General features: G+C 58.1%; 41 protein-coding genes and 2 tRNA genes (1 of these 43 only partly in view). 25 read left to right on the forward strand and 18 right to left on the reverse strand.

What is annotated here, in order from left to right; all coding sequences use genetic code 11:
- The 4 genes from PH5382_RS12350 to PH5382_RS12365 all read left to right on the forward strand — a co-directional run.
- Nucleotides 1-190 carry the end of a FecCD family ABC transporter permease gene (locus PH5382_RS12350; protein WP_058334691.1) on the forward strand. 911 nt of this gene lie to the left of the window's left edge, so the window shows 190 of its 1,101 coding nt (coding positions 912-1,101); its start codon lies beyond the left edge, outside the window; it ends in the stop codon at nt 188-190.
- The gene (locus PH5382_RS12355) at nt 187-966 is read left to right on the forward strand and encodes an ABC transporter ATP-binding protein (protein WP_058334692.1); all 780 of its coding nucleotides are present in this window, start codon (nt 187-189) and stop codon (nt 964-966) included. Before PH5382_RS12350 ends, PH5382_RS12355 begins: the two co-directional genes overlap by 4 nt.
- 354 nt (nt 967-1,320) lie before the next feature.
- Nucleotides 1,321-1,397, forward strand: a tRNA-Asp gene (locus tag PH5382_RS12360).
- A 94-nt stretch (nt 1,398-1,491) separates the two neighbouring features.
- Nucleotides 1,492-1,568: transfer RNA gene (locus PH5382_RS12365), tRNA-Asp, on the forward strand.
- A 447-nt stretch (nt 1,569-2,015) separates the two neighbouring features.
- Here the strand turns inward: PH5382_RS12365 and PH5382_RS12370 are convergent.
- Nucleotides 2,016-2,237: a hypothetical protein gene (locus PH5382_RS12370; RefSeq protein WP_058334693.1), complete on the reverse strand. Its 222-nt coding sequence runs from the start codon at nt 2,235-2,237 to the stop codon at nt 2,016-2,018.
- A 382-nt stretch (nt 2,238-2,619) separates the two neighbouring features.
- Entirely contained in the window at nt 2,620-4,008 is a 1,389-nt protein-coding gene (locus PH5382_RS12375) for a M20/M25/M40 family metallo-hydrolase (protein ID WP_058334694.1), read from the reverse strand.
- Nucleotides 4,009-4,582: 574 nt separating this feature from the next.
- Between PH5382_RS12375 and hemA the strand changes: the two genes are divergently transcribed.
- The 3 genes from hemA to ispG all read left to right on the forward strand — a co-directional run bounded on the left by hemA (nt 4,583) and on the right by ispG (nt 8,413).
- Nucleotides 4,583-5,806, forward strand: coding sequence for a 5-aminolevulinate synthase (gene hemA / locus PH5382_RS12385; RefSeq protein ID WP_058334741.1), 1,224 nt, complete (start codon nt 4,583-4,585; stop codon nt 5,804-5,806).
- 131 nt (nt 5,807-5,937) lie between these two features.
- Nucleotides 5,938-7,131, forward strand: coding sequence for a helix-turn-helix domain-containing protein (locus PH5382_RS12390; RefSeq protein WP_058334696.1), 1,194 nt, complete (start codon nt 5,938-5,940; stop codon nt 7,129-7,131).
- A gap of 160 nt (nt 7,132-7,291) precedes the next feature.
- A complete protein-coding gene (gene ispG, locus PH5382_RS12395; protein ID WP_058334697.1) occupies nt 7,292-8,413 on the forward strand; it encodes a flavodoxin-dependent (E)-4-hydroxy-3-methylbut-2-enyl-diphosphate synthase in 1,122 nt (373 codons plus the stop codon).
- A 125-nt stretch (nt 8,414-8,538) separates the two neighbouring features.
- Here the strand turns inward: ispG and PH5382_RS12400 are convergent, their stop codons facing one another.
- Complete coding sequence (locus PH5382_RS12400) at nt 8,539-9,288, reverse strand: DsbA family protein (protein ID WP_231751870.1); 750 nt, start codon at nt 9,286-9,288, stop codon at nt 8,539-8,541.
- Nucleotides 9,289-9,329: 41 nt separating this feature from the next.
- Nucleotides 9,330-10,709 carry a M48 family metalloprotease gene (locus PH5382_RS12405; protein WP_058334698.1) on the reverse strand — a complete coding sequence of 460 codons (1,380 nt, stop codon included), beginning with the start codon at nt 10,707-10,709 and terminating at the stop codon, nt 9,330-9,332.
- Here PH5382_RS12405 and PH5382_RS12410 point away from each other — a divergent pair.
- The 3 genes from PH5382_RS12410 to PH5382_RS12420 all read left to right on the forward strand — a co-directional run bounded on the left by PH5382_RS12410 (nt 10,708) and on the right by PH5382_RS12420 (nt 15,950).
- Complete coding sequence (locus PH5382_RS12410) at nt 10,708-11,853, forward strand: pyridoxal phosphate-dependent aminotransferase (protein WP_058334699.1); 1,146 nt, start codon at nt 10,708-10,710, stop codon at nt 11,851-11,853. The genes PH5382_RS12405 and PH5382_RS12410 overlap by 2 nt on opposite strands.
- A gap of 158 nt (nt 11,854-12,011) precedes the next feature.
- Nucleotides 12,012-13,247 (forward strand): N-acetylmuramoyl-L-alanine amidase, encoded by a 1,236-nt coding sequence (locus PH5382_RS12415; RefSeq protein WP_058334700.1) that lies wholly within the window; start codon nt 12,012-12,014, stop codon nt 13,245-13,247.
- A gap of 198 nt (nt 13,248-13,445) precedes the next feature.
- Complete coding sequence (locus tag PH5382_RS12420) at nt 13,446-15,950, forward strand: penicillin-binding protein 1A (protein ID WP_058334701.1); 2,505 nt, start codon at nt 13,446-13,448, stop codon at nt 15,948-15,950.
- 105 nt (nt 15,951-16,055) lie between these two features.
- On the opposite strand, the gene PH5382_RS12425 is transcribed toward PH5382_RS12420, so the two are convergent.
- Complete coding sequence (locus PH5382_RS12425) at nt 16,056-18,536, reverse strand: Hint domain-containing protein (protein ID WP_058334702.1); 2,481 nt, start codon at nt 18,534-18,536, stop codon at nt 16,056-16,058.
- A 303-nt stretch (nt 18,537-18,839) separates the two neighbouring features.
- Here PH5382_RS12425 and prfB point away from each other — a divergent pair, with 303 nt between their 5' ends.
- From prfB to PH5382_RS12440, 3 genes are all read left to right on the forward strand, one after another.
- Nucleotides 18,840-19,964 (forward strand): peptide chain release factor 2, encoded by a 1,125-nt coding sequence (gene prfB / locus PH5382_RS12430; protein ID WP_058334703.1) that lies wholly within the window; start codon nt 18,840-18,842, stop codon nt 19,962-19,964.
- A 301-nt stretch (nt 19,965-20,265) separates the two neighbouring features.
- Nucleotides 20,266-21,681: an amidase gene (locus PH5382_RS12435; protein WP_058334704.1), complete on the forward strand. Its 1,416-nt coding sequence runs from the start codon at nt 20,266-20,268 to the stop codon at nt 21,679-21,681.
- A gap of 156 nt (nt 21,682-21,837) precedes the next feature.
- Nucleotides 21,838-22,578, forward strand: coding sequence for a DUF2189 domain-containing protein (locus PH5382_RS12440; protein ID WP_197410043.1), 741 nt, complete (start codon nt 21,838-21,840; stop codon nt 22,576-22,578).
- A gap of 22 nt (nt 22,579-22,600) precedes the next feature.
- Here the strand turns inward: PH5382_RS12440 and PH5382_RS12445 are convergent, their stop codons facing one another.
- Nucleotides 22,601-23,362: a helix-turn-helix domain-containing protein gene (locus PH5382_RS12445; protein WP_058334706.1), complete on the reverse strand. Its 762-nt coding sequence runs from the start codon at nt 23,360-23,362 to the stop codon at nt 22,601-22,603.
- Nucleotides 23,363-23,529: 167 nt separating this feature from the next.
- Between PH5382_RS12445 and PH5382_RS12450 the strand changes: the two genes are divergently transcribed.
- Nucleotides 23,530-24,210: a hypothetical protein gene (locus PH5382_RS12450; RefSeq protein WP_156414901.1), complete on the forward strand. Its 681-nt coding sequence runs from the start codon at nt 23,530-23,532 to the stop codon at nt 24,208-24,210.
- Between the two features lie 284 nt (nt 24,211-24,494).
- Here PH5382_RS12450 and ilvN read toward each other — a convergent pair whose 3' ends face one another.
- Both ilvN and PH5382_RS12460 read right to left on the reverse strand, forming a co-directional pair.
- The gene (gene ilvN, locus PH5382_RS12455) at nt 24,495-25,055 is read right to left on the reverse strand and encodes an acetolactate synthase small subunit (RefSeq protein WP_058334708.1); all 561 of its coding nucleotides are present in this window, start codon (nt 25,053-25,055) and stop codon (nt 24,495-24,497) included.
- Nucleotides 25,056-25,134: 79 nt separating this feature from the next.
- Nucleotides 25,135-26,886 (reverse strand): acetolactate synthase 3 large subunit, encoded by a 1,752-nt coding sequence (locus PH5382_RS12460; RefSeq protein WP_058334709.1) that lies wholly within the window; start codon nt 26,884-26,886, stop codon nt 25,135-25,137.
- Between the two features lie 456 nt (nt 26,887-27,342).
- On the opposite strand from PH5382_RS12460, the gene PH5382_RS12465 reads away from it, so the two are divergent.
- Nucleotides 27,343-28,200: a HalD/BesD family halogenase gene (locus PH5382_RS12465; RefSeq protein ID WP_058334710.1), complete on the forward strand. Its 858-nt coding sequence runs from the start codon at nt 27,343-27,345 to the stop codon at nt 28,198-28,200.
- A gap of 75 nt (nt 28,201-28,275) precedes the next feature.
- Here PH5382_RS12465 and PH5382_RS12470 read toward each other — a convergent pair whose 3' ends face one another.
- Both PH5382_RS12470 and PH5382_RS12475 read right to left on the reverse strand, forming a co-directional pair.
- Nucleotides 28,276-28,920, reverse strand: coding sequence for a response regulator transcription factor (locus tag PH5382_RS12470; protein ID WP_058334711.1), 645 nt, complete (start codon nt 28,918-28,920; stop codon nt 28,276-28,278).
- A 17-nt stretch (nt 28,921-28,937) separates the two neighbouring features.
- Nucleotides 28,938-30,416, reverse strand: a complete 1,479-nt coding sequence (locus PH5382_RS12475; protein WP_058334712.1) for a cache domain-containing protein — start codon at nt 30,414-30,416, stop codon at nt 28,938-28,940.
- Between the two features lie 249 nt (nt 30,417-30,665).
- Here PH5382_RS12475 and PH5382_RS12480 point away from each other — a divergent pair, with 249 nt between their 5' ends.
- The 4 genes from PH5382_RS12480 (at nt 30,666) to PH5382_RS12495 (ending at nt 35,965) form a co-directional block, all read left to right on the forward strand.
- On the forward strand, nt 30,666-31,748 hold the full coding sequence (locus PH5382_RS12480) for a TRAP transporter substrate-binding protein (RefSeq protein ID WP_058334713.1): 1,083 nt from the start codon (nt 30,666-30,668) through the stop codon (nt 31,746-31,748).
- Between the two features lie 140 nt (nt 31,749-31,888).
- Nucleotides 31,889-32,815, forward strand: coding sequence for a TRAP transporter small permease subunit (locus tag PH5382_RS12485; protein WP_058334714.1), 927 nt, complete (start codon nt 31,889-31,891; stop codon nt 32,813-32,815).
- Nucleotides 32,816-32,832: 17 nt separating this feature from the next.
- Nucleotides 32,833-35,187: a TRAP transporter large permease gene (locus PH5382_RS12490; protein ID WP_058334715.1), complete on the forward strand. Its 2,355-nt coding sequence runs from the start codon at nt 32,833-32,835 to the stop codon at nt 35,185-35,187.
- Nucleotides 35,188-35,401: 214 nt separating this feature from the next.
- Nucleotides 35,402-35,965, forward strand: a complete 564-nt coding sequence (locus tag PH5382_RS12495) for a hypothetical protein (protein WP_156414902.1) — start codon at nt 35,402-35,404, stop codon at nt 35,963-35,965.
- Here PH5382_RS12495 and PH5382_RS12500 read toward each other — a convergent pair.
- Together PH5382_RS12500 and PH5382_RS12505 are read right to left on the reverse strand one after the other, a co-directional pair.
- Entirely contained in the window at nt 35,962-36,372 is a 411-nt protein-coding gene (locus PH5382_RS12500) for a VOC family protein (protein ID WP_058334717.1), read from the reverse strand. The two genes, PH5382_RS12495 and PH5382_RS12500, sit on opposite strands and share 4 nt — an antisense overlap.
- A 20-nt stretch (nt 36,373-36,392) precedes the next feature.
- Nucleotides 36,393-37,217 carry an arginyltransferase gene (locus tag PH5382_RS12505; protein WP_058334718.1) on the reverse strand — a complete coding sequence of 275 codons (825 nt, stop codon included), beginning with the start codon at nt 37,215-37,217 and terminating at the stop codon, nt 36,393-36,395.
- A 304-nt stretch (nt 37,218-37,521) separates the two neighbouring features.
- Here PH5382_RS12505 and PH5382_RS12510 point away from each other — a divergent pair, with 304 nt between their 5' ends.
- From PH5382_RS12510 to PH5382_RS12530, 5 genes are all read left to right on the forward strand, one after another.
- Nucleotides 37,522-40,353, forward strand: a complete 2,832-nt coding sequence (locus PH5382_RS12510; RefSeq protein ID WP_058334719.1) for a [protein-PII] uridylyltransferase family protein — start codon at nt 37,522-37,524, stop codon at nt 40,351-40,353.
- The gene (locus PH5382_RS12515; protein ID WP_231751869.1) at nt 40,316-40,609 is read left to right on the forward strand and encodes a hypothetical protein; all 294 of its coding nucleotides are present in this window, start codon (nt 40,316-40,318) and stop codon (nt 40,607-40,609) included. Before PH5382_RS12510 ends, PH5382_RS12515 begins: the two co-directional genes overlap by 38 nt.
- Before the next feature lie 181 nt (nt 40,610-40,790).
- Nucleotides 40,791-41,555 (forward strand): DUF6778 family protein, encoded by a 765-nt coding sequence (locus PH5382_RS12520; protein ID WP_058334720.1) that lies wholly within the window; start codon nt 40,791-40,793, stop codon nt 41,553-41,555.
- Between the two features lie 110 nt (nt 41,556-41,665).
- Complete coding sequence (locus PH5382_RS12525; RefSeq protein ID WP_058334721.1) at nt 41,666-42,880, forward strand: RSP_2647 family RNA methyltransferase; 1,215 nt, start codon at nt 41,666-41,668, stop codon at nt 42,878-42,880.
- Between the two features lie 10 nt (nt 42,881-42,890).
- A complete protein-coding gene (locus tag PH5382_RS12530) occupies nt 42,891-43,454 on the forward strand; it encodes an RSP_2648 family PIN domain-containing protein (protein WP_058334722.1) in 564 nt (187 codons plus the stop codon).
- Between the two features lie 4 nt (nt 43,455-43,458).
- Here the strand turns inward: PH5382_RS12530 and PH5382_RS12535 are convergent, their stop codons facing one another.
- Nucleotides 43,459-44,454 carry an LLM class flavin-dependent oxidoreductase gene (locus tag PH5382_RS12535; RefSeq protein ID WP_058334744.1) on the reverse strand — a complete coding sequence of 332 codons (996 nt, stop codon included), beginning with the start codon at nt 44,452-44,454 and terminating at the stop codon, nt 43,459-43,461.
- A gap of 111 nt (nt 44,455-44,565) precedes the next feature.
- Nucleotides 44,566-45,252 carry a M48 family metallopeptidase gene (locus PH5382_RS12540; protein ID WP_058334723.1) on the reverse strand — a complete coding sequence of 229 codons (687 nt, stop codon included), beginning with the start codon at nt 45,250-45,252 and terminating at the stop codon, nt 44,566-44,568.
- Between the two features lie 162 nt (nt 45,253-45,414).
- Between PH5382_RS12540 and PH5382_RS12545 the strand changes: the two genes are divergently transcribed.
- Nucleotides 45,415-45,750 (forward strand): DUF4389 domain-containing protein, encoded by a 336-nt coding sequence (locus PH5382_RS12545; RefSeq protein ID WP_058334724.1) that lies wholly within the window; start codon nt 45,415-45,417, stop codon nt 45,748-45,750.
- Nucleotides 45,751-45,795: 45 nt separating this feature from the next.
- Here PH5382_RS12545 and PH5382_RS12550 read toward each other — a convergent pair whose 3' ends face one another.
- From PH5382_RS12550 to PH5382_RS12570, 4 genes are all read right to left on the reverse strand, one after another.
- Entirely contained in the window at nt 45,796-46,980 is a 1,185-nt protein-coding gene (locus PH5382_RS12550) for a vWA domain-containing protein (protein ID WP_058334725.1), read from the reverse strand.
- A gap of 30 nt (nt 46,981-47,010) precedes the next feature.
- A complete protein-coding gene (locus PH5382_RS20010) occupies nt 47,011-47,178 on the reverse strand; it encodes a hypothetical protein (protein ID WP_058334726.1) in 168 nt (55 codons plus the stop codon).
- A 28-nt stretch (nt 47,179-47,206) separates the two neighbouring features.
- Nucleotides 47,207-48,532, reverse strand: coding sequence for a DUF2927 domain-containing protein (locus tag PH5382_RS12560; RefSeq protein ID WP_058334745.1), 1,326 nt, complete (start codon nt 48,530-48,532; stop codon nt 47,207-47,209).
- A gap of 480 nt (nt 48,533-49,012) precedes the next feature.
- Nucleotides 49,013-49,852 carry an AAA family ATPase gene (locus PH5382_RS12570; RefSeq protein ID WP_058334728.1) on the reverse strand — a complete coding sequence of 280 codons (840 nt, stop codon included), beginning with the start codon at nt 49,850-49,852 and terminating at the stop codon, nt 49,013-49,015.
- Nucleotides 49,853-50,057 lie beyond the last annotated feature (205 nt).

Genomic DNA, 50,057 nt, shown 5'->3' on the forward strand with positions numbered 1-50,057 from the left:
GGTGGGCGAAGATCAGCGGCTTTTACTGCCGATGTCTGCGCTGATGGGCGCCATCACCATGACGGGCGCGTCCGTTCTGTCCAAGCTGGTCTCGCCAGGTGGCGTAATCCCGATCGGCATTGTGACGGCTTTGATTGGGGTGCCCTTTCTTTTCTTTCTCATACTGCGTGGCCAACGGAGGCATTGGTGAGTTTATCGTTTCAAGATCTAAATGTGGCCTACGGGACCACCTCGGTGCTTCGTTCGCTGAGTGATCAATGGCCCACCGGGCAGCTGACGGCTCTCATTGGGTGTAATGGCGCGGGAAAGTCTACTCTGCTCAAAGCTGTTGCCGGGTTGATCCCATCGACTGGGCATCTGCATCTTGATGACGCGGAGATGTCTTTGGCCGACCGCCGTCGCCACATCGCTTATATGCCGCAAGACACCAGTGCGGCGTCGTCTCTGACCGTGCTTGAAGTCGTGCTTTTAGGAAAGCTGGGCTCATTGGGGATGCGTCTTCCTGCATCTCTTGTCGACGAGGCCATGTCTGCTTTGTCGGTGTTTGGGCTGACGTCTTTGCACAGGCGGCGTTTGGATGAAATCAGCGGTGGGCAACGTCAGTTGGTCTATCTGTCACAGGCGATATTTCGGCAGCCCAGAGTTCTCTTACTGGACGAGCCAACAGCAGCGCTGGATCTGCGTCATCAATTGCTGGTTCTGGAGCGTCTCCAGCAGCATGCCCGTAAACAGGGAACAGTCATCGGGCTCGCCATGCATGACCTGAACCTTGCGGCACAGTTTGCCGACCGACTGATCGGACTTCAGGACGGCCAGCGGGTAACAGCAGGATTGGCCGAGCATGTTTTGACGCCTGAAAACTTGCGGCTCATGTACGGCATAGATGCAGATGTCAGCCGGGGAGCATTCGGACAGTTGCAAGTCTTTCCGCTGCGCGCAGCAGAACTAGAGGCTCGCGGATTGTAACGAGCCGCCCCTTGGGTTTGATGCCATTTGTTGCCTAGTTCGGGAAACCGGTGTCATGGTCTGTGTCAGAGCCGCAACTGGAGATTCCTCAATTTGGGTCAGGTTTGCTTCAGGATAGGTTCTGCCAGGCCGGGACCATCGGCTATGCCATAGGATATGTAGAATACGGGTCAAAGCGGTAGTGCTGCGTGGATCGTGAAGAGCCCCTTTGAAACCTGAAATTTCAAATGCTTAGTCCTTTTCGGGGATTTTTTTTGGCCAAAGTATAGAAAATGCCAAAACACCGCTTGACGATCCCCGAGCCCTAGGAATATTACAGCCCAACATTCAGCGGCGACGTTGGATGGGCAGCGGGCGGTTGTAGCTCAGTTGGTTAGAGTACCGGCCTGTCACGCCGGGGGTCGCGGGTTCGAGCCCCGTCAACCGCGCCACCGCTGTCTGCCTGATTTGGGCATGACCAAATTCCGCCTCGGATGAGGCCGCTCCGGATGGGGGAGGTGGTGAAAGCCACACAAAAGAAAATGCGCGGTTGTAGCTCAGCTGGTTAGAGTACCGGCCTGTCACGCCGGGGGTCGCGGGTTCGAGCCCCGTCAACCGCGCCACTTTTCATTCTGCCAATTTCTTCAAAATGCATGATTTTCCAAGTATTTTTTCCGCAGAGCTTTGTTTCGCAGAGTACGTTCTGATTTGCATGCCTTGATAGTTGAAGGCAGCCAATTGACGGCAGACAATAACAGCCAGGGCAATTTTCGACCAATAGTCTCGCACGACCTTTGTTTTTTGGACGCAAGGCAGCGGGGTAGTCATGGTCCTAAAGCGGCTATGGTTCTGCGTATTTGTTTACCTGACTTAAAGCCTGCCGTTGCAAAACAGTCCCTGCAAGGCAATCAATGAAAGACCGGCCAATGAAAGACCGGCCAATGAAAGATCGGCCGGTGCAAGGCCGGTCTGTTAGGGGCAGGCTTTGATCAGGAACGTGGGTTCAGCGCCATGACGTGCTGTCGTCTGTCTCGTCGTGCTGAGCGGACTGTAGGGCGACTTGTAGTGACCTATGGGGCAGGGGGGACCGGGTCGGCAGCGGTGTCGTGGCGCCATTCCGTCAGGTCTGAATTGATCCAGGCTGCGAGGCGCTCCATGTCCGGCGTTTTTTCTGCTTCGAGAAATCGCATCATGACGCGCACCCCGTGCTGATAACCGGCGCGGTAGCTTTCTTCCGGATCACTTTGGGTACCTTCAAAACCGGCTGGCCGCTTGAATTTGCTTTGTGCCATCACTCATCTCCATTCACAAAACCACACAACTGGCCGCAGTATTGCAAATTTGGGATAAACAACTCTTAAAGACCGAAAGCGATGGCGATAATTCGGCAAAAAACATGCCCAGGCAAAGCGTAATGTCGGCCAAGAACGGGGCAAAGAGGGCAGACAGCCTTTGTCTTTGATGTCGTGGTGCGGAGCAGACAGGGGAGGCGGGCAAGAGAGGCGGGCAGGTGCAGTTTTGTGATATGCTGCTGAACAGTACCGTGGCCGAAAGTGCCGTGGCCCAGAGGAGAGCTGGCCTGGCTGGAAAATGACTAGGCTGGAAATTGATTTGGCCGGAAATTAACCCGGCAGGGAGAGAGCTCCTCCCCCGGCCGATCACGCGCTTGACCCTTTACTTTGTAAGAGCGTCCAGAATGCGCGCCCACGAACGCATCCCTTTGTGAAAGCTCTTCAGGTCGTATTTCTCATTGGGGGAGTGGATCGCATCATCGTCATTGGCGTAGCCGACGAGCATTGATTCCATGCCCAGAATGGATTTGAAGAAGCCGGCAATGGGGATCGACCCACCCATGCCGCAGAATACGGCCTCACGGTTCCATTCGTCACTGAGCGCGCCGCGCGCCGCCTCAAACTCGGGGCGTGAAATATCCATCACCGAAGCTTTGGAGCCTTCCAGGTCATTGTCCCAGATGACTTTGCAGTCGGGCTTCAGCTGCGCTTCCACGTGTTCGCGCAGATTGTCACGCAGCGCATCGGGATCCATGTCACCGACAAGGCGGCAGGTGATCTTGCAATGCGCCTCTGAAGGGATCACGGTTTTGGAGCCGGCACCATTGTAGCCGCCCCAGATGCCGTTGATTTCCAGCGTCGGGCGGGCCCATTGCTGCTCCAGGATGGAATAGTCCTTTTCGCCATGGGCCTGAGTGTAGCCTGCGTTGTCGAGGTAGTCCTTGGCGTCAAACCCCGAAGCTTCCCACTGGCGTAGCAGCTCTGCAGGCACTTTGTGCACACCGTCATAAAAACCGTCGACGGCCACGGCACCGGTGTCTTCGTTATAAAAGGAAGCGATGATGCGTGACATCTCGCGCAGCGGGTTCAGGCCGGGGCCGCCATAATGGCCCGAGTGCAGATCGATGCGCGGCCCAACCAGGGTGAACTCATCCTTCAGCATGCCGCGCAGCTGCGAGGCAATCGAGGGAACGCCGCGCGATACCATCGAGGTATCACAGATCAGGGCAAAATCGGCCTTCAGCTCTGCCGCGTGTTCTTCCATGAAAGGCACCAACGAGGGAGAACCGCTCTCCTCTTCGCCTTCAAAGAAGAAGGTGATGCGGCAGGGGAGGGAGCCGTGAATGGCTTTCCAGGCGCGACAGGCTTCGACGAAGGTCATCAGCTGGCCCTTGTCATCAGAGGATCCGCGTCCCCGGATGACAGTACCATTGTCGGTTTCTTCCAGCTGCGGCTCAAACGGAGGCGTTTTCCACAGGTTCAGCGGATCAACGGGCTGCACATCGTAGTGGCCGTAAAACAGCACATGCGGAGCGTCGGTGTTTTCTTCACCGATATGGCCCACCACCATGGGGTGACCCGGGGTGGGGCGTTTTTCGGCCTTGATGCCGATGGTGTTCAGATCAGCCACCAGCCAGTCTGCGGCCTTGTCGCAGTCAGCCTTGAAGGCGGGGTCGGTAGAGATGGACTGAATGCGCAAAAGTTCCAGCAGCCGTTGAGTGGCGGCATCAAGGTCAGTGTCAATCCGTTCAAGTACGTCATTTAGTGACATTGGGGGCTCCGGCAGTTGTTTTGAGGTTGAATTGGTCGAGATAGCCGCGACCCTAGCAGCGGTCTTTATGAGGTGCCAGATACTGCTCTGGCCAAATCGCGTAAAAGGAGAAAGGGGGCGACACTATGCTGATTTTCCCAGGGGCCTTCATGCGCTCGACCAGGGGCCTTCATGCGCTCGAAATGTACTCAAATCCCGAGACCTGCGCCATGTTGACCCTGCCGGATGCTGGTTCTCGGGGGGGGGCATCGCAGGGAGGGGCTTCCAACAGGCTGGCAAGAGACGGGCAAAAGACCGGTATTGTGTTTCCAATGCGCGGCATTTGCCGGATTTGTCGCAGCCCTCATGACGCAAAGGTGGGCAAACTGGGCGCAGGGCTCCTTGCCGCCCGTCCGCTATAGGTCTATTTGATCTGCATCAAAGTTGTGGCGGGCAGCGAAGCGTATCCGGTTGAAGTGAGGGCGCGCATTTGTTACTCATTCATGAATGTGAATGGGACTTGCCGCTCGCAACTGCACCAAAGACACAGCCTGCGCTGCCACGCAAAGCGCCTCAGATAGCTATGGAGAAGCCTGTGGACTATACCGCGAAACTTGATGCTGCCATCGAACGTCTGCACGATGAGGGGCGCTATCGTACGTTTATTGATATCGAACGCAAGAATGGCCAGTTTCCCCATGCGGTCTGGACCCGGCCAGATGGCACCACGCAGGACATCACCGTTTGGTGTGGCAACGACTATCTTGGCATGGGGCAGAACCCGGTTGTGCTGCAAGCCATGCACGAAGCGATTGACGCGACAGGTGCTGGCTCCGGTGGCACCCGCAATATCTCGGGCACCACGGTCTATCACAAACGCCTAGAGGCGGAGCTTGCGGATCTGCACGGCAAAGAAGCGGCGCTTTTGTTCACCTCAGCCTATATTGCCAATGATGCGACGCTTTCGACGCTGCCCAAACTGTTTCCCGGCCTGATCATTTATTCCGATGCGTTGAACCATGCGTCGATGATCGAAGGCGTGCGTCGCAATGGTGGTGCCAAGCGGGTGTTCCGCCACAACGATGTGGCCCATCTGCGCGAGTTGTTGGCGGCGGATGATCCTGCCGCACCTAAGCTGATTGCCTTTGAATCAGTCTACTCCATGGATGGCGATTTTGGCCCGATCGAGGAAATCTGCGATCTGGCGGATGAATTCGGCGCGCTGACCTATATCGATGAGGTGCACGCGGTAGGCCTTTATGGTCCGCGTGGCGGTGGCGTTACCGAGCGTGACAACCTTGCTCAACGTATTGATATTATCAACGGCACCCTTGCCAAAGCCTATGGGGTGATGGGTGGCTATATTGCCGCTTCGCCAAAGATGTGTGATGCCATCCGTTCCTATGCACCGGGCTTCATCTTTACCACCTCACTGTCGCCTGCGGTTGCGGCTGGGGCGGCAGCCTCGGTGGCCTATCTCAAGGACCACCCGGAGCTGCGCGAAAAGCACCAGGAGCTGGCCAAGGCGCTGAAACTGCGGCTCAAAGGGCTGGGGCTGCCGATCATTGATCATGGCAGCCATATCGTGCCTGTTATTGTAGGTGATCCGGTTCATACCAAAAAGCTGAGCGATATGCTGCTGTCAGAATTTGGCCTCTATGTACAGCCGATCAACTACCCAACAGTGCCGCGCGGAACCGAACGGCTGCGGTTCACCCCGTCGCCAGTGCATGGGCCACAAGAAATTGATCATCTGGTGCAGGCAATGGACAATCTCTGGTCGCATTGTGCGCTGAATCGTGCCGAACTCGCTGGTTAAAACACAGATCTGTGTTCAAATCAGTTGAGTGTGTTATGTTTTCATCAATGAAAAGGTGCGGGGGAATCGCTGGGGTGATTCGTTTAGCGCCATAGATGTCGACTACGGCAGGCTAAGATGGGACAGCGGGCATGATTAGGCGCCTCACTTTGCGCAGATCGTCGGAGCACGAGGATATTTCTGCTCCGAAAAGCTTTGATGATTTTGAACTGCGTCTCGGGGATATGATGCGCGGTGAGCGGGCCACCATGGGGAAATCCCTGCTGGATGTGCAACGCGAACTACGCATCAAGGCATCCTATGTCGCTGCCATCGAAAATTCCGACCCTTCTGTTTTTGATACACCTGGCTTTATCGCCGGCTATGTTCGGTCTTATGCCCGCTATCTGAATATGGATCCGGATACGGCGTTTGAAACATTCTGCCGTGAAAGCGGGTTCATCGTGGCCCACGGCATGTCCGCCGAAGCCTCCTCTCGCAAGGCGGTGGTTGCACCGATCTCTTCGGGGATGGGGCTCGGCAGTGGGGCCTTTACCACCCCGACGACCCCTTTTGCCCCGGCAGCGGCCGGTATTTTCAGCCAGATTGAACCCCGTGCGATTGGATCTTTGGCTGTGCTGGTGGCGTTGATTGGTGGCATTGGCTATGGCGGGTGGAGCATTCTGAAAGAAGTGCAGCAGGTGCAATTTGCACCGGTTGAACAGACCCCGCTGGTTCTGGCGGATGTGGATCCCCTGAATGGGGCCAGCCGCAGCGCTCTGGCGCAGGGCAACACAGAAGACCCGGCAGCCGAGGCGCTGGATCGTCTGTATCGGCCGCAGGCGCTTGAGGTGCCTGTACTGACCGCCCGCGACGCGCCCATCGCCAGCCTGGATCCGCGCAGCCTTGGAAATTTTGCGGTGCCAGAGCTGCCAAGCCTGATTCTGGCCGAGGCCAGCCTGCCGGACGCCACTGTGGTGCCGCAGGTCGTGGAAGACATTGCTCCCGGTGTTGAAATGGTTGCTGTGCGCCCATCTTGGGTGCAGGTCACTGCGGCCGACGGTTCCGTGATCTACGAGGCCATTATGAATGCCGGGGATAGCTTTTCGGTGCCGCTCACTGAAGAAGCTCCAAAATTGCGTACTGGCGAAAGCGGCGCAATCTATTTTGCTCTCAACGGCGGCCACTATGGCCCAGTTGGAAATCGCGGACAGGTGAGCAAGAATGTCGATCTGTCCGTCGATGGCGTGTTGGAACGGTTTGCCGTTGCGGACCTGTCTGACGTGAAAAACAGTGCATTGGCGACCATGGTTGCGGCTCTTCAGGCAGAGCCTGCTTCTGACTAATCTGTTTTAGACCGGTCTCGAGTGCTTCCTGACGGCATGATCTTCGAAAAATTTCGCGGACGATCTGGGAACTGCGTCTGTGCTGCCCATTGCAGCAGGGCGCATCAGCCCGTATCTAACAGGCAGAACGGATACAGCGGATCAACCGGGACTAGCTTTTATGTCGATGAACCACATTCGCCCCTGGCGCAATATCGAACGGCGCAAAAGCCGCCAGATCCATGTTGGCAAAGTGCCCATCGGGGGGGATGCGCCGATTGCGGTGCAGACCATGACCAATACGCTGACCACCGATGTCGCGGGCACCATCGCGCAGGTTCAGGCCGCTGCCGAGGCTGGCGCTGATCTGGTGCGGGTCTCTGTCCCGGATGAAGCCTCCTCCAGGGCGCTGAAAGAGATCGTGGCGGAAAGCCCGGTCCCCATCGTGGCGGATATCCATTTCCACTACAAACGCGGTATCGAAGCCGCCGAGGCCGGTGCCGCCTGTCTGCGAATCAATCCGGGCAATATCGGTGACGAAAAGCGCGTGGCGGAGGTCATAAAAGCTGCCCGCGATCATGACTGCGCCATCCGTATTGGGGTCAACGCAGGTTCGCTGGAAAAGCACCTGCTGGACAAATACGGCGAGCCCTGTCCGGCAGCCATGGTCGAAAGCGGTCTTGATCATATCAGGATCCTCGAAGACCATGATTTTCACAACTTCAAGATCTCCCTCAAGGCTTCTGATGTCTTCATGACCGCCGCCGCCTATCAGCAACTGGCTGATGCCACCGATGCGCCTATTCATATTGGCGTGACCGAGGCGGGGGGCTTTGTCTCGGGCACCATCAAATCCGCCATTGGTCTGGGTCAGCTGCTGTGGATGGGCATTGGTGACACCCTGCGGGTCAGCCTTTCGGCGGACCCAGTCGAAGAGGTGAAGGTCGGCTTTGAGATCCTCAAATCCCTTGGTCTGCGCCATCGCGGTGTTAATATCATCTCCTGTCCGTCTTGCGCGCGGCAGGGGTTTGATGTGATCAAAACTGTTGAGGCGCTCGAAGAGCGTCTGGCCCATATTCATACACCGCTCAGCCTGTCGATCATTGGCTGCGTGGTGAATGGTCCTGGCGAAGCGCTGATGACGGATGTCGGCTTTACCGGCGGTGGTGCCGGGTCGGGCATGGTCTATCTGGCAGGTAAGGCCAGCCACAAGATGAGCAACGCTGCCATGGTGGATCACATCGTCGAAGAGGTGGAGAAAAAAGCCGCCGAGATCGATGCCGCAGCAGAGGCGGCTGAGTAAGTAAATACCTGTCATCTAGACACAAAAATGGCACGCCAGAAAATCTCTGGCGTGCCATTTTTTGTTCCGGTCCTGTTTCAAGAGACAGGCCGTGACCTGAAACAGGCAACGGGTGCGGTTGAGGGTCAGCTGTTTTCGGCGCGTTGCTCGTCGACCAGTGCCTTCAGCTGGTCAGCGGGCAGGTAGCCGCGCAACAGCTGATCACCCAGAACGAAGGTCGGTGTGCCGGAAATCGCCATGTTCTGAGCCAGGGCACGGGTGCGGCGCAGCTCTTCGGTGACAGCCTCTGTATCCATCTGCGCCAAAATCGCATCTGCATCCAGCGACAGGCCCTCGGCCAAGCGGCGCAGAGTCACTTCATTGGGCTCGCCACTCAGGGCGACCAGTGCGTCATGTACCTGATAGTAGGCATCGCCTCCGGCCAGCTGCCGGGTGGCCACCGCAAAACGTGACGCCAGAACCGAGGCCTCACCCAGGATGGGGAATTCCTTGACGATCAGACGGATGTTTCCGTCTGCTGCAAGCAATTTGGCAACTTCCGGTGCCGCCTTGCGGCAATAGCCACAACGGTAGTCCATGAATTCGACCAGCGTGATATCGCCGTCGGGGTTGCCGCCTACCCAGGAATAGCCGTCATTGTGCAGCTCTTCCAGATTGGCTGCGACCATGGCCTCATCACGGGTTGCCTCATCTGCTTGCTGACGTTGTTCCAGCAGGCTTACGGCCTCGAGGATCAGCTCCGGGTTTTCCAGCAGATAGCTGCGGATTTCGGCGCCAAAGGCGGCGCGTTCCACCTTGGTCATCTCGGTGAAATCAAAAGCCTGCGCGGGCAGGGTGGTGGTCACAAGCGCCACGGCTGTTGCGGCCCCTGCCATCGTACGGGCAACCATGCGTGCCGTCATACGTGAAAGACGTCTCATCTTCTTTTCCTTTTCTCACTCTGTTCAAAGGCCACAAGCACATCCTGTGCCCGACGCCAGGTGGCGGAACCACGTGGCAAAAGGGCGCTGGCGCGTTTCGCGTGCAGCCCGGCATCATTCAGCCGCCCGGCAAGGGCGTAGCGTTCGGCAGTCACCAGCGCCGCCATACCGGTTTGACCGGTCTTGGCATAGGCCTGGGACATATCCCGCAACAGCAAGGCGTTGCGAAAATCCAGATTTCTTGATTTTTCCATCGTCCGCAGGGCCGCCTTGGGTTCCCCGGCGGCCAGTTGCGCCCGCCCGTACCCAGCAAGCACCAGAGAATCTGATGGCGCTAGCTGAACGGCGCGTCCGTAGCTGGATTTGGCTGCTCCCCAGCGGCGGTTCTCCATCAGGATCTGGCCTTTCAATTCGTGGTAAAACGCATCCTGAGGGCGGATCGCCAAGGCACCATTGATGGCCGTCAGCGCCTTTTTCAGATCCCGGCGGCGGTGGTGTGCGATGGCTTCGCGCATCAGGCGGATGTCTTTGTGGCTTTCTTCCTTGGCGCGGCGCATCGTCCATTTGGGCGACCGGGTGAAGGCCGACAGCTTGCCTTGTAGCCGCGCAAACCAATAGTCGCCCTGCGGGTTGGGCTTGCTGGTGTCGCCATAGCGGGCAAGATAGGCCTCGGCGGCGCGCATCCGGTCCCGGCTCATCGGGTGTGAGCGCATATAGGGGTCCTGGTTAGTGCGGCTCAGAACCTCCTGCCCGGCAAAGGCGCGATGCAACTCAACCAGCCCCTTGGGGCTGATGCCAGCTTGGTTGAGATAGCCCGCAGCAGAACGGTCCGCCGAAGATTCTTCGGCGCGGGTATGCGAGAGAAAGCCGCGCAGTGCGGAGCTTTGCGTGCCAATAGCAATCCCGGCTGCCGCCTCATTACCGCCACCTGCCGCTGCTGCCAGCACAGCCAGAGCAAGCCCCAGCCCTGCTGCATTGCCGGCCGATCGCATGTTTTGCATGCGCCGCGCCAGGTGGCCATTGGTGATATGCGCGGCCTCATGGGCAATCACCGCCTGCAGCATATCGGCATTCTTTACTTTCAGGATCAGGCCATAGTGCACAAAGATGGTCCGGCTATCGATCACAAAAGCGTTGAAACTGGGGTCATCCACCAGCAGGATCCGAACGCGTTTTGCGTTCAGCCCAGCTGCGCGCAGGACCGGAGCTGCCAGCCGTGACAATCCCTGTTCGATATCGGCATCTCGCAAAAGGCTGATTGAAGCAGCTTGCAGGCTTGTGGCCGCATAGACAAGCATGCAAAACACCAGCGCCGGGATCGACATCAGTCGGGAAAATCGGTCAATAGTCATATGCGTACCATGGGAGATCAGCATGCGAAACTCAAGCAGGTCAAACGTCGATCCCTTCATTGTGATGGATGTGATGGAATCGGCCCGTCAGGCCGAAGAGAGCGGGCGCCAGATCATTCACATGGAAGTGGGGCAACCTTCAACAGGCGCCCCTCAAGCTGCCCGTAATGCTGTAGCAGATGCGCTTGAAAACAACAGCTTGGGCTATACGGTGGCCCTCGGTCTGCCAGCCCTGCGCCAGCGCATCGCAAAGCTGTATGGTGAATGGTACGACGTCGATCTCAACCCTGAGCGCGTGGTGGTGACACCGGGCTCCTCCGGCGCCTTTCTGCTCAGCTTTACGGCGTTGTTTGACAGTGGTGATCGGGTCGGAATCGGAGCCCCCGGTTATCCGTCCTATCGTCAGATCCTCAAGGCATTGGGATTGACCCCGGTGGACATCGAAACCGCCGCAGAAAACCGCCTGCAGCCGGTGCCGACCGATCTGTCCGGTCTGGATCTGGCGGGTCTGATGGTAGCATCCCCCAATAACCCGACGGGCACCATGCTGGACCATGCGGCGATGGGGGATCTGATTGCGGCCACTCAGGACCAGGGTGCCGCCTTTATCTCGGATGAGATCTATCACGGGTTGGAGTATGAGGCCAAAGCGGTCACCGCGCTGGAGTTGACGGATGACTGTTATGTAATCAACTCCTTTTCAAAGTTCTTTTCCATGACCGGCTGGCGTGCGGGCTGGATGGTCGTGCCAGAAGACCACGTGCGGGTGATTGAGCGTCTGGCCCAGAATATGTTCATCTGCGCGCCGCATGTCAGTCAGGTCGCGGCTCTTGCGGCGCTGGATTGCCAGGATGAGATGCGCGAGAACCTTGCGGTCTATGCCCGCAATCGCCAGCTGATGATGGAGGGCTTGCCAAAGGCCGGTTTTGACAAGATTGCGCCCCCCGACGGGGCTTTCTATATCTATGCTGATGTGTCGAATCTGACGACGGACAGTCGCCGCCTTGCCGCAGAAATCCTGGATGGGGCCGGTGTCGCTGTGACTCCTGGGCTCGATTTTGATCCGTTGCGCGGTGCAACAACGCTGCGGTTTTCCTATGCGCGTTCAACGGAAGACATCACAGAAGGGCTTTCTCGCTTGACGGCGTTCATAGCGGCGCGCGGCTGAATTTCGCCAGCACCTACAAAGGTTTGAATAGGGTGCTGGCTTGCCCTGCAGGCACTGTTTAGACTGAAGTTCAACGGTGCGGATGTGCTAGACGTGTTTCAGGCAAAGAGCGTCGCAGGCAAAGAACGTTCCAGGCAAAGAGCAAAGGCAAGGTTGAAATGAGCAGATTGCATGGGGTCGCGACCGGGCTTTTTCTCGCTGCGAGCGTTGTTTTGGGCGGCGCTGCCGGGGCGCAGGAGTTCAGCGGTTTGGCGCGGGTGGATGCCAGCCGCAGCCGGATCGAAGATCACCGCAAAGGAACGGATCTGAGCCTCGGGCTCAGCCAGGGGGTGCCCTTTCGCCTCTTCACCTTGAAGGAGCCGCCCCGTCTGGTTCTGGATTTTCAGGAGGTCGACTGGACCGGTCTGAAAGCGGAGGCATTTGACAAGGGCAAGAATATACTGAGCGCCCAGTTTGGCACCTATGTTCCGGGATGGTCCCGGATGGTGCTGCAACTCGCCGCTCCGATGCAGGTGGCATCGGCTCAGATGGAGGTCGATCCGGTCACGGCAGCGGCGCAGCTGAATATTTCCCTGCACGCGACGGATCTGGAGAGTTTTGAAAGATCTTCTGGTGCGCCGCAGGATGCGCGCTGGGACCTGCCCACACCCGAGCCGCTGGCCTCTCCTGTGCCGCGCGATGACAATTCTCCCCTTTTGGTGGTGCTTGACCCCGGCCATGGCGGCATCGATCCGGGTGCCAAGGCAGAAGGCGGTATTGAGGAAAAAGATCTGATGCTGCAGTTCGCGCTGGAACTGGGTGAAGTCCTGGTGCGGTCAGGTCAGTTTGCGGTCCAGGTGACCCGTGATGGCGACTATTTTGTATCTCTGGAGCGACGCACGGCGCTGGCGCATCAGGCCGGGGCGGATCTGTTCATATCGCTGCACGCAGATTCACTTACGCAGGGGCATGCGCATGGCTCCACCGTCTATACCCTCTCCCAGGAGGCCTCGGATGCGGCCTCAGCGAGCCTGGCCGAGCGTCATGATCGCAGTGATCTGCTCTCGGGAAGTGACCTGAGCGAGGCGGATGATCTGGTCGCCGGGGTGATGCTGGATCTGGCGCGCCAGGAGACCCAGCCGCGCAGCGAAACCCTGGCTGCGGCGCTGGTCAAAGGGCTCAAATCACAAGGCGGTCCTGTCAACCGAAAGCCGTTGAGATCGGCCGGGTTTTCGGTGTTGAAATCTGCTGATATCCCTTCGGTTTTGCTGGAAATCGGCTTTCTGTCCAGCGCCCGTGATCTGGCAAATCTGCAGGATCCCGACTGGCGTGCCCAGACGGCGCGTGGCATTCTGCAGGGGCTGATAGAATGGCGGATCCGTGACGAAGCACAGCGCGCGCTGGTGCGGCAATAGCCGCAGATAGTTGTTGCTGGCGACACTGTCGCAGGTTGGTTTCTGCCGAGGTGATACCCTCAGAAGGGCAGGCGGGTTGATTTGCGGTTCACAGTGGGGGAAATTTCCCCCTTTGGCGGCACATATCCGCTGTTTCCGCTTTTGACCCCGCGCGCCTTGCCACCTATATAGGCGGAACCGTGCGAGAGAGGCCCAACTGTGCTCAGGTTCATACTATCCTTCTTTGGTTCCATTTTTAGTACCATCACCCTTGGCATTGCCATGGTGGCGCTGACCATTGGCGCGGTGTTCTGGATCTATGGGCGGGATCTGCCCAGCCATGAATCCCTCTCGCAGTACCAGCCGCCCACCATCAGTCGGATCTATTCCGGTGAGGGGCGCCTGATTGATGAATTTGCCAAGGAACGCCGCCTGTTCACGCCCTCTGCGGAAATCCCGAATATGGTGAAACAGGCGTTCATCTCTGCGGAAGATAAGAACTTTTATACTCACAACGGCTATGATGCACGCGGGATCGCCGCCGCTGCCGTCGAAGCGGTGCGGTCGCGTGGCGGCAATGTGCGGGGTGCCTCGACCATTACCCAGCAGGTGATGAAGAACTTTCTGCTGTCAGGGGACCGTAAAGCCGCCCGCAAGATCAAGGAAATCATCCTGGCAACCCGTCTCGAAGAGACGCTCGACAAGGACCGGATCCTAGAGCTGTATCTCAACGAGATTTTTCTGGGTCAGAACTCTTACGGGGTGACAGCTGCTGCGCAGAGTTATTTCAACAAAACCCTAGGCGAGCTGGCCCCGCATGAGGCCGCGACCCTGGCCTCGATGCCTAAGGCGCCGGGCAAGTTTCATCCGGTGCGCGGCAAAGCACGTCTGACCGAACGCCGCAACTATGTGCTGCGTGAGATGTTTGAAAACGGCTATATTTCCGAGGCTGTTTACAAGGTCGAGGTCGAACAGCCGCTGCGGTCTGTGCAAAACGGTGATTTTGAAAGCTTCCGGACCACCCTGCCGCCGCGGGACTATTTCTCTGATGAGATCCGCCGCCAGCTGTCCGAGGACTTTGGCGAAGGTGAATTTTTCACCGGTGGTCTGTCAGTGCGGGCAACGATTGATGCCGAAATGCAGACCGAAGCCGCTGATGCGCTGCGCTCGGGCTTGCAGAAATACGACCGTTCGCGCGGGATCTGGATTGGCACTGGCGTCACTCTAGATCCGGAGACCCTGACGAATGAAGCCAGCTGGCGCGAGGCTCTGGGTGCGGCGGAAGTCTCCCGCGATATCACTTTGGGTGGCAAATGGCTGCCTGCAGTCGCGCTGGAGGTTGGCGACAAAAGCTTGACCGTCGGGGTCGAAGGGCAGACAGGAGCCGGCTCGGTGCCGCGCGCCGACATCAAGTGGATGAAGGGCAGCTTCAAAGACAATATCACTCGTGGCGATGTGGTGTTGGTGCGGGCAGAGCTGAACAAAGATGGCTCTTTCAAGCATTGGTCACTGCGCCAGGTGCCTGAAGTTCAGGGCGGTTTCGTCGCCATGGACGTGAACTCGGGCCGGGTTCTGGCAATGCAGGGCGGGTTTTCCTATCAGCATTCGGTGTTCAACCGCGCCACACAGGCGCAGCGCCAGCCTGGCTCTAGTTTCAAACCCTTTGTCTACGCGGCAGCACTCGACAGTGGCTATAGCCCGGCGACGATCGTGGTTGATGCCCCGATCGAGATCAATACGCCGCAGGGGCTGTGGCGGCCCAAGAACTCATCCAACAAATTCTACGGCCCGACTCCGCTGCGCACGGGGATCGAACAGTCCCGTAACCTTATGACTATCCGCTTGGCCCAGGAGGTCGGCATGCCGGTGGTTGCTGGCTACGCTGAACGCTTTGGTGTCTACGACAACATGGGGGCCTTCCTTGCCAATTCTTTGGGGGCGGAAGAGACCACGCTTTACAAGATGGTGGCGGCCTACGCGATGTTTGCCAATGGCGGCGAACGGGTGCAGCCAACTCTGGTGGACCGGGTGCAGGACCGTTTTGGGCGGACCATCTATCGTCACGATGACCGTGACTGTGTCGACTGTTCGAGACCGGATCTGACGCCGGGCCAGTCGCCGCGTATCGTGACGGACCGGGAACAGGTGATGGATCCAATCACTGCCTATCAGCTCAGCTCGATGATGCGGGGCGTGGTGGAGCGCGGCACGGCGTCCAGCGTGATCAATCTGCCGGTACCGACGGCAGGCAAGACCGGCACCACCAATGATTCCCGCGATGTCTGGTTTGTTGGCTTTACCTCCAACATCGTCGCTGGTTGCTACATGGGTTTTGACCAGCCGCGCCCGATGGGGCGGGGGGCCTATGGCGGCACCATGTGTGGTCCGGTGTTCCAGCAGTTCATGAAGGTCGCGACCGAGAAATTTGGCGGCGGTCCGTTTGATGTGCCCGAAGGTGGACATTTCATCAAGATCGACCGCTTCACCGGCGCGCGTCTGCCCGACAGCGCCTCTGGAAACTATGTGGTCGCCGAGTATTTCCGCGACGGCGCCGAGCCGATCTTTGGTCTGGCCTTTGATGGCGGCTTTGCCATGGGATCGGACCTGCCGCTAATCGAAGAAGTGCAGCAATCCGGTCGGCAAGTCACCACATCCAGCGGCGGCACAGCGGTGCTGGGGCCAAAAGCAACCTTCGGGACCATCACTTCGGGCGGGCAATACTAGACGAGGGACAATACTAGGGGCAGTACTAGACAAATGTCTCAGCCTGTCGCAGGCGGAGACAAATGGGGCCTCGTGTGCTGTGTAGCCGCGTTCCTGCCTGCCGTATTAGCTCATCATCGCCATCGTTTCGTACCGGGTTAGGCATTGCCGCGCCGTCGGGCCAAAACCCTGAGGATCTCCGCGCAACTCCGGCATGCAATTAAACAGGCTATAGAGCGCGGGCCCGCCGAGCGCCTCGAGCGCCTGATCGCCGGGGAAAAAGCTTTCTGTGGGGCAGTCTTCGGCAAAAATGATTTCGTGTTGATCCAGCAGCAGATGCACATAGGTGACCATGCCACCGGGCTGGCGGTGAATGCTGTGGTCATTGATCAGATGACTGGCCGCCGACAGAACTTCACCGCTGCCGAAGAGTATGCGGGCATTGGCCCCTGTCAGCAGCATGCGGTGCTGTGGCGACACCAACAAATCTCTGCTGGTTCCCAGCGTGCCCGCATCAAAGCGTATCGGCGCCCAGTGTCCCGTCGCGGGCACTGTCGTCTTGCCAAGCCAGCGCACCGGCTGGAAGCCGTTGTCGCGGGTCAGGACCAGGTCGCCCGGTTCCAACTCTTCGACCGGAACTGCACCGTTGGCGGTTGAAATCCGGGTGCCTTCGACAAAGCAGATGATGTTTTCGATATTCATGAAGGTGACAGTTGATCCATCAAGCAGGGTAGCATTGCCGCTCATGGTGCCGTCACTGCTGGTGGCGGTGATGTTCAGACTGCCCGGATCAAGAAGGCCGTTGAAATCCAAGGTGTCCCAGTCGGTGCCGCCTTCGCCACCGTCAATGGTGATGCTGGCACTGCCAGTTTCTCCGTTATCGGTGATGTAGAAATCATCGATATCATCGCCGCCTGCGGCTGTGTCGCCCTCGGAAACCAGAAGGGTATCATTTCCGGTGCCACCGTCCAGTGAATCGCTGCCGGTGCCGCCCGCAAGCGTATCCGAGCCCGCACCGCCAATCAGTGTGTCTGCGCCACTGCCACCAGTGATTGCATCATTCCCAGCACGGCCATCCAGGCTGTCATTGTCGGCCCCGCCAAGCAGGGTGTCGTTGCCGCCATCGCCGAAAATGGTGTCGTCGCCATCGCCACCATCCAAATAGTCGTCATGTGGGTCAGGCCCGACCACAGGCAGGGTGAATTCAACATCTGTGACCATATAGTCTGACCCATCGGTCATATCGGTCTGCATGTTGGAGGTGAGGACCAGTTGGTCGAAATCACCATGGCCACTGATCGAGATGGTGGCGGTCCCGCTGCCCGCGCCATCTTCGGTGAAATCACCCTCGGCGACCAGGGTGCCATCGTTGTAAACGGCCCAGTGCCCGACTTCGCTGTAGGCATTCGTATAGAGATGACGCACACCAAAGCTGATTTCCTCGACAGGCTGGTCAAGGTTCACCAGAAGGGCTTCGGATTCACCTGTAGCAGTGTCATAGCCGATCTGCTGTGTCACGCCGCTGTCACTGTCGGTAACCGCACCGGCCACGCCAAAATCGCCATTGAAATAGTCGATAGATCCGGCCCCGCCGCCGATGGCCTGCGCTGTAACGGAGTAGCCGGTGGCGGCTTCGCCGACGTTGCTGCCGGTTATATGGACATGCGTTGGGGTAAGATCGGCTTCTTCCGAGGTGTCGCCATAGATGAGGTCATTCCCCTGGCCACCAAGAATGCTGTCGGTGCCACTGCCACCAAATAGCACGTCGTTTCCTGATCCACCGATCAGGGTATCGTTACCCGCATCCCCGTGCAGGGTATCGTTGCCGCCAAGGCCATCCATATAGTCGTTGCCATCCCCCCCATGAAAATCATTGGTAAAGGTGTCGCTGGAACTGGTCGAGGATTGGTTGAAACCTGTGATCGTGTCGTCAAAAGCTGAGCCCAGGACGCCATCCATTCCTGCGAAGCTGTCACCGGCAGCCTCGCCGCCGGAACTGATCCCTGTCGCGAGGTTGACGTTTACCGCAGACTCGGAGTTGGAGTAGTCGGCGTAGTCCAACCCCTGTCCGCCACTCAGATGGTCGCCGCCTTCTCCGCCTTCGATGGTATCGTCTCCGGCCTGTCCGGACAGAACGTCATTGCCAGTGCCCCCGGAGAGAGAGTCGTCACCGCTGCCCGCGCTGACGGTATCATTGCCGCCCCCTGCCAGAACGGTGTCATCCATCCCAGCAGTGCCTCCACCGTAGCCATCATCAATTCGGTCGCCGTCACTGTCGACAAAACTGCTGTCGATGACGTCCGCTGTGGTACTGCCTTCGACGACGCCATCCGAACTGGAATACTCCGGGGTTGTCGCAGCGGTGGCCGAAGTCACCGTATCGGCCAGACCATAGGAGGGGACGAAATAGACATTGCCATCATCCGCCAGATGATAGGTTCCGGGTTCCTGCGCATTTGTGTATGGCGTCCCACTGGTTGTACCGCTCCAGGTCCATTGGCCGGCCCCCAGAACTTCTTCTGACGTGAAAGTACTATACGTGTTTGCAATGCTGTCGCCGCTATTGAGCACGGGATCGGCCATTTGCACCTGATAGCCGGTTGCCATGTTACCACCTTTTTTGAACAAACACCGAAACCCGCCAGAATACGGGACCTTGGGGAAAATGCCCGATAAAGGTTTCTCTTGCGTTTGTGCCTTTCAAAGACGGGATCTAAAAAAACATTGCCTTTTAGAGACTTCGCGCATGGCTTGAGCTCCATCCGAAGCCGGGCAGGCAAAACCCTGACCCTCTCCAGGGCATCAGCCTAAGAAACGAGACCGCGGCGGAGCTGGTTGCGGGGCGCTGCTTGCCCGCAGCCTCCGGGTGGTCTATCACCCGTGCTTGATACGTAAGTTCAAGGAAATGACATGCGCGCTGAAACCCAAAACACCGTGGTCGAGATCGAGAAGTCGCTGGAGCTTCTGGCCCAGCGTTTGAATTGGGAAACAGCTGAATACCGGCTGGAGGAATTCAATGCGCGCGTTGAGGATCCAAATCTCTGGGACGACCCCGAAGCGGCTCAGAAACTGATGCGCGAGCGTCAGAACCTGGTGGATGCGATTGATACCTACAAAGGCATCAAACAGGATCTCGCGGATAACATCGAGCTGATTGAGCTGGGCGAGATGGAAGAGGACGCCGAGGTCATTACAGATGCCGAAGAGGCGCTGAAGGCGCTGAAGACAAGTGCTGCCGAAAAAGAACTCGAGGCCCTGCTGGATGGTGAAGCCGACAGCAATGACACCTTCCTTGAAATCAATTCGGGCGCGGGTGGTACGGAAAGCTGCGACTGGGCCTCGATGCTGGCACGGATGTATGTGCGTTGGGCCGAAAAAAAGGGCTACAAGGTGGAGCTGCAGTCGGAAAGTGCGGGCGAAGAAGCCGGTATCAAGTCTGCGGCCTATAAGATTACCGGGCACAATGCCTACGGTTGGTTGAAATCCGAAAGCGGCGTACACCGCCTGGTTCGGATTTCCCCCTATGACTCCGCTGCCAAACGACACACGTCCTTCAGTTCTGTCTGGGTCTATCCTGTGGTGGACGACAATATCGATATTGAGGTCAACCCGGCCGATATCCGAATTGATACCTATCGCTCCTCTGGGGCAGGTGGTCAGCACGTGAACACCACCGACTCAGCGGTGCGGATCACCCACCACCCCACGGGTATCGTGGTGACCTCGTCAGAGAAGTCGCAGCACCAAAACCGCGATATTGCGATGAAAGCCCTGAAATCGCGCCTTTATCAGCAAGAGCTGGACCGGCGTAATGCGTCTATCAACGAAGCCCATGAAAATAAGGGGGACGCGGGCTGGGGCAACCAGATCCGCTCCTATGTTCTGCAGCCCTATCAGATGGTCAAGGATCTGCGCACCGGCCACGAGACATCTGATACCAAAGGCGTGCTGGATGGCGATCTGGACGGCTTTATGGCAGCGACCCTGGCAATGAATGTCGCGGGCAAAAGCCGCTCCGAAGCACAGGGAGACTGACCGGGGAGACTGACTGGCGCTCTTGCCGGGGCAGAACAGGTAAGCCAAAATATTTAGAACAGCTGAACCGAAGCGGGTGCAAACAGAGTTTGCCCCGCTGTTTTTTTGTGAAACCCAGATAAGACGCCGCATTGGTGCGCAGGCCGCGCAGAAATACGGCCTACCGGTTTCAGGCGCGGGATTTTCCTTGAAACAAAAAGCTTTGGCCGGGGGGCACCTTTTCAGGTTGGAATTCCCTCGCTAGGCTCTGAGCACAGATTTGAACAGCAGCGATCAAGCGTTGCGTTGAGGAGCAGGGCACATGTATCAGCATCAGCCATATGGATCGGCGACCAAACTGGTGGCACAATTGCGCGACGGCAGTGTGACGGCCGTGGAGCTGATGCAGGCGACACTGGATCGGATCGACGCCTTGAATCCCGGGCTGAATGCAATCGTAGCGCTGCGTGATCGCAGTGAGTTGATGGCAGAGGCCGCGGCGGCAGATCAAAGGACGGACCGCGGCCCGCTGCATGGGCTGCCACTGGCGATCAAGGACTTGGCCAATGTCAAAGGCATTGCCTCGACACAGGGATCGCCACTGTTCAGAGACTTCGTACCTGATCGCGATGAGCTGTTTGTTGCCCGCTTGCGAGCGGCCGGCGCAATCCTGATCGGCAAGACAAATACCCCTGAGTTTGGCTTGGGCTCGCATACCTTTAATCCGGTCTACGGCGTAACGGGCAACCCCTTTGATCCGACCGTAACGTGCGGAGGGTCCTCTGGCGGCGCGGCGGTGGCTCTGTCTGCCGGGCTGGTGGCATTGGCTGACGGGTCCGACATGATGGGGAGCCTGCGCAACCCTGCAGGCTGGAACAACGTCTATGGCTTTCGCCCCACATGGGGCTGGGTGCCATCAGAGCCACAAGGCGATCTGTTCCTGCATCAACTATCGACGCTTGGCCCGATGGCCCGCAGTCCCGAAGATATCGCACTGTTGTTGGATGTGATGGCAGGTCCGGATCCGCGCCAGCCCCTGGCGCGCGGCGCAGAACAGACTGCCCCTCTGCCTGAGTGCGGCCCGATGCGCATCGGCTGGCTGGGCGATTGGGGCGGGGCTTTCCCAATGGAGGCAGGCGTTCTGGATACCTGCGTAGCAGCCCTGGATCAGTTTCGTGCGCTTGGCCATAGTGTCGAAGCGGTGGCACCGCCTTTTTCGGCCGAGAAAATCTGGGAGTCCTGGATCACCCTGCGGTCATTTGCAGTGGCTGCAGGACTGCGTGGCTTTGCGGATCGGCGGGAGGCCCTGAAAGACACGGCCATCTGGGAGCTGGAGCGCGGTCTGGCCCTGACGGGGGCCGGGATCCAGGCCGCCTCGGACTTGCGGTCAGATTGGCAACGCGCGGCGTCAAAACTGTTTGACAGCTATGATGCGCTGATCCTGCCAACGGCGCAGTGCTGGCCCTTTGCGCAGGATCTTGACTACCCGCGACAGATCGCAGGGCAGCCAATGGACAGCTATCACCGATGGATGCAGGTGGTGACCCCGGTCAGCCTGCTTGGTTTGCCCTGTCTTGCCGTACCGGTTGGGTTTGGCGACACTGACGTTTCTACTGGCCTGCCCATGGGACTACAGATCTTTGCACCCCAGGGGCATGACCGGCGACTGTTGGCTCTTGGTCAAAACTACCATCAGGCGACGCAATGGCCGCAAAAATCACCGCCGCCGCTACGGTAGGACGCGCGCGACACCGACCAAACACCCGGACTGAAAATCCTGATCGGCACGACAGGAAAACATCCGAGTAACAAACTGGATATCAACACGAGACGTTTTTCTGGGGAGGAGAATTGAGTGACTGAAAAGGCATTTGGAGTACCGGAACTGAAGCCTATGCGCGGCGCTATCTTGACGGAGGCGCTGCAAAGCGGCTGGCGGGACTTTTGCCGCAAGCCCGGTTATGGGCTGTTCTTTGCCGCCTTCTATGTGCTGGCAGGCTGGTTGATGACATGGATTACGCTGGCAACCGGCACCACATTCTGGCTGGTTCTGGCGGCCATTGGCTTTCCATTGATCGGACCCTTTGCAGCCGTCGGTCTCTATGAGGTGTCGCATCGGCTTGAGCAAGGAGACCCGATGCATCCCCGCGATATTCTGGGGGTGATCCTGCAGCAGAGCCGCCGTCAGTTGCCCTCGATCTGTGCCATTATCATTGTGGTCTTTCTTTTCTGGTTTTTCCTTGGCCACATGATCTTTGCGCTGTTTCTGGGGCTGTCGACGATGACCAATATTTCCAGTTCGCTACAGGTGTTCATGACTCCAAACGGCATGATGATGCTTGCCGCTGGGACAGTAGTCGGGGCACTTTTTGCCCTGTTGCTCTATATGATCACGGTGATTTCACTGCCGCTTTTGCTGGATCGCGAAGTCGATTTTGTCACCGCGATGATCACCAGTTTCACCTATGTGCAAAACAATTTTGTGCTGATGATGCTTTGGGCGGTTGGCATTGCCGTGCTGACCTTTGCCGCGCTACTGCCAGGTTTTGCCGGGCTGTTCGTCGTTCTGCCGCTGTTGGGGCATGCAACCTGGCATATCTATCGATTGATCGCGCACCCTCCGGAACAAGACTGACCCACTGGTCGCAGCCGACTCCCTAGCGAAAGGGCATATCCGGGCGCAACAGGTGCCGATGGTAGGGCAGCAGGGCGTCTTCGTCAGCAAACCCGGCGCTGCGCGCTGTGGCGAGGGCGCGACCCATGTCGTGGCCAAGGTGTTCGTAGACCATCCGAGTGACCCTTTCACCACTGCCATCGCGCACGGTACGCGCGACATATCCCAGCCAGAAATTGTTTTCCATCGATCCCACCCGTGCGAGGTAGTTGAAGGAATATGTCATGGCATTGCGGCGCGAGATGACAAAGGCAACCCCATCTTCGTGGCAGGTTAGAACGCCACGAAATTCGCGTGCTCGGGTGCTGTCTGGGAGGCCTTGATACCGCATGGCATCTTTGGCCTCATAGCCTTTGATGAAGGTCGCAGCCTGACCGGAAGCACGAAAGACATAAGCGAGGCCAATGATGAATTTGTCACTGTTTACAAAGCTTCGGCGGGTGAAGCGGTAGAAACCCGAAGGGAACATTTCCGGATTGAGCTGGCGGATGCCATGGCCAAGAAAATCCGCAAGGAAAGGGCCGTTCAGAATTTGCCCCTGATGTCCGATAACCTCGACTGGCTCCAGCAAAATACGGGCATCCACGTCAAAGAAGTTGCAGATCCGGTCAAGCACGTCAGGGCGCGGGAAACTTTCGCCGGATACGTAACGGTTGAATTGTGTCCGGTTGATGCCAAGCTGTCGCGAAAGTTCGGATATTGAGGGGTAGTTTCGCGCCAAGTGACGCAGATTGGTCCCAAACATATTGCGCAGCTCGGCGGGGGAACGTGCACATTTCACTTTTGGTGAGGGACGGGTGTCCTGTGATGCTGACATGGAGGGCTGCATATCCCGCTATTGTTACACTGAAAAGGTTTACAATTTTACTTTTAGATGCTGACTGGCGCCAATTTGCGCCTTATTGGCGTCGGATGTTACTGCGCCTGACACAAATGGCAATGGGGCGTCGCATTTTTGACAATGTGAATTGTGCGTATTTGGACCAGACTTGGCAAGTCCAAGACATGAGGCCCGATATGATTGGAGTTGTCCTTTGGTGTGATCTGACTGCTGGCAAAGCAGTCATCTGGTGCGACGATCAAGGTGATTTGGCGTTTTTCAATCAACCAGATTGCTCTCAGCAATGTACCGAGGACAGGCTTGAGATTTCTGTAGGGGATTGGGTCACTTTCGACCTGGAACTGCAGGATAGTTTTCGTATGGCAAAAGAGGTTCAGCTGCTCCGGGAGCCGGGAAGCCCGCACCTGGTGCAAGACCTGGTTTCCGAAAGCGCAATTGCTCCTCTGGGTCAGCCCGGCCACGCGGACAAATGGGATGCGAGCAAGCCGGGTCTCGGTGCCGACGGTCCATTCGGAGGGGGCGACAGCTCTGTTTCGGATCAAACGGCGCACCCGCAGGCGGTTATTGTCTCCCCGGTATCGATTGCTGCCCACAAGCACACTGGCCCCGGCGATTTTGAGGGTGATGATGAGGCGGGCCAACTCGAGCTGGATCAGTTAGAGGCTGACCGGGCGGGCCGGTGTATCGCAAGAGAAGCTGGAAATGTCGTCACCTTCCCGCTGGACCTTGCCAAAAGACGCCGTCGGGCCTAGGTCCAGATCCGGCCCCCAGAACGGGCCGCCCTCCCTCTGCGCGTGAATGTTTGCCCCCCTTCATTATGGCTTTCAGGGGTTTTTATGGCTGTGTTTGTTTATGCTGTGAGCTGGAAGACTAAAACGGGCAGGTGGAAAAACAGGCAGGCAGAATGAGGCCTGTGCGTGGCACGGGTGCCAGAGAATTTGGATAACGCTCCAAAGATGACAAAAGGCCAGTCAAGCGACTGGCCTTTTTGCAGATCTGTTTCGGAAGGACGTTCTCTTCGCCCCAGAATCTACCGTCAGACGCCACGCAGCAAGGCTGCGACACCGGTGCGGGCGACTTCGGCCAGGCCCAGCGGACGCATCAGATCGGCAAAGGCGTCGATCTTTTCGGGGGCTCCGGTGATTTCAAAAATAAAGCTGTTCAGCGTGCTGTCGACAACATTGGCGCGAAAGATATCGGCCAGACGCAGGGCTTCAACCCGCTTGTCACCTTCGCCAACCACCTTGAAGATTGCCAGTTCGCGTTCGACCGAGGCGCCTTCAACCGTGAGGTCATGCACTTCGTGCACCGAAACGATGCGCCCCAGCTGGGCCTTGATCTGTTCGATCACCTGCGGGGTGCCGGTGGTGACAACAGTGATGCGCGACAGATGGCCAGTGTGGTCTACTTCGGCGACGGTCAGGCTTTCGATGTTGTAGCCACGGCCTGAGAACAGCCCGATGACACGGGCTAGAACGCCGGGCTCGTTTTCGACCAGAACGGCGAGTGTGTGTTTTTCTTGAACATCCGAAAACGTCGGACGTAGGTTATAGGCAGAATGGCGGGTGGAGCCTTTTTTGATATGTAGGGCAGACATTTATGTCCCTTTCCTGAATTCGGGCCAAATTTCGGGGCAGGGCGCAATCGCCCTGCGGTATGTGTGTCCAGAGGCGGTCTTAGACCAGAACCGCGCCGCCAGCCTGGATGACGCCCTGAGTGTCGGCCTCGCCCATCAGCATCTCGTTGTGGGCCTTGCCTGATGGGATCATCGGGAAGCAGTTTTCATGCTTTTCTACCAGGCAGTCAAAGATGACGGGGCCATCGTAGTTGATCATTTCCATGATCGCATCGTCCAGATCGGCAGGATCCGAACACAGGATGCCCTTAGCGCCAAAGGCCTCGGCGAGTTTAACAAAATCGGGCAGCGCTTCGGACCAGGACTGGCTGTAGCGTTCACCATGCAATAGTTCCTGCCATTGGCGCACCATGCCAAGGCGTTCGTTGTTCAGGATGAACTGTTTCACCGGCAGACGGTACTGCGCGGCAGTGCCCATTTCCTGCATGTTCATCAGCCAGGAGGCTTCACCGGCGACGTTGACTACCAGCGCGTCGGGATGCGCCATCTGAACCCCGATTGAGGCCGGGAAACCATAGCCCATGGTGCCCAGCCCGCCGGAGGTCATCCAGCGATTGGGGTCTTCAAAGTTGAGGTACTGTGCCGCCCACATCTGGTGCTGGCCGACCTCGGTGGTGATGTAGCGGTCGTGGTCCTTGGTCAGGGCCTCAAGCCGTTGCAACGCGTATTGCGGCTTGATGGTTTTTTCTGATCCGGTATAGGCGAGGCAGTTCACGCGGCGCCATGCGCTGACTTGCTCCTGCCATTTGGCAATGGCTTCGCGGTTCACTTTGCGGCCGCGGGCCTTCCAGACCTTGAGAATATCCTCAAGCACATGCGCGACATCACCAACGATGGGAATATCAGCCTTGATCACCTTGTTGATCGAAGACGGATCAATGTCGATGTGGGCCTTTTTCGAGTTCGGGCTGAAGGCATCGATGCGGCCAGTGATCCTGTCATCAAAGCGCGCCCCGATATTGATCATCAGATCGCAGTCGTGCATCGCAAGATTGGCCTCGTAGAGGCCATGCATCCCCAGCATCCCCAGCCAGTTTTCACCCGAGGCTGGATAGGCGCCCAGCCCCATCAGGGTCGAGGTGATCGGAATGCCGGTGGCGTCGACCAGTTCACGCAGCAGTTGGCTGGCCGCAGGGCCTGAGTTGATCACGCCGCCGCCGGTATAGAACACTGGGCGTTCGGCCGCCTCGATGGCGGCGACCAGCTCGGTGATTTCTTCCATGTCGCCCTTAACGATGGGCTGGTAATGCGAGGCATTCGGTTTGGCAGGCTCATAGGTGCCGGTGGCAAACTGCACGTCCTTTGGGATGTCGATCAGCACCGGGCCGGGGCGGCCCGAGGTCGCGACATGAAACCCTTCGTGCAGGATGGCAGAGAGCTGGTTGGTGTCCTTCACCAGCCAGTTATGTTTGGTGCAGGGGCGTGTGATGCCGACGGTATCGGCTTCCTGAAAGGCGTCAGAGCCGATCATGAAGGTCGGGACCTGACCGGTCAAAACCACCAGTGGAATGGAATCCAGCAGCGCATCCGTCAGGCCGGTCACCGCATTGGTGGCACCGGGCCCGGAGGTCACCAGAACAACGCCGGGTTTGCCGGTGGAGCGGGCATAACCCTCGGCGGCATGCACTGCGCCCTGTTCGTGACGCACCAGAATGTGGCGAATGTCATTTTGCAGGAAAATTTCGTCATAAATTGGTAGCACGGCGCCGCCAGGATATCCGAATACGGTGTCAACGCCCTGATCTTTCAGGGCCTGAATTACCATTTTTGCGCCGGTCATTTCACGTGTCATCTGCTTTTGCTCCAATTGGCGGCATCGTCCATTACGCATAAAAAAAGCCTCCGCTTGTGAAAGAGGAGGCGCATGGGTTTGATTGTGGTCTACCGTTACCGGCCCATGCGCTTGGTTCCTACAATTACGACTAGGCTGGTCATCGCCAGGCTCTCCTTACTGCGTTGCAGCGGACATTATGACTGCTGGCACGGGGCGTCAACAGGCAAAGACACCAAAATCGAGTGGTTTTGGGACATTTTATTGCGCGTATCGGGCCTCTTGGTGACATTTGTGGAAAAATAGGGCGCTGATTCTGACCAAAAACACCCAAAACCGTCATCCCCGCGTCCGATTTGAAACAGAAACTGGCTGGGCTGCGAACCAATCTGTTCTTGTTACATTTGCAAATCAGGAGGTCGGAAGATGGCTGAAAGCGGAGCGGCTGGTAGTAAAAAACTGCGGGGAAAGAGAACAGTGCCCCTCTCACAGCTGGGCGATTTGGTGGATTTGGGGCGCTATCCTATCGATCTGCCAGACTCGGCCGCCTATGAGCGACTGCTCGCGGATCTGCGCCGTGATTTGGCAGAGGATGGTTGTGCGGTTTTGCCAGGGTTCGTGCATGACACAGGAATTGCACGACTGGTCGCGGAAGCGGATAGCTTGGCCTGCCGGGCGCATCATTCCAGTGCCCGAACCAATGCCTATTTTTCCAAGGATGATCCTCAGCTGAGCGCAGATCATCCCCTGCGCCAGTTTTTCGAGCGGTCCAACGCCTTTATTCCGGCGGATCATTTTGGTGCCGACAGCCCGTTGCGCCGGATCTACGAAGCCCCCAGCTTTATGCCGTTCATCCGCGCTGCCCTGCAAGAAGCGGAAGATCGGTTTTTTCGCTATGATGACCCGCTGGCTGATGTGATCATTAATATGGTCGAAGAAGGCGATGGCTTTCCCTGGCATTTCGACACCAATAACTACACCGTCACTCTGGCGATCCAGAACCCTGAAACGGGCGGGGCCTTTGAATATGCCCCTAACCTGCGCAATGCGGAAGATGAGAATTTTTCCGGGGTTGCTCGGGTGCTCTCTGGGCAAAGGGCGCAGGTTCGGAGCATCGATCTGGAACCGGGTGATTTGCAAATCTTTCGCGGGCGGTATTCGCTGCATCGGGTGGCCCCAATGCAGGGCAGGCGACGGCGCTACGTAGGGATTTTTTCCTTTGTGGAAACCGAAGGCATGTGTGGCGGCGTAGAACGGACCCGGCAGCTATACGGGCGGGTGTTACCTATCCATCATCAACGCGCAGGCAGGCGGACGGACGCCCTGAAAGACTGAGATCTGTTTAAAGTCAGGCCTTTCTGGATCAGAATCGTTCATAGGTGCAGATGAGCCTGCTGGTGAAAACCTTGCTCAGAATTCGTGGCCCGTGCCCTGAAGGACACCATGTTCCAGCGCATAGCGGGTCAGCCCCGCAGTCGACGAGATGCCGAGTTTGCGCTTGATGTTTTTGCGGTGGGTCTCAACCGTGCGCACTGAAATATCCAGAACCAGAGCTACGTCCTTGTTGGATTTGCCCTGAGCCAGTTCCAGCAAGATGGTCTGCTCGCGCCCGGTCAGGGCTTCGCGGGTCTCGCCATCTTTTGGCTTCAACGAGCCTTCCGCCCCGGTGCAGAGATAGCGCTCGCCACGCATCACCGCATCAATGGCCTGTTTAATTTCTTCGGTGGGCACGTCCTTCAGGATATAGCCCATGGCACCATGGCTGAGCGCGGTCGAGATATATTCCGGGCTGTCGTGCATGGTCAGGATCAGGATGCGGGTCTGGGGCAGGCGCTCCAAGATCAGCTCGGTGGCGCTCAGCCCGCCCAGACGGGGCATGTTGAGGTCCATCAGGATCACATCGGGCGTCAGGTCCGCTGCACGTTCCACTGCATCGGCACCGTCATGCAGCGCCCCTAGGACCTCAATGTCATCATAGCTTTCCAGGATCGACTGGATGCCTTCGGCGACCATAGGATGGTCATCAACGATCAGAACCCGCACCATATTGCTCATGACTTTCCTCATTTGCCTCAAGCGACCGTGCTATCGACTTTGCGACCAGTGGCCGCATCGGGGGATTGTTTCGCCCGTGGATCATCGCCAAGTGTTTCGCCCGGACCCAAAAGGTGGCTAAGGGGCAGGATGGCTTCGATCACGGTGCCGCTTTGGGTGCCACGTGATGACAGAATGCGTAAGGTGCCGTCAAGCTGTGCAATGCGTTCTTCCATATTGCGCAACCCGATTCCGGGGCCCATGCGGTCCTGATCGGGGGGCAGGCCGTGCCCATTGTCGCTGATCCGCATGGTGGCACCTTTGGCGTGGCCGCGCAGGTCCATCGTCATTTCGGTGGCGCCAGAGTGCCGTTCGATATTCATCAGTGCTTCCTGGGCTATCCGATACAGCGCGATCTTGGCCTCGGGATCTAGTCGGTTGCGGAAAACGACGGTGCTGAAGTTGGATTTGATCCCGGTCCGGGCGGCAAAGTCATCCGTCAGCGCCTTAAGCGCGGGGCCAAGACCCAGATCATCCAGCACACCGGGCCGCAGATCACGGCTGATGCGGCGGACCTCGGTAATGGCGCTGGCGAGGTTTTCGATGCCGCGATCCAGCGGCGGCAGGGCGCGGTCCAGATCTCCCCGCTTCAGGCGACGGCTGGCATTGTCCAAAGCGTAGCGCACCCCGACCAGGATCTGACTGATCCCATCGTGTAATTCGCGCGCCACGCGGCCGCGCTCTTCTTCCTGGGCGGCAAACACCCGCTGGGTCAGCTCTTTTAGTTTGGCATCGGCCAGACGACGTTCTCGGATATTGAGCCCCATGCCAGAGGCAAAAACCACGATCAGAGCGGCAAGGGTAATGACGCCGATATAAAGGAAAGTTCGCTGCACTCGGGCTTCGACCTCGGCGCGGGCCGCCGCGACCGAAGCTAGTACGTCATCAATGAATACGCCGGTGCCGACGGCCCACTGCCAGTCCTGCAACCCGACTACATAGGCAACCATCTGGGCCTCCTGGCCGGTCGACGGTTTTTGCCACATGAAGGTATGCCAACCTGCGCCCTGCCGGGCGAGGCGGATGAATTCATCCACTACGGGCGTACCCTGGCTATCGGTCAGGCCGGACCAGTTGCGGGTGATGAATTCCGTTTGACGCGGACTGACCAGATTGGTGCCATCGTAGTCGTAAACAAAAAAGAACCCATCGGTGCCATAGATCATCGAGGACAGGATCTGCGCGACTTGTTCTTTGGCCACCTGATCATCGGGGGCGGCGCGACCGTAGATAAAGGAAAACCCGTTGCGCGCCTGGGTCACATAGTTGCGCAGCTCCGCCTTTTTGGCTTCCAGCAGCTGATGTTTCAGCGCTTGGATCTCACGTTCTGCCGAGGCGCGCGACTGATGCGCCACCAGTAATGCAATTGCAGCAACTGCAACAACAAGCGGCAGTGTCGCCAGAATCGACAGCTTCTGTGCGTAGTTCGGACGAAAAAGAGTGCGGAATATGGCCATGTGCCGAATCGTTACGCAATCTGACAAGCGAATCAAAGGCCAGGCGGGGAATTTTCCTCCCTGAGGGCCTGAGATTCGCGCCTGACATGCGAAAATGACGTAACATCTCAAGGGATTCCGCAGTTTTTCGCAGCGCCTACGCAGTAGTAGGTATTCACATGCCCCGCCGCCCCGCTAGGCTGGCGCCACTCGAAAAGATCCGTCCGGCCTAAGCTGGACATAGGGACTACTTATGGGAGGAGCACTATAATGGATCGTCGTTCTTTTTTGAAAACCTCTGCGCTGGGCGGGACCGCCGCAGCCGCAACCACTCTGGCCGCACCGGCCTATGCAACGGGCAAGCGTACCCTGACAATGGTTACCACCTGGGGCCGTGGTCTGGCCGGCGTTTTTGACGCCGCACAGCGCGTCGCCGACAGCATTTCGACCATGTCCGACGGTCAGCTGACCGTAGACATCAAAGCGGCCGGCGAGCTGGTTGGCGCATTTGAAGTGTTTGACGCGGTTTCTTCCGGTCAGGCCGACATGTACCACGGCGCCGACTACTACTTTGTTGGTCAGCACCCAGGCTCCGCCTTCTTCACCGCCGTACCTTTCGGCATGACCGCAACCGAGATGTCCAACTGGTACTATCAGGATGGCGGCATGCAGCTGCACGACGAGCTGGGTCAGATCTTTGGTCTGAAATCCTTCCTCGGCGGCAACACCGGCGCCCAGGCTGGCGGCTGGTACTCGAAAGAGATCAACAGCCCCGAAGACTTCAACGGTCTGAAATTCCGTATGCCTGGCCTCGGCGGTAAAGCTCTGGGTAAACTGGGCGCATCGGTTCAGAACATTCCTGGCTCCGAAGTGTATCAGGCGCTGTCTTCCGGTGCCATCGACGGTACCGAGTGGATTGGCCCCTGGGCGGATGAAAAAGCCGGTTTCCAGGAAATCACCAAGACATATTACACTGCCGGCTTCCACGAGCCAGGTGCAGCGCTTTCGGTTGCCACCAACCGCGACGTCTTTGACAGCCTGACACCAGGTCAACAGAAGATGATCGAAATCGCGTCCGGCGAATGCCATCAGTGGAACCTGTCGCAGTTCCTGGCCAACAACGGTGCAGCTCTGCAGCGTCTGCAGGCCGGTGGCGTTAAGGTCATGGAATTCCCTGACTCGGTTTGGGATGCCTTCGGCGCGGCTTCGAAAGAAGTCATGGACGAAAACATGGGCGACGAGCTGTTCAAGAAGATCTACGACAGTGCGCAGTCTTCAATGAAAGCCTCTTCGCTCTGGCAGAACCTGTCGTCCGGTGTCTACACCGCACAGCGCGACCGCGTTCTGGGTTAACCCAACCCGAAGCGTCTTTTTGGATCCCCCGCCGGGTGCGGGGGATCCGTTTTTCATTTTGCCGCAGGCTTGAAGGCCCTGGTCGCCAATCTGGCGAGACCGGGTTTAGATGCCGCCGCACGCAATAATCCGAGGGAACAATGCAGGACGATACAGGCATTTCCTTTTTCGGCGCTCTGTTTAACGGTTTGATCTGGCTGGTTCAGAACATCGCAGGCGCCTTTTACAATTTCGGCTATGCTGTCACCCATCCGCAGCTTTGGCTTGACTGGTCCGACAAGACCTCGATCATGCGCTTTGTCTACTATGGCGGCTCGGTCGAGTTCTTTTTTGTGGTTTTCACTCTGTTCCTGGTCCTGACCGCCATCGGTGTCTACCGACGTCAGTTCATGTGGGGCATGGTGCGCGGCCTGGAAGGTTTCGCCAATGGCATCGGGCGCTTCTTTGCCTGGGCCGGCCTGATCATGGTGATCCAGCAGATCGTCATCGTCTTTATGCAACGTATCTTTGCCCGGCCCGACATGAGCTTTGGCCTAGGCATCGCACTGGAAAAAGACATCAGCTGGTTCGCCGAAGAGCTGAAGCTTTACAATGCTTTGGTCGTTTGCATGTGCGTCACCTACACATTTGTGCAGGGCGGGCATGTGCGGGTTGACCTGATTTATTCGGGCATCAGCTTCCGCGCCAAGCGGGTTGTGGACATGGTAGGGTCGCTGATCTTCATGATGCCCGCCGCTGTGCTGACCTGGATGTATGGCTGGTACTTCCTGTGGCGTCACCTGATCGTGCCAAAGCCTTCGGCTTCGGACAGTCTGGAACGCCTGGTAATGAAAGCCCGGGCTCTGCGTTGGAACGTGGAAACCATCGGTTTCAGTCCCAACGGGTTCAACGGCTATTTTCTCTTCAAGATCTTGCTGGTGACATTTGCCGGTATCGTCTTTGTGCATGCTGCTTGCTTCTTCTACCGCTCCTTGCTGGAGTTCATCGAAGGCCAGGGCAGCGAAAATAAATACCTCGACAAGGATACCCTTGGAGAGGGCGAAGAAGCCTATGAAGGCGCGCATTAAACTAAGGGACAGCTGATATGCTTTTCGGTCTTGATGGCGTCGAACTCGGCCTGCTCATCGTATTCCTATGTCTTTTCGGAGGCATCCTTTCCGGTTTCCCAGTGGCTTTTGCCATTGGCGGAGCTGGTATCATCTCTTTTGGCATCATCGCGGCACTGGATAGTGCCGGTCTGCTAATCCACCAGGCTATCGACACCTCGTCGCAGGCCTATCAGGGGCTGGTCAACAGTGGGGTCAAACCTGATGTGATCTCCCTCTTTAGATATCCGGACCTGCCGCGGATTGCGGAACCTGTATTCGTACAGGGCTGGGAGCATGCGCTGGATCGCAATGTTTCCTTCATTGTAAACCGGATGAACGAACGGGTTCTGGCCGGGGCCTCGATTGAGACTCTGCTGGCGGTGCTGATGTTCGTTCTGATGGGGATCACCCTAGAACGGTCTAAAATCGCCAATGACCTGCTGACAACCATGGCACGGGTCTTTGGACCACTGCCCGGTGGTCTGGCGGTATCGATTGTTGTCGTTGGTGCCTTTCTTGCGGCCTCGACCGGGATTGTTGGTGCCACTGTTGTGACCATGGGCCTGCTAGCCTTGCCAACCATGCTGCGCAACAACTACTCGCCAGAGCTGGCGACAGGTGTGATCGCTGCATCCGGCACTTTGGGGCAGATCATTCCGCCTTCGATCGTTATCGTTTTGCTCGGCACTCTGGCTGGGGATCTTTATTCAACCGCACAGGAAAGCCGCGCCATCGAGGCAGGTTGTTCGGATGCGCTGACCTATCTGGGTGAGCCTGCGGTTGTGTCTGTTGGTACTCTGTTCCAGGCGGCTTTGCTGCCGGGGATCATGCTGGCACTGCTCTATGCGCTATACGCCTTTGGCTATGCGATGCTGAACCCAGAGAAGGCACCTGCTGTTGCTCTGGAGCCAAGCACGAACGAGCCGGTCACCCGTAATGAAGCCCTGCTGTGGTTCCTGGGCGCACCCGCTGCCATCATCGGTGGTGCGATGCTGCTGGGATCCTTTGGTGCCATTGGCTCGCAAAACATCACCGTATCGGCCTTTTCCGATGCTGGTCAGACGGCGTCCCTGCGTACCAATGTTGGTGAGCAGTGTCAGGCCGCGATGATTGATCTGCACGGTCAGGAGGCCTGGGAGGCCGCTGTTGCCGAACAGACCGAGATTGACGCAGCCGGTGGTGTTGCACAGGCGACCAAGCTGACAGAAGACGAACTGGCCGCTGCCAAGATCGCCAAGATCGAAGGCGCAGCACCCATCGGCACCGGACTGACTGTTCTGGTGGTGATGATGGGTCTGGTTCTGGCTGTAGGTCGCGGTGTTGCACCGTCGCGGGATGTTAAACCGCTGATCCTGGGGACTATCGGTCTGCTGTTGGTTCTGCTGATTGATGTTTTGGCTGTTGCGCCGACAACGTCACCTGGCGTGACCGTGCTTTGGATTGCACTGCCGATGCTTCTGGCGCTCTATGGCTGTCGTGAAGCCGCTGCCCGTTGCGCAAAAAATGACCTGATCCGGGTGGTTTTCCCACCTCTGGTTCTGATTGTTGCAGTGCTGGGATCAATCCTGGGTGGTATCACCAATCCAACGCCGGCTGCGGCGCTTGGGGCCGGTGGTGCAATCATGCTGGCGGCCTATCGCAAGCTGCAGGACCAGGGACAGTCGGGCAAGATCATCATTTGGGCGACCTTTGCCGTGATGATTGCGATCCTGATCGGGGTGAACTTTGATCTGCGGATCAACCAGTCCAACGTCAGCGTTGAAAGCTGGATCGCCTTTGGCTTTGCCTATGGTGCCTATCTGTTTGCTCTGTTCGGCCTGCTCTATGGCTGCTGGGTGCTGTACAAAGGCGCGGTTCTGACGCCCATCGTGCGCGAAACTGCCAAGGTCACTTCCATGGTCTTCACCATCCTGATCGGCTCGCAGCTGCTCAATCTGGTGGTGATCTCCTTTGGTGGTGAGCACTATATCCAGCAGTTCCTGAAGAGCTTTGACAACGAGATGACGGTCTTCTTGATCGTGATGCTGGTTCTGTTCTTCCTGGGTTTCGTGCTCGACTTCCTTGAGATCATCTACATCGTGATCCCGATTGTTGGCCCGGTAATCTACGGCGGCTCTTTTGATCCCAAATGGGTGACCATCATGGTTGCGGTCAACCTACAGACCTCTTTCCTGACACCGCCATTTGGCTTTGCGCTGTTCTATCTGCGCGGGGTGGCACCAAAGGAGGTCACCACCGGCCATATCTATCGAGGGGTTCTGCCCTTCGTGCTGATCCAGGTGGCGGGACTTGCGATCCTGTGGTTGTTCCCGACAATCGTGACAATCGTGCCGGCGCTGATCCCGAACTGATCACCAAAACCGGTACAGAAAGAACAACGAGGGGTCCCGATTGGGGCCCCTTTTTTACTGGGCAGAAGGATCGCGCCGATAGAAGAAAGGTGCGATCACATGTCCCGGGGAGGCAGACTTTACAAACTTGGAAGGTCGTCTAGTCTTTACGCCATGTCAGGGGAGAGACAGCTCAGCGGGCGTCGGGGCAAACATTAGAGGGGGAATGGGTTCCATGACCTTGCTAAAAGATTGGCACAGCGCGAAAAAACGCTATGACGCCGCGCGCAAGGACGCGCTGCGCCAGATCAAGACCCTGCAACAGAAACGGGACGCTGCAGAGTATTTTCTGGAGGCCCAAACGGCCCGAAAGCTCGACGATGAGGCGCATATGCGAAAGATCAGGGCTTTTCGGGATGAATTCGCGTCGGCAAATGTCCTGAAAATTCGGGTTCTTCTGGATCGTGAAATCAACGATCTGAGTGCAATAGATGCCAGGCCCTTTACTGGAATAGAGCAAGCATTGAATGATCTCGAACGGGTTTTGGGGGCTGCGGAAAAACTCATCTCAAAAGGGGATGTCGCGGCTTCAAGCTGGAACCAGTATCGAGAGATCTATGATGGTTGTACCCATCGATTGATGGCGGCCAACGATCGGTTTGACGCGTTCAGCAGCAGGCGCGCCAATCTCGAGGCAAAGCTGGCGCTGCGTCTGGATCACGCAGAGATACTGCGCAAGATCGGCCAGCGAAGCCGCGCGGTACATGTCTTTCTGAAGGAAAACGAGGTCGCAGGCTAGGCAAGCGGGGGGGCGAACTGAAGCAGGTCCCAGCGGTTGCCAAAGGGGTCTCGCCAGACAGCAACTGTGCCATAGGGCTCATGCCTAGGCGGTTCTTCGAAGTGAACGCCAGCTAGGCGCATGCTTTCATAGTCGCGTTGGAAATCATCGGTTGTCAGGAAGAGGCCAACGCGCCCGCCAAATTGATTGCCGATTGCTGCTTGCTGATGCGGGCCCTCGGCGCGGGCAAGAATCAGGCTGGCCTGGGACGCCCCGGTAGACGCCCCGGGCGGCAGAATTCGGACCCAGCGCTTGTCCCCCTGATCGATGTCTTCAGCGAGCTGCCAGTTCAGGGTGCCGCAATAAAAGGCTATCGCAGTATCGTAGTCAGAAACTACCAACGAAAATGCATGTAGGGTCTGGGGCATTCAGGTGCTCATCCAGTCGTTTATCGGCGGCGATAGGCGGTCTGCTCCGGCAGATGGATATTGGCCACCTGTTCGGAAATTGGATCAGTCGAAAGCGGATGGGTGCTTTCGGCAAATTCTGCTGGATCGCGCATCTTTTTCCAGCTGCCCTGGTGATAGATTTCGAGCCCTGAGAATTTTTCTTTATAGCCCATTTTGCGGCTGCCAGGCACCCAATAGCCAAGGTAGACGTAGGGCAGACCGGCCTCGCGGGCGATCTCGATATGATCGAGGATCATGAAGGTGCCCATGGAATTATGTTGTAGCTCAGGATTGTAGAAAGAATAGACCATGCTCAGCCCATCTTCGAGCACATCCGTCAGCGACACAGCAACAAGTGAGCTGAACTGTGGTTCACTATATTCAACCACCCGGCTGCGGATCGGTGTTTCTTCAATCATCGCAGCATATTCAAAAACGTCCATATCAGCCATTCCGCCATCGGCGTGGCGGCTGTCGAGATAGCTCCGGAACAGTGCGTATTGATCTTCGGTGGCCCAGGGGGATGTGGCGCGGCGGATAAGATAGTCGTTGCGCTTGAGGATACGTTTCTGGCTGCGGCTTTTGTGAAACGCAGCCACATCTATCCGGGCTGACAAGCAAGCAGAACAATCTGAGCAGGACGGTCGATACAGCACGTTTTGTGAGCGGCGAAACCCCTGATGTGACAAGCTATTGTTGAGCTGCTCGGCGCCATCTCCCTGCAACGAGGTAAACAGTTTTCGCTCCATCCGGTTTTCCAGATAGGGGCAGGGCTGCGGAGCCGTCACATAAAACTGGGGAGCAATAGGAAGTGTATGGCGCATATGGAAATGAAGCTGATCGCAGGGGTTGTTGGCTCGATAATAGATGTCCCCGGCAGGATAGCAATCTCAATCCCCGGAGCCAAGCTGACTATGAGATCTGGGTTAAGACCACAGCAATCTACTGTTCGGCCTGCTTGTCGGACAACTGTCCGGCTATGGTTTATGGGCAGTGAAAGATCGCCTCGTTCAGGTACTGACAGGCGGTAAACCATGCAAACTATGCAGTCGCTAAATGCGAAGAGTCGCAGGCTAAACCAGAGCAGCGAGGGTTGACGCCACAGGGCGGGCGGAACAGTGTCTGGCCATGACTGATAGCCTCAAAACTGATCGCCTCGACATTTCCCGCATTCCGCGCCCTTATGATGTAGCATTAGGGGCCGAAGCCCGCGCCTTGGTGCCAGGAGTGCCGTCTGAGATGGGAGAGCTTGTGGCCGGTGCGGCAGGTTCCAGCCCCTATTTGAAAGGCTTGATCGAACAGGAAGCCGGGTGGATCGCCGCGGCTTTGGAGGCACCGCAAAGCGCATTGGCGAGCGTCTTTGCAGATTGTCGGGCCTTGGAAAAAGATCAGTTGAAACCCGGCTTGCGTCAGGCCAAACGGCGCGTGGCGCTGCTGACCGCCCTTTGTGATCTGTCCGGAGGGTGGAGTCTGGAGCAAGTGACCGGCGCGTTGACGGATTTTGGCGCGCTTTGCGCCGATGTTGCGATCAAGGCGGAAATTGCTGCGCTCATCCGAAGAAAAAAACTGCCGGGACTGGGGGAGGCGGATGTTGAAACCGCCGGCGGCCTGGCCATTCTGGCAATGGGCAAGATGGGCGCACATGAGCTGAACTACAGTTCGGATATTGATCTGATCTGTCTGTTTGATGAGACGCGATTTGATCCGGATGTATTTTTTGAGGCACGTCAGGGCATGGTGCGGGCAACCCGAAACATGTGTGCCACGCTCAGCGATCGCACCGCCGACGGCTATGTCTTTCGCACAGATCTGCGGCTGCGGCCTGATCCCGCTGTCACCCCGGTCTGTCTCGCGATGGAGGCGGCGGAACGCTACTATGAGAGCCTTGGGCGCACCTGGGAGCGGGCTGCCTATATCAAGGCGCGCGCCTGTGCCGGTGATCTGGCGGCAGGAGAGGCCTTTTTGAAAACACTGCGCCCCTTTGTCTGGCGGCGTCATCTGGATTTTGCCGCCATTCAAGATGCGCATGATATGCGGCTCAGGATCCGCGAAAACAAAGGCACAGGAGGGCCGATCACGGTTCCGGGCCATGATATGAAACTCGGGCGGGGCGGTATTCGCGAGATTGAGTTTTTCACCCAGACGCGCCAGTTGATCGCCGGTGGGCGGGACGAAAGCCTGCGTCTGCGAGGCACTGTCGAAGGGCTGGCAGCGCTTGCGGGCAAGGACTGGATTCCCGGTGATGTGGCCGACAGTCTTTCCGGGCATTACCGGGCGCATCGCGAAGTCGAGCACCGCATCCAGATGGTCCATGACGCCCAGACCCACAGAATGCCGAACACGGCCGAGGGTATTGCCCGGGTTGCTTGCCTGATGGACCGTGATCCGGCGGATCTGCAAAGCGAGATTCGCAAGCGCCTCGTTGAAGTCCACGACATGACAGAGGGCTTTTTTGCCCCGGATGCGGCACCTGCTGCCGAAGCGGTTGTACCAGACGATCTTGACGAAGCTGTGATTGGCCGCTGGCCGACCTATCCTGCCCTGCGCTCACCGCGCGGCGCGCAGATATTTGAACGCCTGAAACCGGAATTGCTGAGCCGCCTGGGCCGCACCGCCAAACCTGCCGAGGCCCTGCTGGCGCTGGACGGGTTTTTGGCCGGGCTGCCGGCCGGGGTGCAATTGTTCTCCCTATTCGAAGCCAATCCACAGCTTTTGGATCTTCTGGTCGATATCGTCGGCACCTCCCAGGCGCTGGCGAGTTTCTTGTCGCGTAACTCGGGCGTTTTTGACGCCGTCATTGGCGGCACTTTCTTTGAGGACTGGCCGGGGCAGGCGAGTCTCAAAGCTGAGCTGGACGGCATTCTCAACCTTGAGACCGACTATGAAACCAAGCTGGATGCGGCGCGGCGCTGGTGCAAGGAGTGGCATTTCCGCATTGGGGTGCATCATCTGCGCGGGTTGATCTGCGCGGCGGAAGCCGGGCGCCAATACGCGGATCTCGCCGAGGTGGTTGTCGCGGCACTGCTGCCCCAGGTCATGGATCAGTTTGCCATCAAACATGGACCGGCGCCGGGCAAAGGGCCGATTGTGATTGCCATGGGATCTCTTGGGGCCGGGCAGATCAATGCGCAGTCCGATCTGGACGTCATCGTGGTCTATGATCCCCAGGACGTGGAGATGTCCGATGGCCGCAAGCCCTTGGCGACCCGTCCCTATTATGCGCGGCTGACACAGGCGTTGATCACGGCACTGTCAGCACCGATGTCGCAGGGGCGGCTCTATGAGGTGGACATGCGTCTGCGCCCCTCTGGCAATCAGGGACCGGTTGCGACCAGCTGGTCCGGGTTTACCCAATACCAGCAAGATGAGGCCTGGGTCTGGGAACATCTGGCCCTTACCCGGGCGCGGGTGGTGGCGGGGGACCCCGAACTGATGCAGGCATTTGAAACTTTCCGGCAATCCGTCCTCGGGCAGAACCGTAGCCGTAGGGCGATCCTTGCGGAAGTTTCGGATATGCGGGATCGGTTGGCAGCGTCCAAGGCCCCGGCGGGCCTGTGGGATGCCAAGACCGGTGCCGGCCGTATGATGGATGTTGAATTGCTGTCGCAGGCCGGGGCGCTGCTGGCGGGGGCTTCGACACGGGACGTGGCTAGCGGTTTGCAACAAGCCGTCGCTTGTGGCTGGCTGGATGCCGCAGATGCGCTGTTTTTGCAGGACTCCTACAGCCTATACTGGTCAGTGCAGACCTCGGCCCGATTGCTGAGCAGTGCGGCTCTTGATGAAAGCGCTCTGGGCGAGGGGGCGGCCCTGTTTCTGATCCGCAGCACCGGTTATGATAGGTTGGATGCGCTGTCAGAGGCCCTTGAACAGGCCTATCAACGCTGTGATGCGATTATTGCGCAGGCCCTGGAGGAGGGGCAAGATGATGCCGGAACCGATGCCGATGCAGACCCTGAATGAGCTGGATCATAAAAACCTGATCCGCGAAGCCTACCGGATCGAAGGGATTACTGACAGCCAGTGCCGCAGTATCTTTCTGGACTGGGCGCTGAGCCTGCCGGTGGATCAGGACAACCGGCAGGCAATCGAACAGATCATGCTTCACTACGGCGGCGAACCGGAGGGTCACCCGATGACAGAGGTCCTGCGCCAGGGGTTGGCTGAAATGGCAAAACCCCGGCGTCGCGGTGGCTGGCGGTCACGCCCGCGCGACTGACTGAGGATCGATTGCTGATGGCCGATTGGGCAATCGGCTGGCAGGTGCCACAGTTTTTCCCAATAGATTTCGATTTCGTTAAATTGGACTAAAAATGTCCAATTCCTGCCCTGATTGAGGGGCAGTTTGCTCCTTAACCAATATTGCCGGACCTCTTCGGTAATTGCCAAGGAGCAGACCCATGATGAACCTTCGCGCGATGATCTTGACAGCCGCCCTCGGCGGTAGCCTTTCGGCCTGTGCCGCGGTGGACATCCCGTCGCGCAATGCCCCCTATGAAAGCCTTCCAGCCTATGTCGAAGGCGTCGCAGAGGGCTATCAGGAGATCGACCATCTGGCACCTGAGTTTCAGCCACAAGCCGTGACCCCGGTTGTCGCGGTCGGCGCATTGACCGGGCCCGGGACAGCCGCGCAGAAATCGCCTTTGCTGGGCAGCGGCGTTTCTGTCTCCAAGGTCAATGTCCGGGTGCCACGCACCCTGAAGGTTTCCGAAGCCAACAGATACTTGCCACAGGGTGATATCGTTTGGCGTGAAGACCCGGTTGGCGACCGCCATGCGCAGGTGCAGGCCATCGTGCAGGCTGGGCTAGAGCGGGGAGTGCACGCGCTGGAGGGACCCGTGGCGACCGAGCTGGACGTGGAAGTTCTGCGGTTCCATGCGCTGACGCAAAAGGCGCGCTATACCACCGGTGGGGTGCATGCGATTGCCTTTACCATGGTCCTGCGTGATGCTGAAACCGGCGAGGCCCTGACGCCGGTACGCCAGATCGAAGCTAATTTCACCGCCTATGGTGGGCGTCGTGCGCTGGTGGCCATTGCCGAGGGGCAGACCCAGAAAGTGCGCATCACCCAGGAACTGGCTAAGGTCATCCAGCAGGAGATCCTACGCCCCGGCAGCCGCACGCCCCGCCGAGGCGGGCTGATCCTGGCACTCAACAAACTGTAGCGATTGCGTTCATCGCCGAAGTGGCGTGAATGAGACGAGATCATCGGGGGCGGTATCATAGCGATGCCAGCCCCCTTTCCCTGTTGCACCGTTAGGGCTAAGAGGGGCGCATGACAGCCTCATCTTCCGCGCCCGAGCGCCCCCGCGTAAAACTCCTGCCCAAAGCCAATGCCCGCGCCCTGCGCCATGGCTTTCCCTGGGTCTATTCCAACGAGCTGGTCACCGACCGGCGCACCCGCAAGCTGGCTCCCGGCAGTCTGGCGGTCCTGTTGGATGAGGTGCAGACCCCGATGGGGCTGGTGGCGATCAATCCAGAAAGCAAGATCATTGCCCGCATGCTGGACCGAAATCCGGATGCGGTGATTGATCAGGCCTGGTTTGCCGCGCGCATCTCGCGCGCCTTTGCCATGCGTGAGCTTCTGTATGACGCGCCATTCTATCGTCTGGTCCACGCCGAGGCCGATGGTCTGCCGGGCATTGTCATCGACCGGTTTGGCGCCGCCTGCGTGGTGCAGCCAAACGCCGCCTGGGCAGAGACCCATCTCGAGGCGCTGACCGCAGCCCTGGCCGAGGTCACCGGCTGTGAGGTGATCCTCAAGAATGCCTCGGGTCGGACCCGTGGGCTTGAGGGGCTGGATGATGTCAACGCGACCCTGCTGGGGGACACTCCTGCGGCACCAATTGCGGTTGCGATGAACGGCGCGACCTATATGGCGGATCTGACCGGCGGTCAGAAAACCGGTCTGTTTTATGATCAGCGTGACAACCACGCCTTTGCTGCCCGTCTGGTGCCACAGGGCGGCGATGTGCTGGATGTGTTTTCCCATGTTGGCGGTTTTGGTCTGGCGATGCGCGCGGCGGGGGCGGCCTCTGTCACCTGTGTTGATGGTTCCGCTGCGGCATTGGATCTGGCCGGGCAGGGGGCTGCGGCCTCGGGCTTTGGCGACAGCTTCACCGCCCTGCAAGGCGATGCCTTTGACCAGTTGGCCAACCTGGCAGAGGAAGGTCGCACATTTGATGTCGTGATCTGTGATCCACCTGCTTTTGCGCCGTCAAAACCGGCGCTGGAGGCCGGTCTGCGTGCCTATGAACGGATCGCCAAATTGGCGGCGCCACTGGTGAAACCCGGCGGCTATCTGGGGCTTTGTTCCTGTTCTCATGCGGCGGACCTTGCGCGGTTCCGCAATGCTTCGGCGCGTGGTATTGGCCGCTCTGGTCGACGCAGTCAGCTGATCCACACTGGATATGCCGGGCCGGATCATCCGCAGCTGCCACAGCTGGCCGAAAGCGGCTATCTCAAAGCTGTCTTTTTCCGGCTGGATTGATCTGCTGACGATGAAATTGCTGCTCGATACCTGCGTGCTTTACCCGACCGTGATGCGCGAGATGCTGATTGGTGCGGCGCGTCTGGGACATTTCACGCCGCTGTGGTCGGCGCGTATTCTGGAAGAATGGCGTCGCGCCGCGCTGAAACTCGGCCCCGTTGGCGCAGCCCAGGCAGAGGCTGAGGTGGCGCTTTTGAAAGCAAACTGGCCGCAGGCAGAGATCGCCCCGTCACCGGGGCTGGAATCGCGGCTCTATCTGCCGGATGCCGCAGATATTCATGTGCTGGCCGCCGCCATTGCAGGGCACGCGGATGCTATTGTCACCGTCAACAACAAGGATTTCCCCCGCCATACATTGGCAGAGGAGGGGCTGGAACGGCTTGGCCCGGATCAACTGCTATATGATCTCTGGCTCAAGGATCCAGCAGGTATGGAGGAACTTGGCACGCGGGTTCTGGCAGAGGCCAACCGCCTGTCCCAGATGCGTTCCGGTGGCGGTTGGGAGATCCGGCCCCTGCTGAAAAAGGCACGCTTGCCGCGGCTTGCCAAAGCTTTGGCAGGGCTTTCAGCCTGAGGCACTACAATGATTTAAGCGCCGCAGCTGCAATCTCGAACGAGCGCAGGCGCGCGGCGTGATCATGGATCTGCCCGGTGATGATTACCTCGTCAGGGGCGTAGCGCATGATGATCTGTGACAGCTCTTGCTTCACCGTCTCGGGACTACCGGTGGCAGAGATGGTCAGGGCCTCGTTCACGCCTGCCAGCACCGGCGGCGACAGATGCTGGGTGATGTCATCAACGGGGCGGGGCAGCTTTCCGGGCTGGCCCAGACGCAGTCGCGCAAAGGCCTGCTGCATGGTCGTGCGCAGGCGGATGCCTTCAGCATCGGTTTCGGCGCCAAAGACATTGACCGCCATCATCGCATGTGGCTGGTCCAGATAGGCCGACGGGCGGAAGGCGCGGCGATAGACTTCCAGTGCCTCTTCCAGCGCTTGTGGCGCGAAATGCGACGCAAAGGCATAGGGTAGGCCCAGTTGGGCCGCCAGTTGCGCCCCATAGAGGCTGGAGCCAAGGATCCAGACCGGAACATTGCTGTTCTGGCCCGGAAAGGCGCGGACTTTGGCATCTGGGTCAATTGGGCCAAGGAAGCCAATCAGATCAATTACATCCTGCGGAAAGCTGTCACCGGATGCATGGCCTGGCGCCATGCCACGTCGCAGCGCGCGGGCGGTCTGCATGTCGGTACCGGGCGCGCGCCCCAGCCCGAGATCAATCCGATCCCCATAAAGGGCAGCAAGGGTGCCAAAGGCCTCGGCGACCATGTAGGGGGCGTGGTTGGGCAGCATGATGCCACCGGCACCCACACGGATGGTGTTTGTCTGGCTGGAGATATGGCCGATCAGGACTGCAGTGGCGGCGCTGGCGATACCGGGCATATTGTGATGCTCCGCCAGCCAATAGCGATGATACCCCCAGCCTTCGGCCTGCTGCGCCAGATCGGTGCTGTTTGCAAAAGATTGTGGGATCTCGCTGCCTTCGGGCACCGGGGCAAGATCAAGGAGGGAATAGCGCATCAGGGGATCCAATCGAGGCTTCCAGTCACGGGAACTTGTGATCTGGGTGTTGCGCGCTGATTTGGCAAGGGGCCACGGATCGGTGACGCAGTGTCAGGATCTGGATCGGTGTTAGGTTTTGGCCCAGCTTGCTTCAAGCCGTTCAAGGGCTGCAATACGTTCTTCGGTTTTGGGGTGCGACATGAGCCAGGCGGGGGCCATACCTGCGCGGGACTGTGTCAGCGCTTCGAGTTTACGAAACAGGCTCTTTTGTGGCTCAAGGCCAATGCCGGATTTCGCCAGCAGGGCGGCGGCATATTCATCGGCTTCATATTCATCGCCCCGTGACAGGCGCGCGGCCAGCAGGTTTGCAAGCATACCTGCGATCCAGGGGCCGACAAAGGGAATGTAGCGCCCCAAGATCATCATCAGCGCGGTGCGCAGGGCGTTCTGGCCGGAGAAATCAATGATCCGCTTTTTGGCATGTCCCAGCGCCACATGCCCCATCTCATGTGCGATGACCGAAGCAAGCTCAGCTTCGCTGACCTCGCCACTTTGATATTTGCGATAAAACCCGCGGGTGATGAAAATCCGCCCGTCAGGGGCGGCCAGACCATTCACCGGGTCCACCTCGTAGATGAAAACCGGGATGCGCTCGATCTCGAGCGCGGCCGCCATGCGATCGGTCAGACGGCGCAGTTTTGCATCGGCGAGCTCAGTTGAACGTGCGTCCAGTTCACGATGGGTGCGCCAGACGGAAATCCGGTACATGACAAGACCGTAGATCACGGCCAATAGGATCGGTGTGAAACGCAACATGCGCTAGATATGGTGGGAATGCGCGCCCGGAGCAAGGGCAGCCTTCCGGGAGTTTCAGAAATCCGCAGTAGAAAAACCGTCATCAGGCCGGGGCAGGCGCGTTTCTACGCGCAGGCTCGGGTTGATCTGTGCTACACAAGAAATGAGCCGCAGCAATCGTAGATGAGAACAGAGACCAATCCAGTGCCAGAACATGACCATTCAAAACAAGATAGCATCGAAGGTCGCCTTCACGGCGAACAGTTTGAACCTGCAGAGAAAGACAGCCTTGTTACGCGGCTGATCTACATGATCCTGATCGCGGTGATGATTTCATTGGCACAGACAGTGCTGGTCACAGCCACGGTGCTGCAGTTTATCGTCATGGCTATTCATAAGGAGCCTAATGAAAGGCTGGCGGATTTCGGTACCGACCTTGGTATCTGGATGGCCAAGGCCGCGCGCTATCAGATGGCCGCAAGCAATGTCAAACCCTGGCCTTGGACAGATCTGGACTAAGCCGAACGGCACAATCAGACACGGCCTATAGCCGGGGTGCCTGTGCTATTTCGTCAGCTCTTTCATGCCGCTTTCCAGTCCAGACAGCGTCATAGGGACCATGCGATCTTCGAATATGTCGCGGATCATCCCGATGGAATGGGTATAGTCCCAGTGTTTTTCCGGCACCGGATTGATCCAGAGATGGCTTTTCCATTGGTCGCGGGCGCGTTCCAGCCAGACTTGGCCTGCCTCCTGGTTCCAATGCTCATTGGCGCCACCTGGATAGGCGATCTCATAGGGGGACATCGAGGCGTCGCCGACAAATATGCATTTGTAGTCAGGCCCATAGGTCCGCAGTACCTCATGGGTGGACATCTGTGCTTCCCAGCGGCGACGGTTGTCGCGCCAGACTCCTTCGTAAAGGCAGTTGTGGAAGTAGAAATATTCCAGATGCTTGAACTCGGTCCGGGCGGCTGAAAACAGCTCTTCCACCACTTTGATATGCGGATCCATCGAGCCGCCAACATCCAGAAACAACAGAACTTTTACAGCATTGTGGCGCTCGGGTCGGGTCTTGACATCGAGATAGCCATGCTCCGCTGTTGACCGGATGGTATTGTCGAGATCGAGCTCTTCATGAGCGCCTTCGCGCACCCAGCGACGCAGGCGTTTCAGGGCCACCTTAATGTTGCGAGTGCCCAGTTCAACATCGCCATCCAGGTTCTTGAATTCACGCTTGTCCCAGACTTTAACGGCGCGCTGGTGGCGGCTTTCTTTCTGGCCGATTCGCACCCCTTCGGGGTTGTAGCCATAGGCCCCGAACGGGGAAGTGCCAGCAGTGCCAACCCATTTGTTGCCGCCCTGATGGCGGCCCTTTTGTTCCTCGAGCCGCTCTTTCAGCGTCTCCATCAGCTTTTCAAAGCCGCCCAAGGCTTCGATTTCGGCTTTTTCCTCAGCGCTCATGTGTTTTTCAGCCATCTTGCGCAGCCACTCTTCGGGGATGTCGACGGCGTCCATCACGGCCGAGTCCGGGATCGCTTCAAGACCTTCAAAAGTGGCGGCAAAGGCGCGGTCGAACTTGTCGATATTGCGCTCGTCCTTCACCATGGCAGCGCGCGCCAGATAGTAGAAGGCCTCAATGTCATAGGTGACGAGACCCTTTTTCATCCCTTCCAGAAAGGTGAGATACTCCCGCAGGGAAACGGGAATCGCGGCTTTGCGCAGATTTTCAAAAAAGGGCTGGAACATGCCGTGTCTCCCGCAGGGTTAGACCACCCCTTAGATTGCCATGCGGTGAATCACGATGGTGGCGATGATGCCAATAATAGCAAAACCGATGCCGTAGACAGCGCCATATTGCACCATATCAGCGGTATTGCCGCCACGTTTTCGCGCGGTGAATGCGCCGAGAAGAACCCCCAGCAGGACTGCAGCAATTACGATCATGTCTTTTCCGCCTGTTTTCGCGCTCAAGTCAGTTGGTTGACCGGCGCAGCTCCGCCACTTCGCGAACCTTGGATTGCACCGCCCAATCCGGGCCAAACCCGTAGCGTGCCCATCCCAGGCTGTCCAGTCTGACGGTGTTTGCAGTGGCAAATTGGCCCAACAGATCCAGCGCTTCGGCCTTGATCAGCAGAGCCGTCGCCAAAAGGGCAGCGTTCTCGTGGCGCTCGGCGATCGCAAGAACCGGGCCGATGCGTTGCAACGCGGCTTCGCCATTGCCATGCGCGATTTCATAGGCCGCCATGCGGGGACGCACGATGGCCTGATGGAGGTCTGTATTAGGCATCTGGCGCAGGAAATCCAAAGCAGTCTGGAAATGGCGCTGGGCTAGGTCTGGTTCATTGGACTGGATCATCCGTCCCAGCACATAGTGGCTATAGGCGCGGCGATGGTCATACCAGCCCAGGTCGCGGGCGATCACGACAGCCTGGTTTGCTGCACGTTTGCGACTATTGGCGCTGCTGCCGGGCCCCAGCGCAGCCTCAATCGCGGCAATCCAGGGCCGCGGCGTGGCGCTGAGAGCCTGTGATGGCAGGTTTTCGCCGGTCGGGTTGAGCCTGCGTAGCAGGCCGGGCAGGGCCTCGGCCACCTGGTCGCGGGTCATGCCGGTACGCAGTTCCGGCGCATAGGTCGCGCGTAGCACAAGCATGTCAAAACCGGTCAGAACCGTATGGACATTGTCGTCATTGAAAACGGAATCGGGTAGCCGATAGAGATCATTCAGCGGGCCGATCGCCTGCGCCAGCTCTTCGTGTAAACAATCGCGCGCCTCTTGTGGGCTGACATCATTGGGAACAAAAACGGCTAGTTTTTCGCGGTTGCGCAGCAGTGACCAATTGGTTTCCGGGCTGCGTCGTTTGCGGCGGAGCTCCGCCAGCGACGTAACATTGGGAACGACAAAGCAGGCCGCCTTGGGCAGGGCGCGGTGGATGGCTTTGCTGGACACCGCCTGAATGGTGATTTCCGCAGGGCCAGCGCTGACCTGTTGGATTTGAATGCCTGCCTCACGGTTCAGCCGGGCGAGCAGGCGGCTGAGATCTCTTAGAAAGCCCTGGCTGGGCGTGCCGGCTACCTGGAGCCGAATGGGCCGTTCAAAGCGGGTGAAAACCGGCAGGGCGGTTCCCCCTTCGAGTTTGAAATGCAGATCCAGGAAATCACGCGCGATATCGCGGTTGGACCGATGCGGCCTCTGCGGTTTTGGGGTCGTAAAAGCTTTGGCGGGGGGCAGGGTGCCGATGGCAAGCGCGGCGCGGCTGGCCGGTGTCTGGCTATCGGGCAGACCGCAGGCTGTGATCATCCCGGATATCGTCACCAGCGAGGCCGCGCGGGCAAAGCGGGCGAGCTGCGAAAGAAGTCGCGACTGAAACAGAGGCGAAGGCCGGGGCAGGGGGGCTGTGGTCATCGCGGCACTGTCTCCACCAGAATGTTTCCTCTCAAATACATGCACCAATCAAATACATGCACCAATGGCAGTGCAAGATCACGCTGCAGGATCACCAGCATCACCGGCACCTTTGATGCAGCCGAGATACCACGGAGCTGTTGGGCCCATATGATCCGGGTCTTCAGCAAATGATAGGACAATGGGGCGGGAATATGAAGACCGGGTGGCCACGACGTGGAACCTGTCTAAAATCCGTGCGTCATGTGCGGTGCTGACTTTCGGGGACCGGATGTGTGAGGGTGGAATTCGGTTGTCTCCGCCGCCTCCCTGTCTGTCTGAAAGACAGGGAGGCGGACGGAATTGGAAGGAGCACTGAAAAAGGCGTGTCAGCTGTCAGCGACGGCCACGTGCCATAAAGGCGAGCCGTTCGAACAGATGGACGTCCTGTTCGTTTTTCAACAATGCGCCATGCAGTTTTGGCAAGGCATCGGCACCGTTGCGGGCCAGATCCTCGGGGCTGAGGTCCTCGGCCAGCAGCAGCTTGAGCCAGTCCAGAACTTCCGAAGTCGAAGGCTTTTTCTTCAGCCCGGCGGTGTCGCGGATCTCGTAGAACTGCGTCAGCGCGGTGGTGAGCAGCGCTTCCTTGATGTCTGGGTGATGCACCGCGACGATCTTTTTCATCGTCTCCGCATCCGGGAACTGGATGTAGTGGAAAAAACAGCGGCGCAAAAAGGCATCCGGCAGTTCTTTTTCGTTGTTCGAAGTGATGATCATGATCGGGCGCTGTCTGGCGCGGATGGTTTCCCCGGTTTCATAAACATGGAACTCCATCTTATCGAGTTCCTGCAAAAGGTCGTTGGGGAATTCGATATCGGCCTTATCGATTTCATCAATCAAAAGAACGACTTTCTCGTCAGCCTCAAAGGCCTCCCAGAGTTTGCCTTTTTTGATGTAGTTTTTCACGTCATGGACGCGCTCTTCGCCCAACTGGCTGTCACGCAAGCGGCTGACGGCGTCATATTCATAGAGCCCCTGCTGGGCGCGGGTGGTGGATTTTACGTTCCACTCGATCATTCTCAGCCCCAGGGCATCCGCGACCTGGCGGGCCAGTTCGGTCTTGCCGGTGCCGGGTTCGCCCTTGACCAGGAGCGGCCGCTCCAAGGTAACGGCGGCATTTACCGCGACTTTGAGGTCATCGGTGGCGACATAGTCTTTAGTGCCCTGAAATTGCATAAGTAATACGGATCCCCTGCTAAAGTCTGTGCGATCTGGTGCATTTAGCAAGGTTTTAACCCGGTCTGTTTACTATTGTGTAGTGACAATCGGCCTGTCAGGAGATAAACGCAGCGGCATGGGGAGCCAGGATGTATGGCGAAAATTAAACCCGCATTTCCCAAGTAACTTGACGTTTTCGCGCCTCCAACGGCCACTAATGTGT

The organism is Phaeobacter sp. CECT 5382 (genome assembly GCF_001457775.1).
Taxonomy (GTDB): domain Bacteria; phylum Pseudomonadota; class Alphaproteobacteria; order Rhodobacterales; family Rhodobacteraceae; genus Pseudophaeobacter.

Coding starts and splice junctions, on each gene's coding strand:
- PH5382_RS12525 (WP_058334721.1), top strand. CDS start 41,666: ATGACAGCCTCATCTTCCGCGCCCGAGCGCCCCCGCGTAAAACTCCTG.
- PH5382_RS12400 (WP_231751870.1), bottom strand. CDS start 9,288: ATGGCAGGGGCCGCAACAGCCGTGGCGCTTGTGACCACCACCCTGCCC.
- PH5382_RS12530 (WP_058334722.1), top strand. CDS start 42,891: ATGAAATTGCTGCTCGATACCTGCGTGCTTTACCCGACCGTGATGCGC.
- PH5382_RS12535 (WP_058334744.1), bottom strand. CDS start 44,454: ATGCGCTATTCCCTCCTTGATCTTGCCCCGGTGCCCGAAGGCAGCGAG.
- PH5382_RS12415 (WP_058334700.1), top strand. CDS start 12,012: ATGAGCAGATTGCATGGGGTCGCGACCGGGCTTTTTCTCGCTGCGAGC.
- PH5382_RS12485 (WP_058334714.1), top strand. CDS start 31,889: ATGCAGGACGATACAGGCATTTCCTTTTTCGGCGCTCTGTTTAACGGT.
- PH5382_RS12470 (WP_058334711.1), bottom strand. CDS start 28,920: ATGAGCAATATGGTGCGGGTTCTGATCGTTGATGACCATCCTATGGTC.
- PH5382_RS12440 (WP_197410043.1), top strand. CDS start 21,838: ATGCGCGGCGCTATCTTGACGGAGGCGCTGCAAAGCGGCTGGCGGGAC.
- PH5382_RS12570 (WP_058334728.1), bottom strand. CDS start 49,852: ATGCAATTTCAGGGCACTAAAGACTATGTCGCCACCGATGACCTCAAA.
- PH5382_RS12460 (WP_058334709.1), bottom strand. CDS start 26,886: ATGACACGTGAAATGACCGGCGCAAAAATGGTAATTCAGGCCCTGAAA.
- PH5382_RS12475 (WP_058334712.1), bottom strand. CDS start 30,416: ATGGCCATATTCCGCACTCTTTTTCGTCCGAACTACGCACAGAAGCTG.
- PH5382_RS12510 (WP_058334719.1), top strand. CDS start 37,522: ATGACTGATAGCCTCAAAACTGATCGCCTCGACATTTCCCGCATTCCG.
- PH5382_RS12425 (WP_058334702.1), bottom strand. CDS start 18,536: ATGGCAACCGGCTATCAGGTGCAAATGGCCGATCCCGTGCTCAATAGC.
- PH5382_RS12370 (WP_058334693.1), bottom strand. CDS start 2,237: ATGGCACAAAGCAAATTCAAGCGGCCAGCCGGTTTTGAAGGTACCCAA.
- PH5382_RS12445 (WP_058334706.1), bottom strand. CDS start 23,362: ATGTTTGGGACCAATCTGCGTCACTTGGCGCGAAACTACCCCTCAATA.
- PH5382_RS12520 (WP_058334720.1), top strand. CDS start 40,791: ATGATGAACCTTCGCGCGATGATCTTGACAGCCGCCCTCGGCGGTAGC.
- PH5382_RS12495 (WP_156414902.1), top strand. CDS start 35,402: ATGACCTTGCTAAAAGATTGGCACAGCGCGAAAAAACGCTATGACGCC.
- PH5382_RS12410 (WP_058334699.1), top strand. CDS start 10,708: ATGCGAAACTCAAGCAGGTCAAACGTCGATCCCTTCATTGTGATGGAT.
- prfB (WP_058334703.1), top strand. CDS start 18,840: ATGCGCGCTGAAACCCAAAACACCGTGGTCGAGATCGAGAAGTCGCTG.
- PH5382_RS12515 (WP_231751869.1), top strand. CDS start 40,316: ATGATGCCGGAACCGATGCCGATGCAGACCCTGAATGAGCTGGATCAT.
- PH5382_RS20010 (WP_058334726.1), bottom strand. CDS start 47,178: ATGATCGTAATTGCTGCAGTCCTGCTGGGGGTTCTTCTCGGCGCATTC.
- PH5382_RS12375 (WP_058334694.1), bottom strand. CDS start 4,008: ATGTCACTAAATGACGTACTTGAACGGATTGACACTGACCTTGATGCC.
- PH5382_RS12550 (WP_058334725.1), bottom strand. CDS start 46,980: ATGTTCCAGCCCTTTTTTGAAAATCTGCGCAAAGCCGCGATTCCCGTT.
- PH5382_RS12390 (WP_058334696.1), top strand. CDS start 5,938: ATGATTAGGCGCCTCACTTTGCGCAGATCGTCGGAGCACGAGGATATT.
- PH5382_RS12480 (WP_058334713.1), top strand. CDS start 30,666: ATGGATCGTCGTTCTTTTTTGAAAACCTCTGCGCTGGGCGGGACCGCC.
- PH5382_RS12505 (WP_058334718.1), bottom strand. CDS start 37,217: ATGCGCCATACACTTCCTATTGCTCCCCAGTTTTATGTGACGGCTCCG.
- ilvN (WP_058334708.1), bottom strand. CDS start 25,055: ATGTCTGCCCTACATATCAAAAAAGGCTCCACCCGCCATTCTGCCTAT.
- ispG (WP_058334697.1), top strand. CDS start 7,292: ATGTCGATGAACCACATTCGCCCCTGGCGCAATATCGAACGGCGCAAA.
- PH5382_RS12540 (WP_058334723.1), bottom strand. CDS start 45,252: ATGTTGCGTTTCACACCGATCCTATTGGCCGTGATCTACGGTCTTGTC.
- PH5382_RS12490 (WP_058334715.1), top strand. CDS start 32,833: ATGCTTTTCGGTCTTGATGGCGTCGAACTCGGCCTGCTCATCGTATTC.
- PH5382_RS12545 (WP_058334724.1), top strand. CDS start 45,415: ATGAGAACAGAGACCAATCCAGTGCCAGAACATGACCATTCAAAACAA.
- PH5382_RS12435 (WP_058334704.1), top strand. CDS start 20,266: ATGTATCAGCATCAGCCATATGGATCGGCGACCAAACTGGTGGCACAA.
- PH5382_RS12500 (WP_058334717.1), bottom strand. CDS start 36,372: ATGCCCCAGACCCTACATGCATTTTCGTTGGTAGTTTCTGACTACGAT.
- PH5382_RS12560 (WP_058334745.1), bottom strand. CDS start 48,532: ATGATCACAGCCTGCGGTCTGCCCGATAGCCAGACACCGGCCAGCCGC.
- PH5382_RS12405 (WP_058334698.1), bottom strand. CDS start 10,709: ATGCTGATCTCCCATGGTACGCATATGACTATTGACCGATTTTCCCGA.
- PH5382_RS12450 (WP_156414901.1), top strand. CDS start 23,530: ATGTTACTGCGCCTGACACAAATGGCAATGGGGCGTCGCATTTTTGAC.